Annotated in this window: 41 protein-coding genes and 1 riboswitch (1 of these 42 cut by a window edge); of the genes, 18 read left to right on the forward strand and 23 right to left on the reverse strand. The window is 71.9% G+C overall.

Annotated features, from left to right (window positions below):
- From BMY07_RS02825 to BMY07_RS02840, 4 genes are all read right to left on the reverse strand, one after another.
- Window positions 1-214 carry the beginning of a dienelactone hydrolase family protein gene (locus BMY07_RS02825; protein WP_092774786.1) on the reverse strand. It extends 512 nt beyond the left edge of the window, so 214 of the gene's 726 nt are visible here — the first part of the coding sequence; it begins with the start codon at window positions 212-214; the stop codon falls past the left edge of the window.
- Between the two features lie 166 nt (window positions 215-380).
- Window positions 381-743 carry an RNA-binding S4 domain-containing protein gene (locus BMY07_RS02830; RefSeq protein ID WP_218150568.1) on the reverse strand — a complete coding sequence of 121 codons (363 nt, stop codon included), beginning with the start codon at window positions 741-743 and terminating at the stop codon, window positions 381-383.
- Window positions 744-784: 41 nt separating this feature from the next.
- Entirely contained in the window at window positions 785-3,283 is a 2,499-nt protein-coding gene (locus BMY07_RS02835) for an FtsX-like permease family protein (protein WP_092774958.1), read from the reverse strand.
- Window positions 3,284-3,794: 511 nt separating this feature from the next.
- Window positions 3,795-4,769, reverse strand: coding sequence for an aldo/keto reductase (locus BMY07_RS02840; protein ID WP_245782176.1), 975 nt, complete (start codon window positions 4,767-4,769; stop codon window positions 3,795-3,797).
- Between the two features lie 464 nt (window positions 4,770-5,233).
- Between BMY07_RS02840 and BMY07_RS34075 the strand changes: the two genes are divergently transcribed.
- Complete coding sequence (locus BMY07_RS34075; RefSeq protein WP_177215400.1) at window positions 5,234-5,410, forward strand: hypothetical protein; 177 nt, start codon at window positions 5,234-5,236, stop codon at window positions 5,408-5,410.
- Between the two features lie 50 nt (window positions 5,411-5,460).
- Here BMY07_RS34075 and BMY07_RS02845 read toward each other — a convergent pair whose 3' ends face one another.
- On the reverse strand, window positions 5,461-6,096 hold the full coding sequence (locus BMY07_RS02845) for a TetR/AcrR family transcriptional regulator (protein WP_092774789.1): 636 nt from the start codon (window positions 6,094-6,096) through the stop codon (window positions 5,461-5,463).
- A gap of 236 nt (window positions 6,097-6,332) precedes the next feature.
- Between BMY07_RS02845 and BMY07_RS02850 the strand changes: the two genes are divergently transcribed.
- The 3 genes from BMY07_RS02850 (at window position 6,333) to BMY07_RS02860 (ending at window position 9,564) form a co-directional block, all read left to right on the forward strand.
- A complete protein-coding gene (locus BMY07_RS02850; protein ID WP_092774790.1) occupies window positions 6,333-7,559 on the forward strand; it encodes a styrene monooxygenase/indole monooxygenase family protein in 1,227 nt (408 codons plus the stop codon).
- A 9-nt stretch (window positions 7,560-7,568) separates the two neighbouring features.
- Entirely contained in the window at window positions 7,569-8,099 is a 531-nt protein-coding gene (locus BMY07_RS02855; RefSeq protein WP_092774791.1) for a flavin reductase family protein, read from the forward strand.
- Between the two features lie 61 nt (window positions 8,100-8,160).
- Window positions 8,161-9,564, forward strand: a complete 1,404-nt coding sequence (locus tag BMY07_RS02860; RefSeq protein WP_218150582.1) for an FAD-binding oxidoreductase — start codon at window positions 8,161-8,163, stop codon at window positions 9,562-9,564.
- A gap of 808 nt (window positions 9,565-10,372) precedes the next feature.
- On the opposite strand, the gene BMY07_RS02865 is transcribed toward BMY07_RS02860, so the two are convergent.
- The 8 genes from BMY07_RS02865 to BMY07_RS02900 form a co-directional block, all read right to left on the reverse strand.
- Window positions 10,373-11,257 carry a methylenetetrahydrofolate reductase gene (locus BMY07_RS02865; protein ID WP_092774792.1) on the reverse strand — a complete coding sequence of 295 codons (885 nt, stop codon included), beginning with the start codon at window positions 11,255-11,257 and terminating at the stop codon, window positions 10,373-10,375.
- A 4-nt stretch (window positions 11,258-11,261) separates the two neighbouring features.
- Window positions 11,262-12,455: a methionine adenosyltransferase gene (gene metK / locus BMY07_RS02870; protein ID WP_177215401.1), complete on the reverse strand. Its 1,194-nt coding sequence runs from the start codon at window positions 12,453-12,455 to the stop codon at window positions 11,262-11,264.
- Window positions 12,456-12,486: 31 nt separating this feature from the next.
- On the reverse strand, window positions 12,487-13,515 hold the full coding sequence (locus BMY07_RS02875; RefSeq protein WP_092774793.1) for a methyltransferase: 1,029 nt from the start codon (window positions 13,513-13,515) through the stop codon (window positions 12,487-12,489).
- Window positions 13,516-13,542: 27 nt separating this feature from the next.
- A complete protein-coding gene (locus BMY07_RS02880; RefSeq protein WP_092774794.1) occupies window positions 13,543-14,559 on the reverse strand; it encodes a methyltransferase in 1,017 nt (338 codons plus the stop codon).
- 898 nt (window positions 14,560-15,457) lie between these two features.
- A complete protein-coding gene (locus BMY07_RS02885; RefSeq protein ID WP_177215402.1) occupies window positions 15,458-18,238 on the reverse strand; it encodes a helix-turn-helix transcriptional regulator in 2,781 nt (926 codons plus the stop codon).
- A gap of 286 nt (window positions 18,239-18,524) precedes the next feature.
- Complete coding sequence (gene wrbA / locus BMY07_RS02890; RefSeq protein ID WP_092774796.1) at window positions 18,525-19,130, reverse strand: NAD(P)H:quinone oxidoreductase; 606 nt, start codon at window positions 19,128-19,130, stop codon at window positions 18,525-18,527.
- A gap of 153 nt (window positions 19,131-19,283) precedes the next feature.
- A complete protein-coding gene (locus BMY07_RS02895) occupies window positions 19,284-19,970 on the reverse strand; it encodes a DsbA family oxidoreductase (protein ID WP_218150569.1) in 687 nt (228 codons plus the stop codon).
- A 554-nt stretch (window positions 19,971-20,524) separates the two neighbouring features.
- Window positions 20,525-22,465 carry an FAD/NAD(P)-binding protein gene (locus BMY07_RS02900; RefSeq protein WP_092774797.1) on the reverse strand — a complete coding sequence of 647 codons (1,941 nt, stop codon included), beginning with the start codon at window positions 22,463-22,465 and terminating at the stop codon, window positions 20,525-20,527.
- A gap of 221 nt (window positions 22,466-22,686) precedes the next feature.
- Between BMY07_RS02900 and BMY07_RS02905 the strand changes: the two genes are divergently transcribed.
- From BMY07_RS02905 to BMY07_RS02915, 3 genes are all read left to right on the forward strand, one after another.
- The gene (locus tag BMY07_RS02905) at window positions 22,687-23,937 is read left to right on the forward strand and encodes an aspartate kinase (RefSeq protein ID WP_092774798.1); all 1,251 of its coding nucleotides are present in this window, start codon (window positions 22,687-22,689) and stop codon (window positions 23,935-23,937) included.
- A gap of 37 nt (window positions 23,938-23,974) precedes the next feature.
- Window positions 23,975-24,796, forward strand: a complete 822-nt coding sequence (locus BMY07_RS02910; RefSeq protein WP_092774799.1) for a 2-amino-3,7-dideoxy-D-threo-hept-6-ulosonate synthase — start codon at window positions 23,975-23,977, stop codon at window positions 24,794-24,796.
- 284 nt (window positions 24,797-25,080) lie between these two features.
- On the forward strand, window positions 25,081-26,184 hold the full coding sequence (locus BMY07_RS02915; RefSeq protein WP_092774800.1) for a 3-dehydroquinate synthase II: 1,104 nt from the start codon (window positions 25,081-25,083) through the stop codon (window positions 26,182-26,184).
- Between the two features lie 142 nt (window positions 26,185-26,326).
- On the opposite strand, the gene BMY07_RS02920 is transcribed toward BMY07_RS02915, so the two are convergent.
- From BMY07_RS02920 to BMY07_RS02945, 6 genes are all read right to left on the reverse strand, one after another.
- Window positions 26,327-27,361, reverse strand: coding sequence for a methyltransferase (locus BMY07_RS02920; RefSeq protein ID WP_092774962.1), 1,035 nt, complete (start codon window positions 27,359-27,361; stop codon window positions 26,327-26,329).
- Between the two features lie 10 nt (window positions 27,362-27,371).
- Complete coding sequence (locus BMY07_RS02925) at window positions 27,372-29,222, reverse strand: class I adenylate-forming enzyme family protein (RefSeq protein ID WP_092774801.1); 1,851 nt, start codon at window positions 29,220-29,222, stop codon at window positions 27,372-27,374.
- A gap of 107 nt (window positions 29,223-29,329) precedes the next feature.
- A complete protein-coding gene (locus BMY07_RS02930) occupies window positions 29,330-29,695 on the reverse strand; it encodes a VOC family protein (RefSeq protein WP_092774802.1) in 366 nt (121 codons plus the stop codon).
- An 89-nt stretch (window positions 29,696-29,784) separates the two neighbouring features.
- A complete protein-coding gene (locus tag BMY07_RS02935) occupies window positions 29,785-30,657 on the reverse strand; it encodes an NAD-dependent epimerase/dehydratase family protein (RefSeq protein ID WP_143073318.1) in 873 nt (290 codons plus the stop codon).
- A gap of 3 nt (window positions 30,658-30,660) precedes the next feature.
- Entirely contained in the window at window positions 30,661-31,518 is an 858-nt protein-coding gene (locus BMY07_RS02940; protein WP_092774804.1) for an SDR family oxidoreductase, read from the reverse strand.
- Window positions 31,519-32,625 carry an NAD(P)/FAD-dependent oxidoreductase gene (locus tag BMY07_RS02945; RefSeq protein WP_092774805.1) on the reverse strand — a complete coding sequence of 369 codons (1,107 nt, stop codon included), beginning with the start codon at window positions 32,623-32,625 and terminating at the stop codon, window positions 31,519-31,521. It lies immediately after the preceding gene.
- Between the two features lie 529 nt (window positions 32,626-33,154).
- Here BMY07_RS02945 and BMY07_RS02950 point away from each other — a divergent pair.
- The 4 genes from BMY07_RS02950 to BMY07_RS02965 all read left to right on the forward strand — a co-directional run bounded on the left by BMY07_RS02950 (window position 33,155) and on the right by BMY07_RS02965 (window position 45,034).
- A complete protein-coding gene (locus tag BMY07_RS02950; protein WP_092774806.1) occupies window positions 33,155-38,653 on the forward strand; it encodes an ATP-binding protein in 5,499 nt (1,832 codons plus the stop codon).
- 96 nt (window positions 38,654-38,749) lie between these two features.
- Entirely contained in the window at window positions 38,750-41,170 is a 2,421-nt protein-coding gene (locus BMY07_RS02955) for a hypothetical protein (RefSeq protein WP_143073319.1), read from the forward strand.
- 159 nt (window positions 41,171-41,329) lie between these two features.
- Window positions 41,330-41,540, forward strand: a riboswitch (cobalamin riboswitch).
- 108 nt (window positions 41,541-41,648) lie between these two features.
- Entirely contained in the window at window positions 41,649-43,994 is a 2,346-nt protein-coding gene (locus BMY07_RS02960) for a ribonucleoside-diphosphate reductase subunit alpha (protein ID WP_245782155.1), read from the forward strand.
- A complete protein-coding gene (locus BMY07_RS02965; protein ID WP_245782156.1) occupies window positions 43,991-45,034 on the forward strand; it encodes a ribonucleotide-diphosphate reductase subunit beta in 1,044 nt (347 codons plus the stop codon). Before BMY07_RS02960 ends, BMY07_RS02965 begins: the two co-directional genes overlap by 4 nt.
- 453 nt (window positions 45,035-45,487) lie before the next feature.
- On the opposite strand, the gene BMY07_RS02970 is transcribed toward BMY07_RS02965, so the two are convergent.
- The gene (locus BMY07_RS02970; RefSeq protein WP_092774809.1) at window positions 45,488-46,039 is read right to left on the reverse strand and encodes a sigma-70 family RNA polymerase sigma factor; all 552 of its coding nucleotides are present in this window, start codon (window positions 46,037-46,039) and stop codon (window positions 45,488-45,490) included.
- 64 nt (window positions 46,040-46,103) lie between these two features.
- On the opposite strand from BMY07_RS02970, the gene BMY07_RS02975 reads away from it, so the two are divergent.
- Together BMY07_RS02975 and BMY07_RS02980 are read left to right on the forward strand one after the other, a co-directional pair.
- Window positions 46,104-46,811: a zf-HC2 domain-containing protein gene (locus BMY07_RS02975; protein ID WP_092774810.1), complete on the forward strand. Its 708-nt coding sequence runs from the start codon at window positions 46,104-46,106 to the stop codon at window positions 46,809-46,811.
- A 148-nt stretch (window positions 46,812-46,959) separates the two neighbouring features.
- Complete coding sequence (locus tag BMY07_RS02980; protein ID WP_092774811.1) at window positions 46,960-48,009, forward strand: NAD-dependent epimerase/dehydratase family protein; 1,050 nt, start codon at window positions 46,960-46,962, stop codon at window positions 48,007-48,009.
- Here the strand turns inward: BMY07_RS02980 and BMY07_RS02985 are convergent, their stop codons facing one another.
- Window positions 48,010-49,362 carry a hypothetical protein gene (locus BMY07_RS02985; protein WP_092774812.1) on the reverse strand — a complete coding sequence of 451 codons (1,353 nt, stop codon included), beginning with the start codon at window positions 49,360-49,362 and terminating at the stop codon, window positions 48,010-48,012.
- Between the two features lie 95 nt (window positions 49,363-49,457).
- Here BMY07_RS02985 and BMY07_RS02990 point away from each other — a divergent pair, with 95 nt between their 5' ends.
- The 5 genes from BMY07_RS02990 to BMY07_RS03010 are packed head-to-tail and all read left to right on the forward strand — an operon-like array spanning window position 49,458 to window position 53,283.
- The gene (locus BMY07_RS02990; RefSeq protein WP_092774813.1) at window positions 49,458-50,114 is read left to right on the forward strand and encodes a glycosyltransferase family 2 protein; all 657 of its coding nucleotides are present in this window, start codon (window positions 49,458-49,460) and stop codon (window positions 50,112-50,114) included.
- A complete protein-coding gene (locus BMY07_RS02995) occupies window positions 50,111-50,779 on the forward strand; it encodes a TIGR04282 family arsenosugar biosynthesis glycosyltransferase (RefSeq protein ID WP_092774814.1) in 669 nt (222 codons plus the stop codon). The genes BMY07_RS02990 and BMY07_RS02995 overlap by 4 nt, the downstream gene beginning before the upstream one ends.
- Window positions 50,776-51,525, forward strand: a complete 750-nt coding sequence (locus BMY07_RS03000; RefSeq protein ID WP_245782157.1) for a class I SAM-dependent methyltransferase — start codon at window positions 50,776-50,778, stop codon at window positions 51,523-51,525. Before BMY07_RS02995 ends, BMY07_RS03000 begins: the two co-directional genes overlap by 4 nt.
- A gap of 22 nt (window positions 51,526-51,547) precedes the next feature.
- Window positions 51,548-52,822, forward strand: a complete 1,275-nt coding sequence (locus tag BMY07_RS03005) for a molybdopterin-dependent oxidoreductase (protein WP_245782158.1) — start codon at window positions 51,548-51,550, stop codon at window positions 52,820-52,822.
- Window positions 52,819-53,283, forward strand: coding sequence for a hypothetical protein (locus BMY07_RS03010; RefSeq protein WP_092774816.1), 465 nt, complete (start codon window positions 52,819-52,821; stop codon window positions 53,281-53,283). The genes BMY07_RS03005 and BMY07_RS03010 overlap by 4 nt, the downstream gene beginning before the upstream one ends.
- On the opposite strand, the gene BMY07_RS03015 is transcribed toward BMY07_RS03010, so the two are convergent.
- Together BMY07_RS03015 and BMY07_RS03020 are read right to left on the reverse strand one after the other, a co-directional pair.
- Window positions 53,284-55,866, reverse strand: coding sequence for an HAD family hydrolase (locus BMY07_RS03015; RefSeq protein WP_245782159.1), 2,583 nt, complete (start codon window positions 55,864-55,866; stop codon window positions 53,284-53,286).
- A 460-nt stretch (window positions 55,867-56,326) separates the two neighbouring features.
- On the reverse strand, window positions 56,327-57,541 hold the full coding sequence (locus BMY07_RS03020) for a PP2C family protein-serine/threonine phosphatase (RefSeq protein ID WP_245782160.1): 1,215 nt from the start codon (window positions 57,539-57,541) through the stop codon (window positions 56,327-56,329).
- Window positions 57,542-57,671 lie beyond the last annotated feature (130 nt).

The raw sequence follows: 57,671 nt of genomic DNA on the forward strand, positions 1-57,671 counted from the left end.
GTTCGATGGTGGCCGAGGCGTAGCCCGCCGCGGCGGCCTGGTGGGCCCTGCCGGAGAGCCGCGGGTGCATCGCGCGCAGTCCGCCGGGGTGGCCGAGCAGGATCAGCGGGGCCGGTGCGGCCGCGGGCGTCCACAGGATCCCGGGGATGTCGCCGAGGGTGAACGAGCGTTCGAGGACCCCGTCGTCGTGGCGCTGTTCGGAGGTGAAACGCATGGTCGTGCCTTTCGGGAGTGTCCACGGCGCTCCCGGACGACCTACCGCCCGACCGCGACCCCTGGGGGGAGCACCCATGTCGATACGTTCACAGGTACCACCTCCTCGGTCTGCAGCACGGTCGCGCGGAACGTACCAGCACTCGCCGCCCACCCACCACCGGGTTTCACGCCTGCTGCTGGAACCGGTCCAGCTCCCGCCGCTCCCGCTTCGTCGGCCGACCCGTGCCCCGGTCCCGGCGCGCGACCGGGATCAGCGCCTCGGGCGGTGGCTTGGGCGTGCGGTCGATCAGGCAGGTCGCCGCGACCGCCGCGCTCACCCGCTTGCGGATCGTCACGGTGACCTCGACGACCCGGGTGGTGGCGGCGATGCGGATCCGCACCTCGTCGCCGGGGACCACGATCGTCGAGGCCTTGGCGGGCCTGCCGTTGATCCGCACGTGTCCGCCCCGGCACGCGTCCGCGGCGTCCGGGCGGGTCTTCATCAACCGGACCGCCCACAACCAGCAGTCCACTCGGACCGACTCCACCCCGCCATCATGCCCGGCCACCCCGGCCCCGCGACAGCGGGTCAGTCCCGGAGGCTGATCGCGGTCATCGGGTTGGTCCGCAGCGCCACCCGGGTGGGGATGGCCGTGGTCACCAGCGCCAGGAGCACGGCGGCGCCGACGACGGCCAGGTAGACGCCCACCGGCCCCGCGGGGATCGGGTCGCCCGCCAGGCCGATCCCCAGCAGGACGAGGGGCACGGCCGGGATGAGCGTGCCGATGACCGCCGCGATGACGCCGGTCAGCCCCGCCTCCAGCCACATCATCTGCCGGACCTGGCGCCGGGTGGTGCCGACCATGCGCAGGACGGCGAACTCGCGGGCCCGCTGCGCCGTGGTCATGACCAGGGTGTTCCCGACCGCGATGACGATGTAGCCGAGGATGACCGCGAACGCGACGAGGTTGACCCAGAACGCCTGGGGCGGGTCGGCGGTGGGCACCGTCTCGCCCACGGTGATGGTGGGGCTGAGGGCGCGCAGGGCAGCGGAGACCGCCCCCGCGTCCGCCGATGGCGCCAGACGCACCAGCACCGAGCTGTCCACCGCGTCCGTCGTGTGGGCGCGGGCGAGGTCGGCGGGCAGGACGAAGTCGCCGAACGCCAGGTGGTGGGTGTAGGTCGCGACCAGGCGCGGCGTCGCGAACTGACCGTCGCCGAAGTAGAGCGGGACGGGGTCGCCGAGGCGCTTGTCCATCCAGTCGGCCTGGTTCTCGCTCAGGGCGACCGTGTCCCCGGTCAACGCCGCCAGATCACCGGTGACGGTCCCCAGGTCCACCGCGCCGCGCACCTGGTCGCCGTCGACACCGAGCGCCGCGCCCTGCTCCAAGTCCACGTTCTCGCCCATCGTGGTCGTGGTGAACACCTGCGTGCGCACCACCGACGTCGCCGCCGCCACACCGGGGACCCGCCTCGCCTCGGCCGCCACCCGCGGGGACAGGCCCGGACCCGCGATGGCGTAGTCGGCGAGCGTGGCGGCCTCGGTCTGCTGCCGCACCGCGTCGGTGTGGGTCGTCTGGCTGAAGAACTGCGCGACCGCGAAACCGACCGCCAGCATGATCGGGGTGATCGCCGCCGCGAGCCTGCGGGTGTTGGCCAGGCTGTTGGCCGCCGCCAGGTAGCCGCCGACCCGCGACAGCCTGCCCAGCGGCGCCGCGACCAGCCGGACCGCCGCGCCGACCACCACCGGGCCGAGCAGGCCGACCCCGATCACGATCACCAGCGCCGACAACGCGCTGATCCCGGCCACGACCGGGCTGTCCAGGAACAGCGGGACGGTCGCCGCCCCCACCCCCGCCGCGGTCACCAGCACGCCCGCCACCGTGCGTGCCCGGCCGAGGCCTCGTGGCTCGATCGCGGCCTCACCGAGCGCCTCGACAGGGGAGATCCGGGACGGCTTGCGCCCCGCCACGTACGCCGCGAGCCTGGCCGCACCGACCCCTAGCGCTACCGCCGCGACGACCGGTATCGGTCCTAGAGCCAGTTCGAAGTCCGCGGGCACGATCCCGATCACGGCGAACGCGTCCCGCAGCCACCCCGCGACCAGCAGACCGCCGATCCCACCCAGCACCGCCGCCACCCCGGCCACCAGCAGCGTCTCGCCGCCGATCAGCGCGCGGACCTGCCTCGGGGTCGCCGCGACGGCCCGCAGCAGCGCGAACTCCCGCCGCCGCTGCGCCACCGACAACGCCAGCGTGCTGCTCACCACGAACACCATGACCAGCAGCGCGACCCCGCCGAACGACCCCGCGATGGCGGTCAGCAGCGCCCGCGCCTGCCCGACGTCACTGAACTCCACGGCGCCGCGCTCGGCACCCGTCGTCACCTCGAAGCCCTCGCCCAGCGCCTGCTCGACCCGCCCAGCGACGCCATCGCCCAGCACGCCATCGCCCAGGACCCCGATGGCGTGGACCCGCCCCGGCCTGCCGAACAACGCGGTGGCCTGCCCCTCGCTGAAGTACACGGCCGCCTGCCTGGTCACCCCGGGCGCCGACGCCACCCCGACCACCCGGTACTCCCGACTACTCGCGGGCGTCTCGACCCGAACCCGCGCACCGACGGCCACACCCCGGGCCACCCCGGCATCCAGCACGACCTCGTCCGGCCCATCCGGCGCCTCGCCCTCGGTGAGGGTGAACGGCGCCAGCACCGCCGCCGCCCAGTTGTGCCCCCGCGACGGCACTGGACCACGATCCGTGATCACGGTCGCCGGAAAGTCCACCTCCCCAACCGCGGCGCGCACCCCCTCGATCGCGGCGATCCGCCCAACCACCCCCGCGTCAACGGTCGGCTGCTCCGCCACAGGCAGCCCCCCGAGCACATCAACCCCGTCTGGCCGCACGGTCTGCTCACCACCGACCACCACATCCGCACCCGCATACCGCTGCGGCCCCACCCCCGCGCGTAACCCGGACTCGATCAACACCCCACACGCGGCCACCACCGCCGTTCCACACAGGACGGCCAAGAACGCGCCGACGAACCCGCTCAACCGGGTCCGCATCGTCTGCCAGGCCAGTCCCACCATCGTCGCCACGCCCCTCACCCCAGATGTCCTGATCAGGGCAAAGTCTGGTCGGTGGGGGAGCGGCGCACGATCCCGTGCGCGGGTGTAGTGGTGGTAGTGCAGGCACTACCACCACTACTCCAGTCCGACTAGCTGCACGCGCTGGTCCTGAACATGCCCCTCAACAACGTCGGCCCCACGTGCCCCTCTACGACGTTGGCCAACCACCCGGCCCTCCCAGACGTTGGCCGACAAGCGCCCCTCTGCAACGTTGGCCAGCCACGCGCTCCTCGGAGTCGCTGGTGCCAGGCCGGCTCGATGGGGTGGACTTGTTTTGTGTGGGGGGACGGCACCCGTAGCGTCGTTCGCGGCAGGGCCTGCTTTTCGGCCCCTGCTTTGTGGTTCTGCCCGGGTGTCGTAGGGGCCCCGCGCAAAACGAGTTCGCCCCATCGAGCAAAGCTCGAAACTCGCGCCCCCACGCAATGCCGAAGGCGAGCCGTCCCCCACCCGCAATGCCGAAGGCGAGCCGTGGCTAGTCCCACCCAGTCCCATGGACGGCGTAGGGCTCGATGGCCGCCAGCTCAGCCTCGGTCAACGGCTCACCCTGGGCGGCCACGACGTTCTGCTCCAGTTGTGCCACCGAGCTTGCGCCGATGATCACGGAGGTGACGCGGGAATCACGGAGAACCCAGGACAGGGCCAGCTGTGCGAGAGTCTGGCCACGGTCGGAGGCGATGTCGCGGAGGGCGCGAGCTCGTTCCAAGTAGACCGGTGTGATGTTGTCGGCGCTGAGGAAGATGCTGTTGGCGGCGCGGGCGTCCGCGGGGACGGTGCCGTCGAGGTAGCGGTCGGTGAGGAGGCCTTGGGCCAAGGGGGAGAAGGCGACGCAGCCGGTGCCGGAGTTGGTGAGGGTGTCGAGGAGTCCGTCCTCGACGCCGCGCTCGAACATGGAGTACTCCTGTTGGTGCACCAAGAGCGGCACGCCGTGCTCGGCGAGGGCGGCCACGGCGGCGCGGGTCTGCTCCGGGTCGTAGTTCGAGATGCCCGCGTACAGCGCCTTGCCCTGCTTGACGGCGCTCGCCAGCGCTCCCATGGTCTCGCTGATCGGCGTGTCCGGGTCCGGGCGGTGGGAGTAGAAGACGTCGACGTAGTCGGTGTTCAGCCTGCGCAGGCTTCGGTCCAAAGAGGACAGCAGGTACTTGCGCGACCCGAGGTTCCCGTACGGTCCGGACCAGGCCTCGTAGCCCGCCTTCGTGGAGATGACCAGCTCGTCGCGGTACGGGCGCAGGCTGGTGTCCAGCACGCGCCCGAACGTGGTCTCCGCGGAGCCGAACTCGGGGCGGCCGTAGTTGTTGGCCAGGTCGAAGTGCGTGACGCCGAGGTCGAACGCGCGGTGCAGGATCGCGCGCTGGGTGTCGAAAGAACCGCCGACACCGAAGTTGTGCCACAGGCCGAGCGAGACGGCGGGCAGCAGCAGTCCACTGTGGCCGCACCGCCGGTATGCCATCGAGTCGTACCTGTCGTTCGCGGCACGGAACACCACGTGGATCTCCTCCCGCCCGCGCAGCGGCGACGCGGACACCCCCCGGCCCCACGCCGACCACCGGACGGCGGGGCCAGGACCAGGCGCGCGGAGCATAACGACGGCCCGCCCCGACCGCCCCCGATTTTCCCGACCACTGACGGTGACGACTCCGGCACCGGAGTCGATCAGGCACACATGCCCCGCGACTCGGCGCCCCCATCCTGGGATTCCTCGCAGGCGCCGCGCTCGTGCTGGCCCTTGTCCGCACGTCGGACAACGCGTGGCGGTGCCCCTGGGGCAGCCGGGCGTGGTCGTCCTCGACATGCCCCGCTAGGTGCCATGGCAGGCGCTTCCCTGGTCGAGTGCGCGCAGTTGGCGCTGATGTTCGCCGACCCGATGGCCCACGGTCGATGCCCGGATGACCCGTCCGTCCCTTCAGGACAAGAGTGGTTGCTTCGCCATCCTCGCCGCCGAACCTGAACTTTTCCGACCTCGACGAAGAGTCAGCGTCGATCGCGGTCGAGTGCGGCGAGGCAGTCGACACGGCGGTGAGCACGCAGGCGTACTTGGCGACCCTGGCCGTGGTGGAGGAGTTCAGGGTCTCGCTGGTGCAGGTCCGCTAACGGCGCCTGCGTAAGCGTTTGCGCACCAGCGGTTCGCGCAGGACGACTCTTCAAGTGCTGGTTCTGGTGAGGCCTTCCAGCAGTTCGTCCAAACCGGACTTGATGCGTTCCGCGCTCATGCCGCGCAGCCGCTGGTAGGTGATCGTGCTGGCCGCCAGCGGGGCCAGCAGGGCGTCGGCGAGGTAGTGCGCGTCGCAGCCCGGGCGGGCCTGGTTGAGCAGGGTGACCAGGTGCGTGTGGTGCACGGCGTAGGCGCCGCCGGTGAAGCGGGCGTGGGTGGAGTTCATCTCGGCCACCACCAGCAGGTCCGGCTGGGCCTCCACCCGGTCGTGCAGCGCGTGCAGGAACGCCTTGATCCGCTCGACCGGCTCGGCACCGGGGCCGAGCGGGGGCGGGCCGCTGAGGAACGCCGTCTGCAGCTCGCGCTCCCGCTCGTCGAGCAGCGCGTACGCCAGGCCCGCGCGGTCGCCGAAGCGGCGGTACACCGTGCCGATCCCGACACCGGCGCGCTGGGCGACCTCTTCCATCGACAGGCCGTCCACGCCCGCCGTGGCCACGATGTGCGCCGCGGCGTCCAGGATCTTCCTGCGGTTGCGCGCCGCGTCGGCCCGCTCGGTCGGGGGCAGGCCGACCACGGGCAGCCCGACCAGGCCGTTCACCGGCAGCTCAACAGGCTCGCTCGCCACCTCGGATCCCTCCTGCACTCGCCGACGACAGCGCTAGACACCGCAGGTTACGCGGCCGGGGCCGGGCCCGTGCACCGTCGGGTCGAGATTAACGGAACTTCCTCCACTTACTGTTGCGGATCGACCGCGCCGCGTATAGCCTCGGATTAAGAGGAGGCGGTTCCGCTTACCGGATCCCAGCCCAGTCCCGCGCCCGCAGCACCGGCGCGGCCCCCGATCGCCAAGGAGTCACCACCGTGCCCAACATCGGAATCGTCGGCAGTGGCATAGCAGGCCTGCACCTCGGTCTTTACCTGCGCAAGCACGACATCCCGGTCACCATCTACAGCGACAAGACCGCCGCGCAGCTCGCCGAGGGGCGGCTGCTCAACACCGTCGCCCACCACCGCACCACCCTCGACCGCGAGGCCGAGCTCGGCGTCGACCACTGGGACCTGCAGGAGTACGGCTACTTCTGCAACCACCACTACATCGGTGGCCCCGCCCCGATGTACTTCCGCGGCGACTTCCCGACCCCGTCGCGCGCCCTGGACTACCGCGTCTACCTGCCGCGCCTCGCCGAGGACTTCGAGGAGCGCGGCGGCACCCTCGCGGTGCGCCCGGTGACGCCGAACAACATCGTCGAGCTCTCCGAGCAGCACGACGTCATGGTGATCTCCACCGGCCGGGCCGGTCTCGGCGCGATGTTCGGCCGCCGCGCGGACAAGTCGCCCTACGACTCCCCGCAGCGCAACCTCGCAGTCGGGCTCTACCACGGGGTTACCTACAACGACCCCAAGGGCCTGTCGCTGAGCGTGTCCCCAGGGCACGGGGAGCTGCTGGAGATCCCGATGTACTCGCACGAGGGCCACGTCACCGGCCTGCTGTTCGAGGCCATCCCGGGCGCCAGCGACCTCAACGAGCTGCGCGACACCCGCTACGACGAGGACCCGTCGGCGTTCGAGAAGCTGGTGCTCGCCAAGCTGCAGCAGCACTTCCCGGGCGTGTTCGAGCGCGTCGACCCGACCCGGTTCAGCGTCACCCGGCCGCAGGACGTGCTGCAGGGCGGTGTCACGCCGGTCGTGCGCGAGGACTACACCCGGCTGCCCAACGGCAAGTACGCCATCGCCCTCGGCGACGCGCACATGACCGTCGACCCGATGATCGGCCAGGGCGCCAACACCGCCTCCTTCTCCGCCTTCACCGTCGGTGCCGCCATCGTCGAGGACCTGGGCTTCGACGAGCGGCTCTGCCGGCGCATCGCCAACCGCCGCGCGGGCCACCTGATGTCGGCCGCCGACTGGGCGAACTTCATGGTCCGCCGCGAGCCCGCGCCGCACCTGCTGGAGCTCTTCGCCCGGATGAACGAGGACGACCGCGTCTGCCGCGACGTCGTGGACAACTTCAACTTCCCCGAGCGGCAGTGGGACATCATGTCCACCCCCGAGCGCACCCGCGCCTACCTGGCCTCCTTCGCGGCCTAGGAGTCGGCGATGACAGCGCGAACGCCGCAGCGCGACCACGACCGGGTCGGCTTCGACCCGGCCACGTTCCGCCGGGCCATGGGTCGGTTCACCACCGGGATCACCGTGATCACCACCGAGTGGGACGGCGAGGTGCACGGCATGACCGCCAACGGGTTCCTGTCGGTCTCGCTCGACCCACCGCTCGTGCTGGTGTCGCTGGACCGCAAGACCAGGATGCAGTCCCTGCTTGCCCAGTCCGGCCGCTACGGCGTGAGCATCCTGGCCGACCACCAGGAAGTCCACTCCCGGCACTTCGCGGGCCGCCCCGTCGCCTCCCTGGAACCCGAGTTCGACACCGTCGCCGGGGTGCCGCTCCTGGTCGGCTCCCTGGCCCGCATCGCCTGCCGCGTGGTCGACGTCCACGAGGGGGGCGACCACATCCTGCACATCGGCCAGGTAGAACACCTCGACTACCAGGACGGCGACCCCCTGGTCTTCTACACCGGCGGCTACCGGGTCCTGCACACGACGATCACCGAGGACTTCTTCAGCTACTGAGCAGTCCCCGCGCTCCCACCGGTCCCCGCCGGAGACATTCCCGCCCGAGAAAGGACCATGAGTGAACACCTCGTCCGTGGCAGGTACGCAGGCGCTTCGGGAGGCCGCGTTCGACCTCGACACCCGGTTGCGTGGTGATGTGCTGTTGCCCGACACGCCGGGGTACGTCGAGGCGATCGCCGCGCACAACCAGACCGCGCCGCACCGGGTGGCGGTCGCCGTGGTGGCCGCTGACGCCGACGACGTGCGGGAGGCCGTGGCGTTCGCCGCGGCCCACGCGTTGCCGGTCGCCGTGCAGGCCACCGGGCACGGTCCGTCCACCACCGCGGACGACGGGCTGCTGATCGTCACCCGCGACCTCGACGGTGTCACCATCGACGCCGCCGCCCGGACCGCTCGGGTCGAGGCGGGGACGCGGTGGGGCAAGGTCGTCGCCGCGGCGGCCAAGGAGGGCCTGGCGCCGCCGAACGGGTCGTCCCCGCTCGTCGGCGCCATCGGCTACGCCATCGGCGGTGGCGTCGGCCCGTTGGGCAGGGCCAACGGGTACGCCGCGGACCACGTGCGCTCGTTCGACGTGGTCACCGCCGATGGCGTGGCGCTCACCGCCTCCGCGTCGTCCGAACCGGACCTGTTCTGGGCGCTGCGCGGCGGCAAGGGCAACTTCGGCGTCATCACCGCCATGGAGATCGGCCTGTTCCCGGTCACCCGCCTCTACGGCGGCGGCCTGTTCTTCGAGGGCGACAACGCCGCCGAGATCCTGCGGACCTACCGCGACTGGACCACGACCACCCCGGAGGAGCTGGCGTCGTCCATCGCCTTCATCCGCTTCCCGGACCTGGACGTGTTCCCGGAACCGTTGCGCGGCAAGTACATCGCGCACATCCGCGTGTTCTACTTCGGCTCGGCCGAGGACGGCGAGCGGCTGGTCACCCCGCTGCGCGCCATCGGCCCCCGCCTGATCGACACCCTGGCGGACCTGCCCTACACCGAGATCGGCACCATCAACAACGACCCCACCGAACCCGGCCCGTACTACGAGCGCTCGACCCTCCTGCGCTCCCTCGACGACGCCGCGCTCGACACCCTGATCGACCTGATCGGCCCCCAGGCCAACAGCCCCCTCCTGGCCGTCGAGGTCCGCCAACTCGGCGGCGCCTTCACCCGCGACCCGGCCGTCCCGAACGCCATCAGCTTCCGCGACGCCGCCTTCAGCCTCTTCCTCGCCAGCGTCCCCAGCCCGGACAAGGTGACCGAGGCAGTCGACTACCAAACGACCGTACTGTCCACAATGTCCCCCTGGACCACCGGCGGCCCGTACCTCTGCTTCATCGGCAGCCACGAAACCGATGAGGAAACGGTCCGCGCCGCCTACGAACCCGCGGTGTACCAACGCCTCCGCGAGGTCAAGCGCCAGTACGACCCCACAAACCTCTTCCGGGTCAACCACAACATCCCTCCCGCCTAGAGGGGATGTTCACATGAAGGCCCGTGGGCCCGGCGGGGAGCGACCCCCACCCGGCCCACGGGCCTTTCCACACCCACACCAGCAGCAGCCCGCCAACGTCCTACTGTCGGCAACCGCTCACCCCCACAGCTCTGACACCCCAACCGCCACCCTCGCCGTCTACCGCCCGCCCTTGCCTTCACCACACATCCGGCGCCCCCTACAGCCCACCCAGGCCTACCACGCCCTGTCGCCCTACCGCCCCCATCGCCTGCCGCTTGCCCCGCCGCCCCAGGAACCTCGACCGCCCGCTCTAGCCCCCACTGCCTGGCGCTACCCCCACCGCTCCCAGGCGCCCCTACCGCCCGCTCTAGCCCCCACTGCCCGCCACTACCCCCACCGTCCCCAGGCGCCTCCACCACCCGCTCTAGCCCCCACCCACAACCGCCTCGCGCGCGCACGCCAGTCCTGCCCCAGCCCCCACCCTCTCCGGGGGGCGTCCCAGGTCCCAGCCTACCGGCACCCCCCGACAGACGATCGTGAAACAGGGCGCCGAAGATCCACATGTGGATAACTTCTGTCCCTGAACCGGGTGAACACCCAGGCGGTTCGTGGTGGGAAACGCCAGGCCAGAGCAGTGGACCGGGTGACGACAGCAGTGCGGCGGGCGAGTCGTGTAGAAGTTGTCGGTTGGGAGAGTGGTGAGGGTTCCCGTGATCGACAGGAACGGCTCCCGCAGGGCGCCGGAGGAGCCTGAGGCTGTGGAGCGCCAAGGGGAGCGCAAAGGGAGCGTGAGGCCGTGAGCCCGGCAAGCGGGCCCACGGCCGTCTCACACCCTCGCGCGGACCAACCCCAGTCTGGAGACAACCTCGCGGGTCGCCTTCGAGCGGTTCAGGGTGTAGAAGTGCAGGCTGGGCACGGACTCGGCCAGCAGGTCCGCGCACAGTTCCGTCGCCAGGTCGATTCCCGCCTTGCGGAACGAGGGCGCGTCGTCCTCCCACCGCAGGAGCCGCGACACCACCCGGGCGGGGGCGGGTACCCCGGCCAGTTCCACCGCCTTGGTGAACGTCCGCACCGTCGTCAGCGGCATCACCCCCGGCACCAGCAGCGCGTCGCACCCCCGGGCCGCCACTCGATCCCGCAGCCGCAGGAAGTCCTCGGCGTCGAAGAAGAGTTGGGCGATGGCGAAGTCCGCTCCCGCGCGCAGCTTCCGCACCAGGTGGTCGGTGTCCGTTGCCAGGTCAACAGAGCGCGGGTGGCCGTACGGAGACGCGGCTACCCCGACGCAGAAGTCACCCAGCTCGCGAACCAGCCGAACCAGTTCCTCCGCATAGGACAGTCCTAGCGGGTGCGGAACCCACTCGCCGTTGACATCTCCGGGCGGATCTCCCCGGATGGCGAGGATGTTGCGTACCCCCACCGACGCGTACCACCCGATGACGTTGCGCAGCTCGGCGATCGAATGGTCGACCGCGGTCAGGTGCGCCACGGGGAGCAGGGTGGTCTCGGTGGCCACCCTGCCCGTGGTGCGGATCGTGCGGTCCCGCCGCGAGCCGCCCGCCCCGTACGTCACCGACACGTACGCCGGGTCGAGTGGCTCCAGTTCCCGGATCGTGCGCCACAGCAACCGTTCCTCGTCGTCGTTGCGGGGCGGGAAGAACTCCACCGAGAACACCGGGTCGGCGCCGCGCAACCGCTCCAGCACCGTGGTCACGGCCTCAGGCCCCGACGACCTGGCGCAGTGCCTCGACCCGGTCCGTGCGCTCCCAGGGCAGGTCGACGTCGGTGCGTCCGAAGTGGCCGTACGCGGCGGTCTGCGCGTAGATCGGCCGCAGCAGGTCCAGGTCGCGGATGATCGCCGCGGGCCGCAGGTCGAACACCTCGCGGATGGCCTGCTGGATCTTCAGCGGGTCCAGCGTCTCGGTGCCGAAGGTCTCCAGGAACAACCCGACCGGCGCCGCCTTGCCGATGGCGTAAGCAACCTGCACCTCGGCGCGCGAGGCCAACCCGGCCGCCACCACGTTCTTGGCCACCCAGCGCAACGCGTACGCGGCCGAGCGGTCCACTTTGGATGGGTCTTTGCCGGAGAACGCGCCGCCACCGTGCCGGGCCATGCCGCCGTAGGTGTCGACGATGATCTTGCGGCCGGTCAGGCCCGCGTCACCCATCGGGCCGCCGATGACGAACCGGCCGGTCGGGTTCACCAGCAGCCGGGTGTCCGAGGCGTCCAGTCCGAGCTCGGCCACCTCCGGTGCCACGACCTGCTCGCGGATGTCCTTGGCCAGCATGCGCTCCAGGTCCACCCCGTCGGCGTGCTGGCTGGAGACCACCACGGTGTCCAACCGCACCGGCTGGTCGCCCGCGTACTCCACCGTCACCTGGGTCTTGCCGTCCGGGCGCAGGTACGGCAGCGTGCCGTCCTTGCGCACCGCGGTCAGCCGCCGGGAGAGCCGGTGCGCCAAGGCGATCGGCAGCGGCATCAGCTCCGGGGTGTCGGTGCTGGCGTAGCCGAACATCAGGCCCTGGTCGCCCGCGCCCTGCCGGTCGATCTCGTCGTCCGCGGACTCCACTCTGGACTCGTACGCGGTGTCGACGCCCTGGGCGATGTCCGGCGACTGCGCGCCGATCGCCACGTTCACCCCGCACGAGTTCCCGTCGAACCCCTTGGCCGAGGAGTCGTAGCCGACGTCGAGCACCACCTTGCGCACGATGGCCGGGATGTCGGCGTAGGCCTGCGTCGTCACCTCCCCGACCACGTGCACCTGCCCGGTGGTCACCAGGGTCTCCACCGCCACCCGCGACCTCGGGTCCACGCGCAGCAGCGCGTCGAGCACCGAGTCGCTGATCGCGTCGCAGAGCTTGTCCGGGTGGCCCTCGGTCACCGACTCGCTGGAAAACAGCCTCGACGACATGTCACTCCCTTGGAAGTTCGTGTGCCCGCCCCTAGCGCTTGTGCGCGATGACGACCCCGTTGGCGCCCACCGCGTCGAAGGCGATGACCTCCGGGTCGACGAACCCGGCGTCGGTCAGCCAGGCCGCGTACTCGGCGACGGTGTAGTTGCGGCCCTCGGTCTCGATCAGCTTGTTGAGGCTCATCATCGCCGCGGGCAGTGGTCCGGTCTTCTCGTCGTTGACGAGCAGTTCGCACAGCACGACCGACCCGCCCGGCTCCAGCGCCTCGAACGACTTGCGCAGCAGCACCCGGTTGCGGGTCTCGTCCCAGTCGTGCATCACCATGGAGAACAGGTGCAGGTCGTGCCCGCCCGGGAAGGCCGGGTCGGTGAAGAAGTCCCCGTCGATCGTGCCCACGCGCTCGGATGCCCCAGCCGCCTTGATGTTGTGCGCGGCGATCTCGGCGACGAAGGCGAGCTCATAGACGTTCGCGCGCAGCTGCGGGTACACCCGGGTCAGCTCGATGTCGAACGCCGCCGAACCACCGCCCACGTCGAGCAACGCCTTGTAGCGGCTCAGGTCGACGTGCTCGCCGAGGGTCCGCGCGGTCTGGGTGGACATGGCGTGCATGGCCTCCCAGAACACCTCCAGCATGCGCGGGTCGGCGCTCTCGAACAGCGACCGCTCCTTGTCCGGGTCCCAAGTGGTCGGACGGTTGGTGCGCACCGCGGTGGTCAGCTTGTCCCAGCCCGCGTAGAGCCGCTGGTCGAACATGGTGATCAGGCCGCCGAGGTGCGATGCCTTGCCCGGCACCAGGAACTCCTCGCTCAGCGCGCTGTTGCGGTAGCGGCCGTCGCGCTTGTCGAGCAGGTCCAGCGCCGCGCAGCCGGTCAGCAGGATCTCCGCCGGGCGCTCCTGGATGCCGAGCTCCTCGGCCAGTTCCGCGGCGGTGACCCCCTCGGTGCCCGACAGCAGGGTGAACAGGCCGAGCTCGTAGGCCGAGGCGAGGGTCTTGAACTGCCAGAAGCTGGTGGCCAGCGCCATCAGCGGCAACGGCGAGGGGGAGTCGGTCGTGGCCATCGGTGGTCCTTTCCTTCGCGGGGTGGGTCAGGCGGGAACGGCCACGATCACGCTGGTCGGCGACGAGGTCGCCCTGATCTCGGTGATCCGCAGGTCCGCCGCCTCGAACAGCGGCACCAGCTCGGCCTCGGTGCGGATGTGCCCGGTCAGCAGCGCCAGCATCACGATGTCCTCGAACTTGCCGAAGTGCGGCGCGTCCCCCGGCGGCGGGACCTCGTCGATGACGATCAGCGTGCCGTCGGCGGGCAGCACCCGGCGGATGTTGCTCAGCAGCGCCACGGAGTCCTTGTCGTCCCAGTCGTGCAGCGTCCAGGACACGACGTAGAGGTCGCCGCCCTCGGGCACCCACTCCAGGAAGTCACCGCCGACGCACCGCGCCCGGTCGGCGACACCGGCCTCGCGCAGCACCTCCTCGGCGGCGGGGACGACGCGCGGCAGGTCGTAGAGGACCGCGGTCATCTCGGGGTAGCGCTTGAGGATCGAGGCGACCAGGTGCCCCTTGCCGCCGCCGACGTCGACCAGCCGCCGGACTCCGCTGAGGTCGTAGCTGTCGAGCGTGGCGCCGTTGACCAGCTGCGACATGGTGCCCATGGCGGCGTTGAACACCGACGCCAGCTCGCCGTGGGAGGTGAGGTACTCCCACCAGCTGGTCCCGTGCACGTGGTTGAACGCGGGCTGCCCGGTGCGGACGCTGTGCAGCAACGCCCCGAACGCCTGCTGCCGCGGCGCCAGGCCGACGTAGCGGGCCAGGTCGCGCATGGAGGCCTCGGTGTCGCTGCGCAGCGTGGCCGCGAGCGGGGTGAGGCCGAAGACGTGGTCCTCGACCTCGGTGAACACCTCGACGCTCGCCAACGCCCGCAACGCCCGGTAGAGGCTGCGCGGGTGGCTGTCGGTCAGCTTGGCCAACTCGTCGACGTGCTTGGGCTCACCCTCCCGCAAGTGGTCCGCCACCCCGAGCTCGGCGACGACGACCAACAGGTGGCTGGTCAACGAGCCGTAGAGCATCTCGTACATCCGCACGGCAGGCGGCACGTCCTGGGACATCACATCTCCATCAGGTCAGGGATCGCTACTGCCCAAGTCGACACGGCACACGGGCACGCACCCGCCCCACCGGTCCCACAGCCACCCGACACACGCCGCGCCCAGGCACCTGCCCACCCATCCTCCCGCCGCCGCACCACGGCACACATCACGCGATCACGCGACCCAGCTGCCGCCTCTGCACAACGATGGCGCCGGTACCCCTCACGGCCTCGAGTCAAGCTCCCGCCCCCAGGGAGCCCAAGGCGTGCTGGGCCAGGCACGCCAGGTCGCCTTCGGAATCAGAGGCGAACCGCCGCCCTACGCATCCGCAGGCGTACCCGCCGTCCAAGCATCCCCGCCGCAAGACAAGTGACCCGCTACTCAAGGCACCGATCGTCCAGGCACCTCACCACGCAAAGCCCCCGCTCTTAGGCGTCCCTGCGCGCTGCCAAGTACTGCCACAGCTCGTCGCCCACCCACCGAGCCGAGGCCCTTCTACCACCCGCCCACGCCCCGTCGTCAGCCTTCCTGCACCGCGCCCGCATGCCCCACCGCTCGCCGTTGCCCCCGCCGCTCACTCCGGCGTCGCCCGCTCTAGCCTCTACCGCTGGCTCTAGCCCCCACCGCAACGGCTTCGCGCGCGCCCGCCAGTCCGGCCCCAGCCCCCACCCTCTCCGGGGGGCGTCCCAGGTCCCAGCCTACCGGGAGCCGCCGACAGAGGATCTTGAAACAGCCAAGCGAAGATCCACATGTGGATAACTTCTGTCCCTGAACCGGGTGGATGTGGCCACCCGGTTGGGAGAGAAACGCCAGGTCACAGCCTCAACCATGCAGAACCAGCAGCGATCCGCCTGAAGTCATTCAGCGGAAGATCAACCACTCGCCGCCAGTCAACCAAAGCGTCCACAGTGGACAATCAGGTAGTGACCTCGTCCCGGTCACGAACCACCACCTTGCGCGTCAGTTCGACCCGGCTGTTCACGCCGAGTTTGCTGAAGCTGTGCCGGAGGTGGCTGTCCACTGTGTGCGGTGAGAGGAACAACCTGCTGGCCACCTCCCGGTTCGTCAAACCCTCCGCCACCAGCCGCACCACGCGCAGTTCTGACTGGGTCAGGCTCGCCCACCCGCCAGACCGCCCCGCAGGGGCCTCGCGGCGGAACTTGCGCTTGACGCCCATCCGCCGCAGGCACCTCTTCGCTCGGGCTGCCTCGCGCGTCGCACCGCAGTCGATCCACACGCCGAGTGCTTCCTCCATCAAGTCGACCGCGTCACCACCGCGGCCTGCCAAGTCTTCGGCAAGTGCCGTGTCCGCCATGGCCGCAGCCCGGGCCAGGGGGCGCGGGCTCGACCGGTACGTCCGCACGGCAGCGCGCAACAACCCGAGGTCATCCCGCAACAAGCCCTCCGCGTGCAAGGCGGCCGCAACGAGTGAGGGTACATCGCTGTTGTGCGAGGCCAGGAGTTGCGCTGCCGCGACCGCGACCGATGCCTGCTCCTCGAGCCCCGCGGCGACAGCGATGCGCACCACGTGGGCGGCCATGCCTGTGTCGTGCGTGAACAGGTGCAAGCGGTCCGGCACCGCGGCGAACACCCCGGCCAGACACCCGAGAGCCTCGGTCTGGCTACCCGCCGCGTCGTGGAGCAACGCTGCGGTCCAGACCACTTCCTCGGACACGACACCGGCCGCGATCAGCGACTCGGCGCGGTCGAGGTGGGTGCGGGCCAGGTCCATGTCGTCGCGCAGCAGGGCGATTCGGGCGAGCAGGGCCAGCAGCGGCACGGTCCTGGCGGGCGTGCCGACCGCGATCCCCGCCTCCGCCTGCGCCTGGGCCTCGCTGAGCCGACCCCAGGCGAGCATCAGTTCCGCGCGGTGGAAGTGCCACAGCGGCTGCGACCACGCCGTGCCCAGCTGGTCGGCCTCGCGCTGGCCCATGGTGAACGCCGCGTCCGCGTCGGCGAAGCGGTCGACCGCCGTCAGCGTGCGGCCCAGCCACAGCTGCGGGTGCTGGTGGCGCACGACCCCGCCGATGCTGTCGGCCAGCCCCACCGCGGTCTCCCCGTGGGTGACGGCCTCCGCGAGCCTGCCCTGGATCCGCGTCGCGACCCCGCGCGCCGCGTTCCCGCACACCCAGGCGGTGTTGACGCCGATCGTCTCCCCGAGCGCCGCCGCGTCCCGCCCGGTCCTGGCCGCCTCCTCGACGCTCGGCGCGTCCAGCAGCGCGTACGCCCGGATCGCCATCAGCTGAGCCCGCACCGGGCCGGCCAACCCGGTGCGCGCCAACGCCCGCGCGGTGTAGTCGACCACCGGCGCGGTGTGCCCGGCGACGTACATCGCCTCCGACAGGCCCAGCAGCAGCGTCGCCTCGTCGTCCACGCTCAGCCCGGCGTGCAACGACTTCTCGCCCAGCTCCCTGGCGTGCGCGAACCGACCGGCCGAGGCCAGCAGCCGCACCGCGTGCGCCACAAGCCGGGGTCGGGGCTCGTCGTGCTCGCCCATCAGGTCCAGCATCCGCAGGATCAGGTCGGCCGCGGTGTGCGGCGCGGTCGGGGCCAGTTGGCGGACCGCGTTGCCCAGCACGCCAAGCGCTTGCGCGTCACCGCACCGCCCGCTGCGGACCAGGTGCTCGGCGACCTCGACGCTGGAGCGGCCCTCGCCGTGCACGACCTTGGCCGCCTCGCGGTGCAGCGCCATCCGGACCGGGCCGGGCAGCGCGGCGTAGAGCGCCTCGCGCACCAGGTCCTGCCGCAGCGCCAGCTCGGTGCCGTCGGTGACCAGCACGTCGTCGTCGACCAGCTCGTTGATCAGCGGCATGATGTCCACCGCGGCCTGGCCGAGCAGCCCGGCGACCTCGTGCACGGTGAACGGCCTGCCGAACACCGACCCGGCGTCGAGCAGCCAGCGGGCCCGCTCCGAGAGCCCGCCGAGGCGGCGCTCGACGGCGTTGAGGAACCCGGCGGGCACCTCGTCGCTCTCGACGGTGGCCACCCCGTCGGCGACCCGCGCGGCACCGGTCTGGCGCAGCGCGGTGAGCAGTTCCCTGAGCAGGAACGGGTTTCCGCCGGTGCGCTCCACCATCGCCAGCACCCGCCGGTCGGGCGCGCCGCCGAGCACGTGCGCGCACAGCCCGGTGACGGCGTCGGCCTCGAGCGGGCCGAGGGTGAGCCGGGGGGCGCCCTCGCCGATCAGCCAGTCGATGGTGTCCTGGGTGAAGCCGCGGCTGGGGGAGGGGCGGCGGGCCAGGAGCCACAGCACCGGGGCGTCGGCGAGGGCGGGGATGAGGCCGCGCAGGATGTGCGCGGTCAGCTCGTCGGCCCAGTGGGCGTCGTCGAGCACCACCAGCAGCGGGCGGGCCGCGGCGCACCGGCTGATCCGCTCGCCGAGCTTGTCGGCCAGCCGCACCGGGTTGGCCGCGGGGTCGGCGGTGTCGGACTCGTCGAGCACGTGGATGCCGTTGGCGCGCAACAGGGTGCGCAGGGTGCGCAGCGGGGCGGCCCGGTCCAGGTGGGCGGCGCGGCCGAACGCCGTGCCCAGCCGCCCGGACACCGCGTCGGCCACGGCACCGACCAGGCGGCTCTTCCCGGTCCCGGCCTGGCCCTCGACCACGTAGCAGCCCCCGGTACCGCCAACGACCCCCAGCGCCGCCTCGGTCAGCTCGGCCAGCGCCGAGTCCCGGCCGACCAGCGGAATTTGGACCATCTCCAGCACACCCCTCCCCGTGACGGATTCCTCGGATGTCCACGCAGCATCTTTCTGGACTGCCGCCGGGACACCGACCACCATTAGGGTGAAAGGGCAACAAACTACCGGTCTGTCTAGTTGATCTTGTACGAGATGTACCCACCTTTCCCGCTCGACAACTACTCGACGGTGGGGTGGAAATGAAAGAGTGGGACCCGCTGGGCGCACCGGCCCCACTCTTTGTCATCTTGCCATGGATAGTGCTCGGGGGCCGTTCAGCGCAGCGGCCGACCCGGGTCGGCGCTCAGCCGCGGCCCGCGACGAACTGCGCCGCCTTCTCCGCGACCCGCCTGCCCTGGAAGTTCGCCGCCGCCAGCTCTTCCTTGGTGGGGTTCTTGTCCACGTGGATGCTGCTGGCGCCGTAGGGGTTGCCGCCCGCGGCCGAGACCACGTCGTCGGCGTAACCGGGGGTCACGATGATCGCGCCCCAGTGCATGAACACGTTGTAGAGGCTGATGATCGTCGACTCCTGGCCGCCGTGCACCTCGTCGGAGCTGGTGAACCCGCTGACCACCTTGTCGACCAGCTTGCGCTCGAACCACAGCCCGCCGGTGGTGTCGATGAACTGCTTGAGCTGCGCGGCAACGTTGCCGTAGCGGGTCGGCGAGCCGAACAGGTACGCGTCGGCCCACAGCAGGTCCTCCAGCGTCGCCTCCGGCACGTCCTCGGTCGCCTTGGCGTGCTCGGCCCAATCCGGGCTGCCCGCCACGACCGAGGCGGGGGCCAGTTCGGCGACCTTGCGCAGTCGGACCTCGGCGCCCGCGTCGATCGCGCCCTCCTCGATCGCCTTCGCCAACTGGTACACGTGCCCGGTCGAGCTGTAGTAGATGACCGCGACCTTGACGCCCATTGTTGCTTCCTTCGTCTGTTGTTGTTTACCGATGTGAGCGGCGCGCCATTGCACCGCGCGTCGTCGCGTCCGTTATCCGCGAATGTCGTCCGCGGCCGTTGCATTCACCGGCCATTGAGGACTGGAAACGCGCTATAGAACTCTGCTACCCGGTCAGCCGAGTGCCCGGCGGAGCAGGTCCTCGTACACTGCTGGTTCATCCTGGTCGATCACCGGGAATCCGATTCCCCACTCGCCCTCCCAGTGCAGGCGCACCCCGGGGTTGTGGTGGGCGGACCCGTCGGGCAGGAACAGCGTCGGGCTGCCCTGCACGGTGTCCCCGGCGCACAGCGGCACCTGGCGCTCGATCTCCGCCCGCGCCCACCCCTCGACCAGCCCGGCCTTGACCGCCTCGACGTCCACCCCGGCCTCGCCCGCGATCTGCAGCACCACGTGCCGCATGGAGATGTTGCGGCTCTGCCCGAACAGCGCCAGCCGCAGCGCCCGGTCCAGCCGCTCGCTGGCCTCGAGGCCCTGCTTCTTGGCGACCTCGACGGCCTCCATCGCCAGCACGGTGGTCACCGGGTACTCGTGCGTCGGCCCCTGCCACACCTGCCATCCGGCCTCCGGCGCCAGCCCGCCCGCGACCGGGATCTCCGCGTCCAGGATCAACTTCGGCGTCGCCATGTCGTTGATCAGTTCCAGCGGGAACGCCCGGACGTCGAACCGCACCCGCTCGGTGAGCCCGAGCCGCTCGCGGGTGGTGTGCAGCCGGTACGCCGCGATGTGCGCCCACGGGCACCCGATGTCGGCGTAGAAGACGATCGTCCCTGGTGCGACGTCGATGACCTGGGTGTCCACGCTGGTGCTCCTCGCTGAGTTCCCCTGGAGCCCGGGATTCGCCTAAGCGGAACTGGCTCCACATGCTGTGGCCAGGTTAACCGGAACTGGCTCCGGTGCGCAACAACCGGAGCCGATTCCGATTCTGCCTTTGTCTGGAGTGGTGGCGAAACGGGGAAGACCTCCGGCCCGGGGTGGGCTGGAGGTCTTCCGTGCTCGCTGCGTACTTCTACTGGGTGAACTCCTCCGCTCGAGTCGCGCCTTGGGCTGTGAACGCCCAGGTCGCGCTATCCACAACGCCGCGGTTGTCCACAACTTCGGCCGACCCTCTGGTCCCGCAACGGTGGTCAGTTAGACTGGCTTCGGGGACGCCCCCCGGAGAGGGTGGGGGCTGGGGTTGGCGGGGAGGGCCTCCGGAAGCGCGGGTGTCGATCTTGGGGCGAGTCGCGCCTGCCGTTGGCCAGCCCAGGCCAGGGACGGGCAGGGCTTGCGCTGCTCCTGGCGGGCAAGGTCGTCGTGGATCGCGGGTGGAGGGTGGCGGTGCAAGTTGTCGGGGTGGGGCGACTCAGTGGGGGTCAGGAGCCTGCCGGGGCGTAGATGGGGGTGGGGGCGCTGGTGGGGAGCCAGGCCAGGGGGATGTGGGAGGTGGTGTAGAGGCGGGGGGTGAGGCAGGCGCGGGCTATGGCGTCGGCGTCGCCGAGGATTACGGAGTCGACGCCGGGGCGGATGCCCGCGGCGGTCACCCAGTGGACGGCCTCGGTGGGGATGCCGAAGGCGTAGCGGTGGGGGTGGGCGGTGCCGGTGGCGTCGAGGACGCGGTAGGGGCGGCGGGTGACGGCCAGGCCGCCGGTCTCGTAGGTGTCGATGCGGTACGGCGCGCAGCCGCCGGTGGTGCGCAGGTGGGTGATGAGGGTGTCGTCGGTGTGCCGGATGTCCACCTCCGGCAGCCGCGCCTCGATGAGCGTGTCGACGACCTCCGCCGACCCGGGCACCCCGTCCGCCCGCAGCAGGAACCCGTCCGGCCGCGGCTCGACCGCCATGCCGGGGCCGAGCACGCGCAGCACCCCGGCCTCCACCAGCGCGATCATCTCCTCGATCCGGCTGGTCGGCGGCCCGATCGACAGGTACGCGTTGAGCGGGGTGTACCAGCGCTGCAGCTCCGTCCGGTACGACTCGCCGGGGATGCCGCTGTGGTCGACCACCAGCCGGATCTCGTTGCGCAGGTCCCGCAGCACGTCCAGCGCCGCCTTGAGCGGGTCGGTGACGTTGCCGCGCCTGGCCGCGACGACGTCGGCGCGCAGGTGCTCGAGCAGCCACTCCCGGAACCGCGCCGGGTCCGCGAACTCCAGGCCCGCGTAGGGCTTGGCGACCAGGTCCCAGTCCCACCGGGCCGCGGGCTCGATCCCGTACTCGTCCAGCAGCGACGACTCGTCCGCTCCGGCGACGAACGCCCGCTGGAACGCGGAGAAGTCCTGGCCGCGCAACGCCAGCAGCGCCCGGTAGTACGACACGGTGACCTCTTTGGACACCAGGGGCCACACCTCGGCGGTGAACCCCGCTCGCCGCGCCCGCAGGTCCGCGATCACCTCGGGCGTCACGAACAGCGGCTCGTGCCGACCGGAGACGCCCTTCTCGTTCTCGCCCCGCGCGTGGTACGGCACGCCCCGCCGCGATCCCGCGATCAGCACCGGCTCCGCACCGGACGGCGTGTAGACCAGCCCGCGCGGGCCTCGGCTGAACGTGCCCCCGCGCCCGGAGGTCAGCAACGCCATGTAGTCGAAGAAGTTCAGCCCCATCCCGCGCAGACCAACGCGTTCACCCGGCGCGATCCGACTCAGGTCCGCGTCCGCCGGATTCGACGGCGGCAGGTAGCGCAACCCGTGTTCAGCCGCCAAATCGGCGAATCGCCGCTCCTGCTCACCGATCGGCATGTCCACGTGCCCCTGCGCCAGCACCACCGACGTCAGCCCCGCCAACACCTGCCCATCGGCCAGGGTGACGACCTGCGTGCCGTCAGCGGCGTCCGCCACCGACACCGCCACCGCGTCGTGCAGCCGAACCGTGACCCCCGGCGGCGCCGTGACCACGAGCCGCCGCAGCACCCAGACCAGGTAGTGCCCGTAGAACGCCCGCGACGGGTAGGAATCCGGCCCGAGCGCGGCAGCCTCCCGCCGGACGCTTGCCGGGTAGTCGTCGAAATCGGCCATCGAGAGCAGGAACCGCGCCCACTCGTGCAGGCTCGGACCGGGCACCACCGGCCCGGCGCAGCCCACGCTGTCGTCGGTGAACAGGGTGACCTGCGAGGCGATCGTGTTCATCAGCAGCAGGTCCGGCTGCCCGACCCGCCACACCCGGCCGCCCTCGTGCACGTGCGGGTCCACCACCTCGACCACCACCCGGCGCCCCGGACCCGCCGCGGCGGCGTTGGCGCACAGCCTCTCCACCACCGAGATCCCGCGCGGTCCCGCGCCGACCACGCAGATCCGTGCCGTCGCACCGTCATCGCCAGCGGTCATGATGGTCTCCCCGGTCCGGGCCCGACGTGCTCCACACAGGACAGTGGCCGTCGTGGCATCGCCTGCCCCACACTGTAGTCCGCGCACCCGCGGCCGCATCCCGTCTTGACGTGATGTTCGCGCGCCGCCACCGCCAACATCACGCGTTCCCGGGATTACCCGCCGCGGTGGCGTCGGTAGAAAGGGAGGGGTCCGCTGAGGGATAACCCGGTGAGGGTGCGATGACCACGACCGTGCTGAAGTTCGGTGGCACCTCATTGGCGACCACCGAGAAGATCCGCCGGGTGGCGGCGATCGCGCACGGCACGCACACCGGGGGCGCCGCCACCGTGGTCGTCGTCTCCGCGCGCGGCAAGACCACCGACGACCTGATCGCCGCCGCGACCGCGCTGACCGACGCGCCGTCGGCCCGCGAGACCGACCAGTTGTTGGCCACCGGCGAGAACGCCTCGGCGGCCCTGGTCGCGCTGGCGCTGCTCGACCGGGGCGTGCCCGCGGTGTCGCTGACCGGGCCGCAGGCGGGCATCCTCGCCGCGGGCCCGCACGGCGCCGGGATGATCGCCGCGGTCGACCCGCAGCGGATCACCGCGCACCTGGCCCGCGGCCGGGTGGTGGTGGTCGCCGGGTTCCAGGGCGAGGGCGACGACGGCGACATCGTCACCCTGGGCCGGGGCGGGTCGGACACCACCGCGGTCGCGCTCGCGGTGGAGCTGGGCGCGCGGGCCTGCGAGATCTACACCGACGTCGACGGTGTGTTCACCGCCGACCCCCGGCTGGTGCCCACCGCCCGCGTGTTGCCGACCGTCGACCCGCTGGTGATGGCCGAGATGGCCTTCTCCGGCGCGCAGGTCATGCACTCGCGCGCGGTGGAGCTGGCCTCGGTGCACGGGCTGGATGTGCTGGTGCGCAACACCATGACCGGTGCGGGTGGCACGACGATCCTGGGACGGAGCAGCGACATGATCGAGACGAGGGGCTTCATAGCCGCGGTCACCCACGACCGGGCGGTGGCGCGGGTGGTGCTGCGCCGCGGACGGCGGGAGGTGGACCTGGTCACCGCCGTGCTCGGCGCCTTCGCCCGCGCCGCGGTGCCGGTCGACATGCTCGCCTGGCACACCGACCGCGGCGCGGTCGACCAGGTCGGCTTCGCCGTGCACCGCGGCCAACTGGTGGCCGCCCGCGCCCTGCTGCGGCAGCTGGCCACCACGCACGGGCTGGGCACCGAGCTCGACGAGGGCGTCGGCAAGCTGTCGGTGGTGGGCACCGGGCTGCTCAACCGGCCGGAGTTCCTGGCCAGGATGCTGGCCGCGCTGGCCACCATCGACGTGGCGCCGGACTGGTTCGCCACCGCGCAGTCGCGGATCTCGGTGCTGGTGCCCGCGTCCCGGCTCACCGAGGCGGTCATCGCGGTGCACCGCGAGTTCGAGCTGGACGCCGACGACCTGCCCGTCGAGTCCATGACCCTGGCCTGATCCCCGGCCCGGTCCGCGAAGAGAAAGGGGACACCAGGTGTCCGCCAACAGGTCTTTCGGCTCCCAGGTGCGGTTGCAGCGGCTGTTCCGGCACGCCGCCAACCGGCTGCTCGTCGTCCCGCTCGACCACTCGGTCTCCGACGGCCCGATCCTGGCCAACGGCGACCTGCCCGGCCTGGTCGGCTCGCTGGCCGCCAACGGGGTGGACGCCGTGGTGCTGCACAAGGGCAGCCTGCGCGGCCTCGACGCCAGGGCGTTCACCGGCACCTCGCTCATCGTGCACCTGAGCGCCAGCACCGCGCACGCCCCCGACCCGGACGCCAAGTACCTGGTGTCCACTGTGGAGCAGGCGCTGCGGCTGGGCGCGGACGCGGTCAGCGTGCACGTCAACGTCGGTTCCAACGACGAGCGCAGGCAGATCGCCGACCTCGGCGCGGTGGCGGACGCCTGCGACAGGTGGAACATCCCGCTGCTGGCCATGATGTACCCGAGGGGTCCCAGGGTGGGCACGCCGACCCCGGAACTGGTGGCGCACGTGGCCACCCTGGCCGCCGACCTCGGGGCCGACGTGGTGAAGTCGGTCTACGCGGGCTCGGTGGCCGCGATGGCCGACGTGGTGCGCGCCTGCCCGGTCCCGGTGATCGTCGCCGGTGGACCGCGCAAGTCCGGCCTGGACGCGGTGAAGTCCTATGTGGACGAGATTCTGCGGGCGGGGGCCGCGGGCGTCGCCATGGGCCGCAACGTCTTCCAGGCCCCCGACCCGGGTGCCCGCGCGGGCGAGATCGCCGCCCTCATCCACTCCGGCGGTACGGGCCCGTCGCTGGAACTCGAACTCGCCGCCAGCCTGCCCCGCCGATGACCACCCCGACCCCGGCCGCGCCGACACCCGCCGCCGCACCGACCGAGCCGACCGCGGCCACACCGGAGACACCGACCGCGCCGACACCTGCCGAGACCACCGCGCCGGCAACTGCTGCCGCACCAACGCCACCCCCGCCGATCGCGCCCGCGCCGGAAGTGCCGATCGAGTCGACACCCGCCGCGCCGGGTGCGTTGTCGGCGGATGTGCCGATCACGCCGACTGCGCCGATACCGACTGCCGCGATGCAGACCACGCCGAATGTGACGAGGAGCGAGACCGCCATGAAGCTCTGCTGGCTTGATGTCCGCGACACCGGGTCGTCCCGGGCCGCGATCCTGGAGGAGGCGCTGCACCAGCGGGTGGACGGCGTCGTGGCCGATGACGTGGCGGTGCTGGGGGAGTTGCCGCCGACGGTGACCAAGGTGCTGCTGCCCAGGGGCAAGGCGCTGCCCGAGAGCCTCGACGGGGTCGACGTGCTGGTCGTCGACCCGGAGCGGGACGCCGACGCCGGGGAGCTGGCGGCCAGGTACCCGGCGGTCGAGATCGGGCGGTTCGTCGAGATCGTCGACGCCGACACCCTGGAGCTGGCCTGCCAGGCCGCGCGCACCGAGCGCTGGGCGGTGCTGCTGTTCCGCGACCCCACCAAGATCCCGCTGGAGATCGTCATCGCCGCCGCGGCCAGGGCCACCGGCAGCATCGTCACCATCGCCGCCGACGTCGAGGAGGCCGAGATCATCTACGGCGTCCTGGAGCTGGGCTCCGACGGGGTGCTGATGGCCCCGGCGAAGGTCGGCGACGCGACCAAGCTCAAGGCCGCCGCCATCGCCACCACCCCCGAGCTGGACCTCGTCGAGCTCCAGGTCACCAGGACCACGCACATCGGCATGGGCGAGCGGGCCTGCGTGGACACCTGCACGTACTTCCGCGAGGACGAGGGCATCCTGGTCGGGTCGCACTCCAAGGGCATGATCCTCTGCGTCAGCGAGACCCACCCGCTGCCCTACATGCCCACCCGCCCGTTCCGGGTCAACGCGGGCGCCATCCACTCCTACACGCTCTCGCAGGACGAGCGCACCAACTACCTCAGCGAGCTCAAGTCCGGCAGCAAGGTCCTCGCCGTCGACGTCAAGGGCCAGACCCGGCTGGTCACCGTGGGCCGGGTCAAGATCGAGACCCGGCCGCTGATCTCCATCGACGCGGTCGCCCCCAACGGCACCGAGGTCAACCTGATCCTGCAGGACGACTGGCACGTCCGGGTCCTCGGCCCGGGCGGCAGCGTCCTCAACAGCACCGAGCTGCGCCCCGGCGACGTCGTCCTGGGCTACCTGCCCTCCGCCGACCGCCACGTCGGGTACCCGATCGACGAGTTCTGCCTGGAGAAGTAGCCCGCGACCAGCAGAGCCCGGCCACCGCGGTGGCCGGGCTCTCTCGCGCGTGGAAAGCCCCTGTGGTGACGGGATTCCAGTCACCACAGGGGCTTCGGCGGACCTGCCTGCTCGGCGACGATGCCGGGTGGGCGGCGGGGCGTTACACAGGATGCGCGATCAGCAGGCTGGTCGGCGCTGAGGTGGGACGGGTCTCCACGTGCCGGAAACCCGCGGCGGACAACAGCTTGGCGAACTCGGCCTCGGTGCGGGAGCGGCCGGTCAGCAGGGTCAGGATGACGATGTCCTCGAACTTGCCGAAGTGCGGGGCATCGCCCTCCGGCAGCACGTCGTCGATGAGGATCAGCTCCCGGCCGGTGTCGCCCATGGCGGCGCGCACGTTGCGCAGGATGCGGACGGAGTCCTCGTCGTCCCAGTCGTGGATGGTCCAGGACAGCAGGTAGGTGTCGCCGCCCTCGGGCACGGACGTGAAGAAGTCACCGGCGACGCATTCGACCCGGTCCAGCACTCCAGCCGCGCCGAGCACCGCCACAGCCTCGGGGATGACCCGCGGCAGGTCGAACACCACCGCGGTCAGCTCCGGGTACCGGGTGAGCAGCGTGGCGACCAGGTGCCCGTGCCCGCCGCCGACGTCGACCAGCCTGCGGGCGCCGGACAGGTCGTGCGCGGCCAGCGTGGAGGAGTTGACCATCCGCGCCATGTTGCCCATCGCCCGGTCGAACAGCGTGCCGAGATCGCTGCGCGCCCCCAGCAGCGACCACAGGTCGGTGCCGTTGACGTGGTCGAACGCGGGCCGACCGGTGCGCAACGTGTGCGCCATCGCCCCGAACGACAGCTGGCGCTCGGGCCTGCCCAGGTAGCGCGCGAGGTCGCGCATCGAGTCCGGCCCGTCGCCGCGCAGCGTCCTGGCCAGCGGGGTCAGGGTGAACGTGCGCGGCGCGACCTCGCTGAACACGCCGACGCTGGCCAGCGCCCGCAGCGCCCGGTATAGCGACTCAGTGTGGCAGCCCAGGCGCTCGGCGAGGTCGTCGACGTGGCTGGGGCCGTCGTCGAAGGCGTCGGCGACCCCGATGTCGGCGACCGCGATGAGCACCTGGCTGACCAGCGAGCTGTAGAGCATCTCGTACATCCGCACCGAGGGCGGGACGTCGGCGGGGCCGGGGTGGGTGTTGGTCATGGCGCTCCCCTCACGGCCGCTCGGGCACGCCGACGCGGCCCGCTGTTCCCGGTGCACCAGCGCCGGTCGGCGCACTCCCGGTCGGCACCGGGCCGGTCGGTGCTGTCTCGGTCGGTACAGCGCCGGTCGACGCTGCGCCGGTCGACACAGTCCTGGTCGGTACAGCGTCGGTCGACCCTGTCCCGGTGGTCGCGGGCCCGGTCAGCACCGAGGCGAAGCGCTCCCGGAGCCTGCGCTTGAGGACCTTGCCGGTCGCGCCGGTCGGGAAGTCCGCGTCGTCGGTGGCCACCACCGCGCCGCGCAGCCGGGTCAGCCCCCGGCGCACCAGCGCGTCGTTGAGCGTGGCCAGGATGTCGTCGGACGGGTCGTGGCCGGGGCCGAGCTTGACGGTCGCGAACGGCGCCGAGCCGCCCTCGGGGGCGTCGACGGCGACCACCGCGCAGTCGGCCACCCGCGGGCAGCCGACCAGGATGGCCTCCTCCAGCGGCAGGCTGTAGACCGGGCCCGCCTGGGTGTGGATCACGTCCGGCACCCGGTCGACGTGGAAGAACCGGCCCTGCTCGTCGCGGTACACCACGTCGCCGGTGAGCCAGAAGCCCGACAGCGACGACTGCGCGGTCAGCTCCGAGGCGTTCCAGTACCCGGGGGTGCGGGTCGGGGTGCGCACGCCGAGCCTGCCCACCTTGCCCGGTCCCAGCTTGCGGCCGTTGTCGTCGAGCACGGTGGCCTCGGTGACGACCTTGACCGGCACCCCGACGCAGCGGCCGTAGTCGGTGCTGGTCGGGTCGCTCACCTTGCGGAACAGCGCCATGCCCATCTCCGACGAGCCGAGCCCGTCGACGAACTCCGAGCCCGCCCGGCCGCGGCGGCCGCGCTTGCCCGGCCGGAAACCGTGGCGCACCAACGCCTTGATGTGCGCCTCGTGCGCGGAGTCGCCGGTGTTGATCCAGGTGTGCACCCGGTCCGCGGCGCCCGTCAGGTCCAACTGGGCCAGTTCGGCCCAGGTCTGCGGGAAGGCGATCACCAGCGTCGGCTCGACCCGCAGCATCATCTCGCGCACGGCCGCACCGGAGGTGTCGGCCATGACCACGATCGGCAGGCCGAGCAGCGTCGCGGTCATCAGGTAGCTGATCCCCGCCGAGTGCGACTGCGGCAGCGCCGAGAGCGCCCGGTTGCGGCGCGCGGCCGGGAAGCTCCAGAGCCGGTGGCGCTTGCCGAGGAAGAACTGCCGGTGCGCGAACACGGCGGACTTCGGCGGTCCGGTGGTGCCCGAGGTGTGGCAGAGCATCACCGGGTCGTCATCGCCTGGTGGGTAAGGGAAGAGGGACGGCAGCGCGCCGCGGTCCGGCGCTTCCGTGGGCAGGTCTTCCGCCGCCACAAGGAACTTCGTGGTGTCCGGCAGCTCGCCGGAGGCCACCAGCGCGTCCAGCCTGGCGCGGTCGGCGACGACGCCCACCGCGCCGATCCGCCCGGTGTAGGCGGCCGCGATCGCGGGGTCCATCCGCCCATTGACCAGGGCGGCGATGGCGCCGAGCGAGCTCAGCGCCAGGAAGTGCAGGAACGGGTCGACGCCCTCGCCGAGGTACACCGCGACCGGGTTGCCCTTGCGCACCCCGTTCGCGTGGTACCAGGCGGCGTAGGCGTCGCGGATCTCGGTGATCCGGTCGAGGCTCAGCGGTTCCACCGCGCTGCCGCGGTCGGTGACCCGCTGGGCGAACAGGAACGGCGCCGCCGGGTCCGGGCTCAGCGCCCTGGCCTTGTCGAGGAAGTTGCCGACCCCCAGCTCGCCGTCGGCGAGCAGCCGCAGTCGGGCGGGCAGCGGCATCGCCGCCGCCGTGGTGATGCCGAGTGTGTCAGTCATCGTGGGGTTCCCGTCAGGGTGCGCGTGGTACGCGGGGTGCGGGTTCGCCTGGGTTGTGGGCAACGGGGTCGGGACCGGGCGCCGTGCGGCACCCGGTCCCGTCCCGCTCAGCCCTCGTAGACGGTCAGCTCGTAGCCGTCGGGGTCCTTGAACTGGAACTCGCGGCCGCAGAAGCCGTCGCACGGCGGCTTGGTGATGGTGACCCCGGCCGCCGAGACGACCTCGGCCAGCTTGTCCGGGTCCTCCGCCTTCACCCAGAGCACCACGCCCCAGCCCAGCTCGGGCACCGAGTCCAGGTCGATGACCGCCTTGCGCAGCGCCAGCTTGATCGGCTGGGTGTCGAGCACGACGGCGTTGGGCGCGGCGGTCTCGGTGGTGGTGAACCCCACGACGTTGGTGTAGAAGTCGCGGGCGCGGTCCAGGTCGCGGACCTGCAGGGTGAGGAAGTTCGGTCCGATCGCGTTGTTGGGCATGGGTTCTCCCTGTCGACATCGGCACTGGCCGTCCCAGCATCACCCGGGCGCCGCCGGGCGATCATCACGCGTTCGCGTGATCTCACTGTCTAAAGAGGATCGTTCCCGCCCGGCCATATCCCGGCTTTCGGCTGCCAGTCCAGCAACTGCCGCGCGGCGTCGCTGCAAACCCGGTGCGAGACCTCGCGCACCGCCTCGGTGGAGGTGTCCGGTTTCGGGGCGCCGTCGAGTTCGGCCAGGCGGCTCAGGTAGTCGCTCACCAGGAGCGGGTCGTCGGCGATGTTGAGGACCACGCCGCTGATGCGCCGCTCGACGGCAGCGGTGACAGCGGCCGCGAAGTCCGCGACGTGCACGAGCGAGACGTAGCGGTCGTCCGGGTGTGCGTGCAGCGTGCCTTCCCGCAGCCGCGCCCGGACCGCGTCCTGGGCCGTACCCGCGCCGACGAACCGCGCCCCACGCAGTATCGACCACGCGACCCTGTCCCCGCCGAGCTCCGTCACCGCGCGTTCCATCGCCACCACGGGGTCCACAATGGACCCACGCGCCGGATCGGGGTCGAACGGGGCCTGCTCGGTCAACCAGCGATCACCCCCGTCGGCGTAGGCCATGGTGACGCTCATCTGCACCACAGCGGGGACCCCGGCCGCCACCACAGCCTCAAGCACCCGCACAGTCCCGTCACGGCGCACCCCGGTGTTGCGCTCCCACGCCCCCGGCGCGCTGAAGTCCCGAGGAATGGCCGTCGCCACATTGACGACCACGTCCACCCCGGCCAACTCCCCGACCAACACCTCGGTGACCCCAGGGTCCAGCAGATCCCCACTGACCCCCCGCACCCCACCCGGCACCCGCCCCAACCGATCCTCCGGCGCCATCACAGCCACGTCGTGACCCCGCCCGAGCAGCAGCGGCACCAACCGCTCACCCAGCACCCCAGTCCCACCAATCGCGAGAACCCGCATCACTCACCCGTCCCGTAGTACCGCGGCAAGGTCCGGTGCCACCTCAGCGAAGTCCCGCGGCTGCCGACCCGTCCAGTCGGCAACCGTCGTCGTGACGTGTTCCGCCTCGCCCGCGCGCAAAGTCGCGTACAGGCCCAGCCGGGCCGCGATGGCCCAGTCCGGTACACCGTTGGACGCCATCACACGGGCCGCCTCGTCCGGGGCGATGTCCACGTGGGTGATGGTTCGGCCGACCACTGTGGACACTATGGTGGCGGCGGTGGCGTAGGTGATCGCGCGGGGGCCGGTCAGGTCGAGGGCCTGGCCGTCGGTGCCGCCCTCGGTCAGGGCCACCGCGGCCACTTCGGCGATGTCGCCCGCGTCGATCATGCTGACTTTGGCGTCGCCGACCGGGAGGACGATGGTGTCGCGGGCCTTGATCGTGTGCGCCCACTGCGCCGCGTTCTGCATGAAGGAGTTGGGGCGCAGCAGCGTGTACCGCAGGCCGGACTCGATGACCGCCTGGTCGCCCTCGCCGTGCTGGCGGTGGATCGGTACCGGTGAGCGCGGGTCGGCGCCGAACGCCGAGAGGCGGACGACGTGCTGTACCCCGGCCCGCTTCGCCGCGTCCACCAGGCCCCGGTGCAGGGACGCCTGGTCGGGGTGCAGCGGGGTCAGCAGGAACAGGTCGGTGATGCCCGAGAGCGCGTCGAGCACCGTCTCCGGCCGTTCCAGGTCGGCCTCGACGGCGTCGACCAGGGTCCCGGCCGGGCGCCTGCCACCCGGTCGGACCAGGGCGCGCACCCGCTGCCCGCGTCCGGTCAGCCGCGACACCAGCCGCGACCCGACCGTGCCGGTGCCCCCGGTGACCGCGATGGCCATCTACGCCGCCTCGAGTGCGTCGGCGCCCGCCCGCTCCAGGGTCTCCGGCAGTTGGTCCTTCAGCGCGGTCTCCGCCAGCAGGTCCCCGAGCGCGGGCGCCATCTTGAACAGGTTGTGGCCCGCGATCGCGGTGACCCCCGGCCGGTGCCACGCCCGCAGCGCGTCGCTTCCCTTGGGCAGCTTGGTCATCACGCACACCCGCGCGCCGACCGGTTCCGGGTCCAGGCCCGGCATCGCCTTGGCCACGTAGGCGCTGACCCGCCGCACGTGGTCCTCCATGCCGGTCCCGGCGGGCAGCGCGCCGCCCGGTCCGAAGGGGACGTCCACGTCGGCGCCGATCAAGCCGACCACGTACGTCCCGGTCTCGCCGATGGGGGAGCCGTAGACCTTGGCGCCGAACTCCTCGGAGACGTCCACCCAGCACGGCAGCGGCGTGCCCAGCAGGTGCGGCCGGACCCGGAAGTGCGGCCGGGCGTGCAGCGCGCTCACCAGCGGGATGTCCAGCCCCGCGCTGGAGGCCAGCCACGGCACCGCCGTGCCCGCGCAGATCACCACGTGCCTGGCCCGGTAGATCGCCTCGGTGGTCTGCACCTCCACGCCCGCGCCGTCCGAGGGCACCGTCACGCTGTGCACGTCGAACGGGATGATCCGGTCGCCGACCCAGCCGACCAGCGCGTCGATGGTCCGCTTCGCCCTGATCGCGCCCGCGCCCGGGTCGACCAGCAGCGGCCGGTCGACCGGCGACAGCGCGGGGAACAGCCCGGCGTCGGAGACGAACGAGTGCTCGACCCCCTGGGCCACCATGCCGGTGACCCACGAGTCGTCCATCCCGTGGTACAGCGCGCCTTCCGGGCCGATCAGCGCACGCCCGAGCCGCTCCTCCCACCGGGCGAACCCGCGCCGACCCTCCACCGCCATCGCCACCAGCAGCTCGCTGTCGTGCCGGTGCCGGAAGGTCCTGGTCAGGCCGCCGGACAGGCCCGCGCCCGGCGGTCGGCCGTCGAACACGGCCACCTCGGCACCCCGGCGGAGCAGGGCCTCCGCGGTGGCCAAGCCCAGGATCCCCGCCCCGATCACAGCGATGTCGAGTTCCCGCCGGTGAGTCATTGCCGTCTCCCGCGCCGAAGTTCCCTCCTAGGACACCTCCGAGCGTCGCCGCACCGGGTGCCCGGGATCATCCCGTGTTCGCGTGATCTCCCCGCGTCCGCCCGCGCGACGCTCCACTGTGGAGTCCCGGCTGCCGGGTGGCCACAAACGACCCCGACCGGCGCGGCGGGCGACCCCGGGTCCCGGGGCGCGACCCCCGAGGCGGGCTGTTGGCGGCCGCCGTGGATGTCACCGGGCCGATCCCTGTCGTCAACCGGGTGGTCACCGGCCGGTCGGCGCCGCGGCGGGGGCCGTGGTCACGCTGGTCGTGGCGGTGGTCGCGCTTTGTAGCAGACGCGGCGCGCGCGAGCGGGCGGTTGGGCCAGTCCCGCTCGCGTTTTGTGGGAACCCTACAAAATGGCGGGGCCGGCACGCGTGGTTCGGGCAGTGGTGGACCCGCCGGTAACCCAGCAGGGTAGTGCCGAGTGCAGGCGACGCTCCGGGACCCGGACGTCGCCTTCTTCGCGCGGGAACTGGGGAGGCTCAGCCGGTGTTCAGTCGTGTCGCCATCGTCAACCGTGGAGAGGCCGCGATGCGGCTCATCCACGCCGTCCGGGACCTCTCGGCGGAGACCGGGGCGCGGATCGAGACGGTCGCGCTCTACACCGACGCCGACCGCGACGCGACCTTCGTCCGCGCGGCCGACATCACCTACTCCCTCGGCCCGGCCTCGGCCCGCCCGTACCTCGACCACGCCGTGCTCGAGCGCGCGCTGGTGGAGACCGGCGCCGACGCCGCCTGGGTCGGTTGGGGCTTCGTCGCCGAGGACCCGGCGTTCGCGCAGCTGTGCGAGAAGGTCGGCGTGACCTTCGTCGGCCCCAGCGCCGAGGCGATGCGCAAGCTCGGCGACAAGATCGGCGCGAAGCTGATCGCCGAGGAGGTCGGCGTCCCGGTCGCGCCGTGGAGCCGCGGCGAGGTCGCGACCCTGCAGGACGCGCTGGCCGCGGGCGAGCGCATCGGCTACCCGCTCATGCTCAAGGCGACCGCGGGCGGCGGTGGGCGCGGCATCCGCATGGTCGCCTCCGGCGCCGACCTCACCGAGGCCTACGAGCGCACCAGCCAGGAGGCGCTGCGCGCGTTCGGCTCCGGCGTCGTGTTCCTCGAGCGCCTGGTCACCGGCGCCCGGCACGTCGAGGTGCAGGTCATCGCCGACGGCCAGGGCACCGCGTGGGCGCTGGGCGTGCGCGACTGCTCGGTGCAGCGGCGCAACCAGAAGATCATCGAGGAGTCCGCGTCGCCGGTGCTCGCCCCCGAGCAGACCGCCGAGCTCAAGGCCTCCGCCGAGCGGCTCGCCGTCGCCGTCGGCTACCGCGGCGCCTGCACCGTCGAGTTCCTCTACCACCCCGGCGACAAGCTGTTCGCCTTCCTGGAGGTCAACACCCGGCTCCAGGTCGAGCACCCGATCACCGAGATCACCACCGGCACCGACCTGGTCAAGCTGCAGCTGCACGTGGCGGGCGGCGGCACCCTCGACGGCCCGCAGCCGGTCGAGAGCGGCCACGCCGTGGAGGCCAGGCTCAACGCCGAGGACCCCGACCGCGACTTCGCCCCCTCACCCGGCCGCATCGCCCGGCTGGTGCTGCCCGCGGGCCCCGGCATCCGGGTCGACACCGGCGTCAGCGAGGGCGACACCATCCCGGCCGACTTCGACTCGATGATCGCCAAGGTCATCGCGCACGGCCGCGACCGGGCCGAGGCGCTGGCCAGGCTGCGCCGCGCGATGGCCGAGACCACCGTCATCATCGAGGGCGGCGCCACCAACAAGAGTTTCGTGCTCGACCTGCTCGACCAGCCCGAGGTCATCGACGCCAGCTGCGACACCGGCTGGATCGACCGGGTGCGCGCCGAGGGCCGCCTGGTCACCCACCGGCACTCCGCCATCGCCCTGGCCGCGGCCGCCATCGAGGCCTACCAGGACGAGGAGGAGGTCAGCCGCCAGCAGCTGCTGTCGACCGCGCACGGCGGCCGCCCGCAGGTCCGGCACGAGAGCGGTCGCCCACTGGGGCTGAAGCTGCGCGGCGTCGGCTACCAGGTCGGCGTCACCCGGGTCGGGCCGCGGCGCTTCCAGGTCGTCATCGGCCAGGGCACCCAGTCGCACCGCGCCGAGGTCGAGGTCGACCGGTTCGACGCCCACACTGGCCAGGTCGTGGTCAACGGGCAGCGGTTCCGGCTCGTCTCCGCCACCCACGGCCCGACCCACCTGGTCGAGGTCGACGGAGTCACGCACCGCATCAGCCGCGACGAGGGCGGCGTCGTGCGCTCCCCGGCGCCCGCGCTGGTGGTGGCCACCCCGCTCTCGGTCGGCGACGAGGTCGAGGCGGGCGCGCCGATCGTGGTGCTGGAGAGCATGAAGATGGAGACGGTGCTGCGCGCGCCGTTCCGCGCCCGGGTCCGCGAGTACCCGGTGTCGGTCGGCAGCCAGGTCGAGACCGGCGCCCCGCTGATGCGCCTGGAACCGCTGGTCGACGCCGAGGACACCGCGGCGGCCGACGACTCGGCCGCCGCGACCGTCGAGATCGACCTGCCCACCGGCCCGGCCGACCTGACCGCCGACGAGCGGGTGGCGCGCGGCCTGCGGGACCTGCGTGCCCTGCTGCTCGGCTACGACGTCGACCCCGACGAGCGCGGCCCGGTGCTGGCCGACTACCTCGCCGCCAGGGCCGAGCTGGGCAACCGGCCCTCCGCCGGTGAGCTGGACTTGCTGACCGTGTTCGCCGACCTCTCCGAGCTCAGCCGCAACCGGCCGGGCAACGAGCTGGAGGTCGAGCCGGGCAGCCCGGTGCACAGCCCCCGCGAGTACTTCCACAGCTACCTGCAGAGCCTCGACGTCGAGCGCGCGGGCCTGACCGAGGGGTTCCAGGCCAAGCTCAAGCGGGTACTGGCCCACCACGGCGTCACCGACCTCGACCGCACCCCCGCGCTGGAGGCGGCGGTCTTCCGGATCTTTCTGTCCCAGCAGCGGATGGCCACCGATGTCGCCGTGGTCTCCGAGCTGCTGCGCCGCTGGCTGGCGGGTTCCGCTCCGGCCGAGGCGCTGCGCGAGCCGCTCGGCCTCACCCTGGAGCGCCTGGTCGAGGCGACCCAGGTCCGGTTCCCCGCGGTGTCCGACCTGGCCCGCGGTGTGGTGTTCCGCTGGTTCGCCCAGCCGCTGCTGCGCCGCAACCGGGCCAGGGTGTACGCCGCCGTGCGCGCCCAGCTGCGCCACCTCGACGAGGTCCCCGACGCACCGGACCGCGCCGACCGGATCCAGGCCATGGTGGCCAGCGCCGAACCGCTGGTCCGCCTGATCGGCCAGCGCCTCGGTCACGCGGGCAACGACCACGCGCCGCTGCTGGAGGTCCTGACCCGCCGCTACTACGGCAACGGCGGGCTGTCCGAGGTCACCACGCGGGAGTGTTCCGGCTGCCGGTTCGTCACCGCCGACCACGCCGAACCCCTCGGCGTCACCAGGGTGGTCACCACGGCCGTCGACATCGACGCGCTGCCCGCCGCGATCGGCGCGGTCGGGGTGCTCGCCGCCGACGTCGCCGAGCGCGGCCTGGTCGCCGACCTGTACCTGATCTGGGAGGACCAGCCGGACGCCGACGCGATGGCGGTGCGGCTCGGGGAACTGCTCGCCGAGCAGCCGCTGCCCGCCGGGGTCCGCCGGATCACCACGACCGTCGCGGGCACCAGCGGCGCGGTCATGCACCACCACTTCACCTTCCGCCCCGACGGCCCGGACGCGACGGTGCTGACCGAGGACCGGCTCATCCGCGGCCTGCACCCGCAGATCGCGCAGCGGTTGCAGCTGCGGCGCTTCAGCGAGTTCGACCTCACCCGGCTGCCCTCGGTCGACGAGGAGATCTACCTGTTCAACGCCGTCGCGCACGGCAACCCGGCCGACGAGCGGCTGGTCGCGATGGCCCAGGTCCGCGACCTGACCGCGCTGCGCGAGACCGATGGCAGGCTGGTGTCGCTGCCCGCGGTGGAGGACACCTTCATCGCCTGCCTCGACGCCATCCGCGGCATCCAGGCGCGTCGCCCGCAGAACAAGCGGTTCGACACCAACCGGATCGTCATGTACGTCTGGCCGCCGACCGACCTGGTCGCCGAGGAGGTCAACACCCTCGTCCAGCGGATCCTGCCGACCACGGTGGGCGCCGGGCTCGAAGAGGTGCTGTTCCTGGCCCGCAGGCGCAACTCCGCGGGCGAGCTGCACGAGGTCGCGGTCCGGATCACCCTGTCGCCGGGGCAGGAGGCGCGGTTCGAGGTCGGGGAGCCGACCACCGAGCCCGTGCGGCCGCTGGACGACTACGACCAGAAGGTCCTGCGCGCGGCCCGCCGCGGCAACGTCTACCCGTACGAGCTGACCGGGCTGCTGGCCGGTGCCAACGGCGAGTTCGTCGAGCACGACCTCGACGCCGCCGGTGAGCTCGTGCCGGTCGACCGGCCCCGCGGCCGCAACACCGCCGCGATCGTCGCCGGTGTCGTCACGACCCCCACCGAGCGCCACCCCGAGGGCGTCACCCGCGTCGTGCTGCTCGGCGACCCGACCAAGGCCCTCGGCGCGCTCTCCGAACCCGAGTGCGCCAGGGTGATCGCCGCGCTCGACCTCGCCGAGCGGATGCGCGTGCCGCTGGAGTGGTTCGCGCTCTCGGCCGGTGCCCGGATCTCGATGGCCTCGGGCACCGAGAACATGGACTGGGTGGCCGCCGCGCTCAAGCGGATCGTCACCTTCACCCAGGACGGCGGCGAGATCAACATCGTGGTCGCCGGGATCACCGTGGGCGCCCAGCCGTACTGGAACGCCGAGGCCACGATGCTCATGCACACCAAGGGCGTCCTGGTGATGACCCCGGACTCGGCCATGGTGCTCACCGGCAAGCAGTCGCTGGACTTCTCCGGCGGCGTGTCCGCCGAGGACAACTTCGGCATCGGCGGCTACGACCGGGTGATGGGCCCCAACGGCCAGGCCCAGTACTGGGCGCCGAACCTGTCCGGCGCGCGTGATGTGCTGATGGCGCACTACGACCACACCTACGTCGTGCCGGGCGAGATCGCGCCGCGCCGCGCGGAGACCACCGACCCGGTGACCCGCGACGTGTCCAGCTTCCCGCACGCGGTGGTGGGCAGCGACTTCACCACGGTCGGCGAGGTCTTCTCCGTCGAGCACAACCCGGACCGCAAGAAGCCCTTCGACATCCGCACCGTGATGCGCGCGCTGTCCGATCAGGACCACCGGGTGCTGGAGCGCTGGGCGGGCATGGCGGACGCGGACACGTCGGTGGTGCAGGACGTCCACATCGGCGGCTGGCCGGTCTGCCTGGTCGGCATCGAGTCGCGTTCGGTGCCCAGGCGCGGTTTCCCGCCCACCGATGGCCCCGACACCTACACCGCGGGCACGCTGTTCCCCCGGTCGTCGAAGAAGACCGCGCGCGCCATCAACTCGGCCTCGGGCAACCGGCCGCTGGTCGTGCTGGCGAACCTGTCCGGTTTCGACGGTTCGCCGGAGTCGATGCGCAAGCTGCAACTGGAGTACGGGGCGGAGATCGGCCGGGCGATCGTCAACTTCCGCGGCCCGATCGTGTTCTGCGTGATCTCCCGCTACCACGGCGGCGCGTTCGTCGTGTTCTCCAAGGCGCTCAACCCGAACATGACGGTGCTTGCCCTGGAGGGCTCGTTCGCGTCCGTCCTCGGTGGTGCCCCGGCGGCGGCGGTGGTGTTCTCCGGCGACGTGAACAACCGCACCGCGACCGACCCCAGGGTGACCGAGCTCCAGGCGCGGGTGGCCGCGGCCGAGGGCGCCGAGCGGGCCGCGCTCAACACCAGCCTCGCCGAGGTGCGCGCGTCCGTGCGCGCGGAGAAGCTCAGCGAGGTCGCCGCCGAGTTCGACCGGGTGCACAGCATCCAGCGCGCGGTCGAGGTCGGCTCGGTGGACGCGATCGTCAGCGTCGCGCAGCTGCGGCCGCGGATCATCGAGGCGATCGAGCACGGGATGAAGGTGTGACCGGTCGCTAAGTGTCCCTTGTGGCCGGTCGGTGTTGCCCGAAGGGGCGGACCGGTGGTCATGGCTGGACGGGCCGTGCCGTGGTGTTGTTGAGCGGTGCGGCGGCGACGCGAGGTGTCTCCTGCTGGTCTGCCCCCTTCCCCGGGGGCGGACCAGCGGGCGCCTGGCCTGCTCGCGTTGCAGCGGGCGGCGGGGAACACGGCGGTGGCGTCGCTGCTCGGCGTTCCCACGCGGACCGAGGTCGAGCCGCCGGTGGACGTTCCGGTGCGGGTGCCCGACTCGGGTGTGCCGGGCGAGGTCGTGCGGGTGGCCGAGGAGCAGCGGCTGGCTGTCGGGGAGTCGGCTGAGCGGGCTGGGGAGCGGGTGGATCAGGCGGTCCGGGCTCATCAGGACCGGTTGTCCGCGACCGTCAGCACGCAGGAGGCCACGGCTGCCGCGGCGCTGGGTTCGTTGCGTGCCAACGTAAGCGCGCAGTCTTCTGCTCAGGCCGCCGCTGCCCAGGCCGCGTCCGCAGGTACGCGTGCGACGGTCCGGGCTCGGGCGGGCACTGGGGTGACGTCCGCGCACGCCCGGATCGATGCGATGGGGGAGGAGTCCCGCGCGGCCGGGCAGCGGGAGGCTGAGCGCGCGGTTCGGGAGACGCCTGCTGCTTCGGCCGTGCGTCCGCCTGCCGCTGCTGGGGATCCGGACATCGCCGCTGGGCAGGATCGCATCGGGCAGGCCGTGGCGGACAAGGCCGGTGGCGAGTTGGCGCGGTCGGGTGGTGAGGCGGCGGGGCAGGTCCGGGCTGGGGTCGCCGCGGCACAGTCGAGTTTGTACGGACCGGCGAAGGAGAGTGCGGCTTCGCAGGTTCGGGACGCGGCGGACCAGACTGACCGGGCGTTGGTCGAGGGTACGGCCACGGCGGTTTCCGCTTTGCGGGCAACAGGTTCGCGGACGGTCGAGTCGGCTGTGCGGGGGCATCAGCGGTTCATGGTGGCCTTGCGTGCGGGGCGGCAGACGGCTGTGGGGGATCTGGCCGCGTGGGGTGCGGAGAGTCGTGGTCGGCTGCGGGACACGGCGGCTCGGCTTGGGGCTGGGTTGGTCGAGCACGCGCGATCGTTGGCGGGGTTGGTCGCGGGGCGGGTGCGGCCGGTGGAGGACCCGGTTGGTGTGGTTCGGGCCGCTGGGGACCAGGTGTCGCAAGGGATTGATGACGCGGCGGGTGGGCTTGTGGAGGGGGCGGGGCAGCTCGCTACCGGGCATCAGGCGGCCGTTGGGGGAGTGGGGGAGCAGGCGGCTGGGGCGTTCGGTCGGGTGGGGGAGGCGGCGGGGGCGGCGCTTCGGCAGGGTACGGCGGCGTTCGTCGGTCATGCCGGCCAGACTCGGGACGCGGTGACGGCTGAGCTGGATCGGGTGCCTGCGGTGGCGGGTGACGCGTTGGACGCTCGGCATCGGTCTACTGTGGATGGTCACGCCGGGGCGGTAGACCGGTCTGTGGAGGCGCAGCGGGGGTGGGTGGCCGACGCGCGTTCCCGTGGGGCGCAGGGGGCGGTCAGCTTCGCGGGTGAGGCTGAGCGGTTGACCGGGCAGGCCCGTTCACAGCCGGTGCAGCGGTGGCTGGCGGAGATCGTCGGCCGGATGCGCAACTGGCTGCGCGAGAAGTGCGGCGATGTGCTGGGCGGCATCCTGTCCGGGCTGATCCTGTCGATCCCGACGATCATCATCGGGGTCGGGTTGCTGCTGGCCGGGCCGGTCGGGTGGACGGTGCTCGCGGGTCTGCTGGTCGTCGGTGTCGGTCTGGGGATCTACGGGCGTTGGCAGGAGTACAAGGCCGACCACGGCGGTAATGGGCCGGGTTTCCTTGCCGGGCTTGGCCTGGTGGGTCTCGGGATCGCCGACCTGACCGGCATTCCGTACATTGTGGAGGCCGCGGTCGGCAGGCGCGCCTTCGCCCCGACCGGGATGAGCGACTTCGAACGCTGGGAACGCGGCACCCAGGGCGTGGTCAACCTGGCCCTGCTCGTCGCGGGCGGCGCCAAGAAGCTGTTCGCCGAACGACCTCCCGTCGAACCCGTCCGCGCCCCCGTCGACCCGCACACCATCCCGATCCCCGGCGAGAGCAACAACGCCCGCTTCGAGGCCGCCCGCCAGATCATCCTCGACACACCCCCCGCCGACCGCGCCGCCGCCACCCGGGTCCTGTTCCCCCGCCTCACCGAACTCAGCGGCAACACCTGGAACTTCCGCGCCAACCCCTCCGCAGACGGCGGAATCCACTTCACCGGCGAGGGCGCGCCCTTCATCTTCGCCATCGACAACGCGGGCAACGCCTTCCAAGGCAAAATCGGTCCCGGCACCCTCACCATCCACCCGGGCGCCCCCACCACGGTCAACTACACCACCCTCCGCCCCCTCACCCCCGCCCCGCCACCACCCCCGATACCCGCCTCCACCCCCGCCACCGCCCCCATCCCCCCGGTCGCCCCCCGACTACCCGCCCCACCCTCCGAGCGCGAGCCCGAACCCAGCCATTAGCCGGACGAGCCCCCCGCTTGATCTCCGACCCGGGCAGGCTAGTGCTGGTTCTCGATCACCGAGCAGGCCACCGGCCCGGGTGGGCCATGCCTGTGGGCACTGCTCCAACCGAGCGACACGCCCACTAGATGTGGGGTGCGATCGCGGCGCGCGCACCCATGTATTGTGCCTCTAGCTGGTTCGGCCGATCACCCAGATCGGTCGTCGCAAGAGGGAACCCGGTGTGAGTCCGGGGCTGCCCCGCAGCGGTGAGTGGGAACGAGAGCCGTCACGAAGCACTGGGCCACGACGGGCCTGGGAAGCGGCGGCCGGTAGGTGCCGATGAGGCGTGCCCGCGAGTCCGAAGACCTGCCAGCGCTCCCGCACGCGTCCGCGTGCGGGTGTCCGCGGCCCCGAGGGAGGGCGGGAGGACGTGGCGGTCGCGCGCGCCCGCCCGGTCTCCGCTGCCCGGGGTCGCTCGGTGAGCGAGGAGAGACCTGTGACGGCCACGACCACCATGCGCGTGCGCAAGCGCGATGGGACGTTGGAACCGGTCGACGTCAACAAGATCGTCGGGGCGGTGCGCGCCCAGGCCACCGGACTGTCCGATGTGGACCCGTTGCGGGTGGCGACCAGGACGATCAGCGGTCTCTACGACGGAGCCACCACCGAGGAGCTCGACCAGCTCTCCATCCAGACCGCCGCCGCGCTGGTGGCCGAGGAGCCGGAGTACTCCAAGCTCGCGGCCGGGCTGCTCGCCGCGTTCATCGGCAAGGAGGTGCGCAGGCAGGGCGTCGGCTCGTTCAGCGAGAGCATCGCGCTGGGCCACGACCAGGGCCTGATCGGCGACACCACCGCCGCGTTCGTCGCCGCCAACGCCACCGAGCTCGACGGCGCGGTCGACCCCGCCGCCGACCGGCGGTTCGAGTACTTCGGCCTGCGCACCGTCTACGACCGCTACCTGCTGCGCCACCCCGCGCAGCGCACCGTGATCGAGATGCCGCAGTACTGGCTGCTGCGGGTCGCCTGCGGCCTGTCCACCACCGCCGCCGAGGCCATCGGGTTCTACCGGCTGATGTCGTCGCTGGCGTACCTGCCCAGCTCGCCGACCCTGTTCAACTCCGGCACCCAGCACACCCAGATGTCCTCGTGCTACCTGCTCGACTCCCCGCGCGACGAGCTGGAGTCGATCTACGAGCGCTACGCCCAGATCGCCAGGCTCTCGAAGTTCGCGGGCGGCATCGGCGTGCAGTGGTCCCGGGTCCGCTCCCGCGGCGCCCTGATCCGCGGCACCAACGGCCACTCCAACGGCATCGTGCCGTGGCTGCGCACCCTGGACGCGTCGGTGTCGGCGGTCAACCAGGGCGGCAGGCGCAAGGGCGCGGCCTGCGTGTACCTGGAGACCTGGCACCCGGACATCGAGGAGTTCCTGGAGCTGCGCGACAACACCGGCGAGGACGCCAGGCGCACGCACAACCTCAACCTGGCCAACTGGATCCCCGACGAGTTCATGCGCCGGGTCGAGGCCGACGCCGACTGGTCGCTGTTCGACCCGGACGAGCTGCCCGAGCTGGTCGACCTGTGGGGCGAGGACTTCGACCGCGCCTACCGCGGCGCCGAGGAGGCGGGCCGGGCCGTGCGCACGGTCAAGGCCCGCGACCTCTACGGCAAGATGATCCGCACGCTGGCGCAGACCGGCAACGGCTGGATGACCTTCAAGGACACCTCCAACCGGACCTGCAACCAGACCGCCGAGCCGGGCAACGTGGTGCACCTGTCGAACCTGTGCACCGAGATCCTCGAGATCACCAGCGACGAGGAGACCGCGGTCTGCAACCTCGGCTCGGTCAACCTCGGCGCGCACGTGCTCGCCGACTCCCCCGAGGGCATGGACTGGGAGCGGCTGCGCGCGACCGTGCGCACCGCCGTGGTGTTCCTCGACCGCGTGATCGACATCAACTACTACCCGACCGAGCAGGCGGCCCGCAGCAACCCGCGCTGGCGGCCGGTCGGCCTCGGCGTCATGGGCCTGCAGGACGTCTTCTTCAAGCTCGGCCTGCCGTTCGACTCCCCGAGGGCGCGCGAGCTCTCGACCCGGATCGCCGAGGAGATCTACCTGACGGCGCTGGAGTCCTCGGCCACCCTGGCCGAGGAGTCGGGCGCGCACCCGGCCTTCGCGCAGACCCGCGCCGCCCGCGGTGACCTGCAGCCCGACCTGTGGGGCGTCACGCCGACGCAGACCGACCGGTGGACCGCCGTGCGGGCCCGCGTCGCCGAGCACGGCCTGCGCAACTCGCTGCTGATCGCCGTCGCGCCGACCGCCACCATCGCCTCCATCGCGGGCTGCTTCGAGTGCATCGAGCCGCAGGTGTCGAACACGTTCAAGCGCGAGACCCTCTCCGGGGAGTTCCTGCAGATCAACTCCTACCTCGTGCGCGAGCTCAAGGCGCGCGGGCTGTGGACCGACGACGTCCGGTCGCGGCTCAAGCGCGACGAGGGGTCCGTGCAGGGGCTCACCGAGCTGCCCGCCGACGTGCGCGAGCTGTTCCGCACCGCCTGGGAGCTGCCGCAGAAGGCACTGGTCGACCTGGCCGCCGCGCGCGGCCCGTACATCGACCAGAGCCAGTCGCTGAACCTGTTCGTGGCGTCGCCGACCATCGGCAAGCTGTCCTCGATGTACCTCTACGCCTGGAAGTCCGGGCTGAAGACCACGTACTACCTGCGCTCCCGCCCGGCGACGCGCATCCAGCAGGCGACCGTGCCGACCGCGGCAGCCGCCCCGGTCGACGCCGAGGCCATCGCCTGCTCCCTGGAGAACCCCGAGTCCTGCGAGGCATGCCAGTGACGGCTCTTGAGACCACCGGCCTGGCGGGCACCGCCCGCGGCCACGCGCTGCTCGACCCCGGCATGGACCTGACCCTGCGGCCCATGCGCTACCCGCTGTTCTACGACCGCTTCCGCGACGCCATCAAGAACACCTGGACCGTCGAGGAGGTCGACCTGCACTCCGACCTCGCCGACCTGGCCAAGCTCTCGCCAGCCGAGCGGCACCTGGTCAACCGGCTGGTGGCGTTCTTCGCGACCGGCGACACCATCGTCGCCAACAACCTGGTGCTCAACCTCTACGAGCACGTCAACGCGCCGGAGGCCCGCCTCTACCTGTCGCGGCAGCTGTTCGAGGAGGCCGTGCACGTCCAGTTCTACCTGACGCTGCTCGACACCTACCTGCCCGACGAGGACGAGCGGATCGCGGCCTTCGCGGCAGTGGACAACATCCCGTCGATCCGCGCCAAGGCCGAGTTCTGCTACAAGTGGATCGACTCCATCTCCGGCCTCACCCGCCTGGAGTCCAAGGCCGACCGCCGCGGCTTCCTGCTCAACCTCATCTGCTTCGCCGCGTGCATCGAGGGCCTGTTCTTCTACGGCGCCTTCGCCTACGTGTACTTCCTGCGCTCCCGCGGCCTGCTCAACGGCCTCGCGTCCGGCACGAACTGGGTCTTCCGCGACGAGTCCATGCACATGGCCTTCGCCTTCGACGTGGTGGACACCGTGCGCCGCGAGGAACCCGACCTGTTCGACGACGAGCTCATCGACCAGGTCAAGCAGATGATCCGCGAAGCCGTCGACGCCGAGACCGCGTTCGCCGAAGACCTCCTGGTACGCGGCGTGGCAGGCATGTCCGTCACCGACATGCGCACCTACCTCGAACACGTCGCCGACCGCCGCCTCCAGGTCCTGGGCATCCCCCCCATCTACGGCTCCCCCAACCCCTTCGCCTTCATGGAACTCCAAGACGTCCAAGAACTCTCCAACTTCTTCGAACGCCGAGTCTCCGCCTACCAAGTAGCAGTAACCGGCTCCGTCTCCTTCGACGAGGACTTCTAGCCCCTGGCCCGCCGGGCTGGTGCCTCTCCGGTCCCAGCCCGGCCTGTGGCACTTTCGTGTGAACACCGCTCGCCTGCGTCCCCTCCACCCAGGTCACGGTCATCCACAACCCCGCACCTATCCACAGATCCCCCCATTCACCCCTTTTCCCCGCCGCCACCCGATAGACTGGCCAAGGGGACGCCCCCCGGAGAGGGTGGGGGGCGGGGAGGTTTCGGGGACGGCCTCCGGAAAGCGCGGGGAAGCGCTCCGGGGCGAGTGCGAGCGGGGCTGCCACGTGCTTGGCCTCGGTGGAATCCGGCGTGCTTGATCGTGCAGCGATGCGGTGGACCGGGGTGCGCTGTGGGGCTGGGCACTTCGGTGCCCCGGGCCCGTTTCGGTGTGATGACCGGGACGCAACAGATCGCGGGCATGCACGATCGTGGCGTGGCGTGGCGTGGGACGGGTGGGGGGTCAGCCGGTTTCGGTGGCGGTGGTGTTGTCCATGGCGCGGATGAGGTCGTCGCGGGCTCGGGCCACTCGGGAGCGGATGGTGCCGACCGGGCAGCCCGCGATCTCGGCGGACTCGGCGTAGCTCAGGCCGAGGACCTGGGTCAGCACCAGGGCTTCCCTGCGGTCCGGGTCGAGCGCGTCGAGCAGGACGTTCAACTCGACCACGCCCTCGAACCCGGTCGTCGCGCCCAGGCGGTCGGCCTCGTGCTCCCACACCACCCCGGCCGCCAGGCGGGGGCGGGCCTTGGCCATCCGGATCTGGTCGACCACGACGCGGCGGGCGATGACCAGGAGCCAGGTCTTGGCCGAGGAGCGACCGGCGAAGCCACGCAGGCTGGTCAGCGCTCTGGCGAAGGTCTCCTGAGCCAGGTCGTCGGCCAGCGAGACGTCGGCGAGGTGGGCGACGAAGCGCCACACGTCGCGCTGGGTGGCCCGCACGAACCGCTCCAGTGCGTCCCGGTCGCCCGTGCGCGCGCGCAGCGCCCAGCGGGTCACCTCGTCATCGGGGGTCATGATCCCGGATCGTAACCACACCCCGCCGGGAACTCGTGCGCCATATGGAGCGACTATTCACCACGTGGACTGCGATACCTGCCGTGCCGCGCTCTCGGCCCGCCTCGACGGTGAGGCCGAGCCCGCGCCCGCCGCCGAGACCGACGACCACCTCGCGCACTGCCAGGACTGCGCCGGGTGGCTGGCCAGGGCCGAGGTCCTGACCAGGTCGATCCGGGTCCGGCCCGCCGAGGACGTCCCCGACCTGGTGGACGCCGTGCTGGCCATCCCGTCGCCGCGCGGGCGAGTGGTCGGGCCGCGGATCGCGCTGGCCGTGGTCGCCCTCGTGCAGCTCGGCCTCGCCCTCTCGCAGCTGCTCACCGGCGCCACCGGCGGCCACACCGAGCACGGCATGACCGGCCACCTGTTCAACGAGGGCGCCGCCTGGAACCTCGCCCTCGGCGTCGGCCTGCTCGTCGCCGCATGGCAGTCCCACCGCGCCGCGGGCCTGCTGCCCACCCTCGCCGGTTTCGTCGCCGTCCTGGTCGCCTTCTCCGTGCACGACCTCGTCACCGGCAGCGCCAGCGCCGAACGGGTCCTGTCCCACCTCCCGGTCGTCGTCGGCCTGGCCCTGCTGCTGGTCGTCTCCCGCGCCTTCCGGAAACAGCCGACCCCCGGCACCCCCGTCCTCTATGGACACAAAGACACCGGCACCGACATCGCCGACCCGCCGCAACCCGCCCCCGGTACCAAACCCCGCCACCTCCGCCCCACCGCCAAGCACGCCGCCTGACCTGGTTCCCACCAGACAGACCCACGCCAGGGCGGTCCGATTCCCACCGCCCAGCGCGTCCACCCGGGCGGGCTCCACCTCCGTGAGCCCGCCCGGGTCCCTGGCCGCCGGTCCGGCGGGGACGGGGTGAGCGGCCTAGGGTTGTGGGATGCGGATTCTCCTCACCGGCGGCGCCGGGTTCATCGGGTCGCACGTCGCGGACGCCGTTCGGCAGGGTGGGGATTCGGTGGTGCTGTTGGATTCCCTCTTGCCGCAGGCGCACGGCGGTGGCGGGTTCCCGGCCTGGCTGGACGGGTTCGAGGTCGTTCGGGGGGATGTCCGGGACCGCGAGGTGCTCGACCGGGTGCTCGACGGGGTCGATGTGGTGTGCCACCAGGCGGCGATGGTGGGGCACGGGGTGGACCCGTCCGACGCGCCGGAGTACGCCAGTATCAACGACTTCGGGACGGCCGTCCTGCTCGCGGCCATGTACGAGCGCGGGATCAAGCGGCTGGTGCTGGCCAGTTCGATGGTCGTCTACGGCGAGGGCCGCTACCACTGCGCGAGCCACGGTGTCGTCACTCCCGGGCAGCGCCGCGAGGAAGACATCGAGGCGGGCAGGTTCGAGCCCGGATGCCCGAACTGCGGCGAACCCCTCGAATCCGGCCTGGTCCCCGAAGACGCGCCGCTCGACCCCCGCAGCACGTACGCCGCGACGAAACTCGCCCAGGAACACCTCTGCGCCGCGTGGGCGCGCCAGACCGGGGGAGACGTCTGGGCTTTGCGGTACCACAACGTCTACGGTCCGCGGATGCCGAAGGACACGCCGTACGCGGGGGTGGCGTCGATCTTCCGGTCGTCGCTGGAACGCGGGGAGGCGCCGAAGGTGATGGAGGACGGCCACCAGCGGCGCGACTTCGTGCACGTGTCCGATGTGGCGCGCGCGAACCTGGCCGCGATCGCCCGACCCGCCCCCGCAGGCACGTGCCGACCGGTCAACGTCTGTTCCGGAACCCCGCACACGGTAGGCGAGATGGCGGCGGCGCTAGCGGCAGCAATGGACGGTCCAGCGCCACAAACAGTAGGCGGCGCAAGGGCAGGCGACGTGCGGCACGTGGTCGCCGACCCGGCCAGGGCGCGCGCGGAACTCGGGTTCGCCGCCGATATGTCCTTTGAGGACGGTATGGTCGAGTTCGCGAAGGCCCCGCTGCGGGGGTGATCACCACACGGTGAGCAGGAGGTGGTTGACCGCCAGGGCCAAGACGGCCTGCGCGGCCAGCCACCACCGGACCCCGGCTCGCGGCAGCCACGCGCACGCCACCACCAGCCACACGCCGAACGGCAGCCAGATCCGCTCCACCTCGGCCTTGCTCAGCCCCGACGCATCCGCGCCCAGCACCGCCACCAGACCGGCCGCGACCAACGCCACCGCGCCCCAGCCGAACAACCGGGGAGCGACGACGACCCGCCGCACACCCGCGATCACCGCCGGTCCCACCGCGAAGGCCAGTGCGGCGAGGTTCGCCCACACGAAGTACCAGTACGGCCGGGACGCCGCGATGCTGCCCGCGTACAGGACCTTGGTCAGCTCGTACCCGCGCAACCACCAGAAACCCGCCGCTGTGAACGCCGCGACCACCAGGGCCGCCCCGAACACGCCGAATGCCACCGCGCGCCACTTCCGGGTCACAGCGATCACGGCCAGTGCCACCGCGCCGCCCAACGCCAGGCCGTACGACAGGTACAGGCAGTAGCCCAGCAACATCCCCGCACCCACGGCGACCACGGCTCGCCCTCGCCCGGTCGACGCCCACGCGAGCCCGGCGACGCCCCACGCCAGCACCGCCGCGAACAGCCCATCGGCGGACACACCCACCCATACCGCGCCTGGGAACAGCACCGAGAACGGCGCCACCGCGCGCGCCACCGCCTCGCAGGCCACTGCCTTGACCGCGACCGCCACCGCCGCGCACGCCGACGAGCCGACCAGCACGCACAGCGCGGACGCCGCCGCCCCGCCGCCGAGGCCGATCCGGTCGAGCCAGACGAACAGGAGGAACGCCCCGGGCGGGTGGGCGCCGACGTGCGTGGTCCACGCGCCGGGGTGGTCGGTGAGGATGTGCGAGGTGAAGTCGCGCAGCACGGCCGGGATGTCGGTCACCCGCGGCACGTCGGTCAGGTACTCGTCGCGGCTGGTCAGCCTGCCCGCGAAGCCCTTGCCGTAGCCGTCCGACAGCGCCAGGGCGAGCGTCCAGCCGAGCGCGGTGAGCCAGGCCAGTCCGAGCAAGGGTTTCCAGGTCAGCCGCTCCGCCAAACCCGGCCCCCAGGCGGCGACCGCCACGGCGATCAGGACGGCGAACGCGCTGCCCGGGCCGACGTGCGGGAGCCACTGCGCGAGCAGCGGCGGAAAGGGCAGGAAAATGTCGACGCCCGCACGTTTGAGTTCCCAACCCACGAATGCGGCCACCACGACGACACCCACCGTGACCGCGACGACCAGCAGGTCGTGCCGGGTCGAGCGGCGGTCGGAAGCCGTTGGGGGAGAAGAAGATGGCGAGTTGGGGGACCGCACCGGCGTCAGTGTAGGGCCGGTCGGGGAATCCCGCAGAACGCGAGATCCGCTGATCGACAAGCAATCCTGGCCGCCGTCCAGTACGAATCCCCCTTGTGACCGAAACAGTCGAGGTCGTTCTCCCGTGCCTCAACGAGGCAGAGGCGCTGCCGGGTGTCCTGCGGGCCATGCCCGATGGCTATACCGCGTTGGTGGTCGACAACGGCTCGACGGACGGGACCGCCGACGTGGCCCGGCAGTGCGGCGCCCGGGTCGTGGTCGAACGCAGGCGCGGGTACGGCGCGGCAGTCCACACCGGTCTGGAGCAGGCGCGCGGTGATCTCGTCGCCGTGCTCGACGCCGATGGTTCGATCCACCCGTCCGAACTGCTCGCCCTGGTCCGGTTGGTGGCCGGGGGCGCCGACCTGGCGGTGGGTCGCCGGGTGGCGGCGGACAAGTCCGTGCAGCCCTGGCACGCCCGCGCGGGCAACGCGGTCCTGTCGGCGATGTTGCGCCGCCGCGGTGTTCCCGTGCACGACATCGCCTCGGTGCGGGTCGGGCGTCGGGAGCGGCTGCTCGCCCTCGGGGTTGCCGACCGCGCTTTCGGGTACCCGGTCGAACTCCTGCGCCGCGCCGCCGACTCGGGGTGGCGGATCGAGGAGGTCGACGTGGCCTACCTCCCGCGCGCGGGCGGGAAGTCCAAAGTGTCCGGATCGGTGCTCGGCACCGTCCGGGCCGTCCGCGACCTCGGAACGGCGGTACTGCGCTCATGACCCCCAGGACGGCGCTGCTGGTGCTGGCCAAGTCCCCCCGGCCGGGGTTCGTCAAGACCCGGCTCTGCCCACCCGCGACACCCGAGCAGGCGGCCAGGGTGGCCGCGGCCGCGCTGCTGGACACCATCCGCGCCCTGTGCGCGGTCCCGGGCGCCCAGCCCGTGATCGTCCTGTCCGGCGACCTCGACGACGCCGTCGACCACCGCGAACTCCGCCGCGCCGTGCGGGACCTGCCCGTGATCCCCCAGCGCGGCGACACCCTCGGCGCCCGGATCACCGCCGCCCACGACGACGTCGCCGACCTGCTCCCCGGCACCGACACCCTCCAGCTCGGCATGGACACCCCGCAGATCAGCCCCACCCTGCTCCGCGACTGCTCCCACGCCCTGCACGCCCCCGACGCGGACGCCCTCCTCGGCCCAGCCGCAGACGGCGGCTGGTGGATCCTCGGCTTACGCGATCCCCGCCAGGCCCGGGTGATCGCCAACATCCCAACCTCACGCGACGACACCGGAAAACGCACCGCCGCCGCCCTACGCGATTCCGGACTACGTCTGGTCGGCGCCCCAGAACTAACCGACGTGGACACCGTCGCCGACGCCCGCTTGGTCGCCGCGTCGCTCCCGGGCAGCCGATTCGCTGCTGCGGTGCGGGAGTTGTCGTGACCTCGGACGTGGAACTGGCTGATGTGGACGATGCCGAGCGGCTCGCCGCGTCGGTCCCAGGTAGCCGGGTCGGCTGTCGTGGTGCAGAAGTTGCCGCGACTCCAGAACTGGCCGATGTGGACTGCCAGCAGGCCGATGAGTTCGCCGCGGCGTTGGCGGGGGCGGTTACCACGCTGGAGTTGTCCGATGGTCGCACGTCCCCGCTGTACCCCGATCGCTGGCGTGAGCGGGCTTCGGGTGCGGACCGCTGGCTACTCGACCGGTGTCACGGTCCGACCGTCGACCTCGGGTGCGGTCCGGGGCGCTTGGTGGAGGCGCTCCTCGCGCGCGGGCTGTCCGCCCTGGGCGTGGACAAGTCCGACCAGGCGATCGCCCAGTGCGGCGACCGCGGCGTCCCGGTGCGCCGGGCGGACATCTTCACCGCCCTGCCCGCCGAGGGTCGCTGGGACCACGCGCTCCTCGCGGACGGCAACATCGGCATCGGCGGCGACCCGGTGGCACTGCTGCGCCGCGCGGGGACCCTGATCCGCACCAGCGGCACCATCCTGGTCGAGACCACCGCCACCCCCACCGGCCTCTGGCGCGGCGCCGCCCGGGCCGTGCCCCGCGGCCCCTGGTTCCCCTGGGCCGAGGTCGGCACCGACGCCATCGCCACCGTCGCCCATCACGCGGGCCTGCGGGTGACCGAGCGCGGCACCACCCCGGACCGCTGCTTCGCCCGACTGGGGCGAGCCCATGCGCACTGATCGGTCGCGTCCCGAGGGAGGCGTGACTCTCCGGGAGCGGGCCACGGGGTGGCTGCGGGATCGGTGGCCGTTGCGACCCGAGCGGTGGCGGAGTCCGTTGCGCGGCCCGTGGTTGACGGCCGTGTTCGGGCTCGTGCTCCTCGTGACGCTCCCGATCGTCGTCGCCACGGGGTTGTTGTCCTACATGGCTTACGGGCCCCAGTTCGGCCAAGCGATCCCGGGTGACGTCGGCTGGTTGCGGCTGCCGGTGTTCGACTGGCCCACCCACCCCGCGTGGCTCTACCAACTCACCCAGGGACTGCACGTCGGCCTCGGTCTGGTCCTGGTCCCGGTGGTGCTGGCCAAGCTGTGGTCTGTCCTACCGCGACTGTTCGCCTGGCCGCCGGTCCGCTCCGTGAAGCACCTGCTGGAGCGCCTGTCCGTCCTGCTGCTGGTCGGCTCGATCCTGTTCGAGATCGGCACCGGCCTGCTGAACATCCAGTACGACTACGTCTTCGGCTTCAGCTTCTACACCGCCCACTACTACGGCGCCTGGGTCTTCATCGCCGCGCTCGCCGCCCACCTCGTGATCAAGTTCCCGGCACTGGTCGCCGCGCTCAAGTCCCGGTCGCTCCGCACGGAGTTGCGCACCTCCAGAGCCGACACCCAACAGGAACCGCAAGACGGCGGTCTGGTCGCCACCACCCCCACCAAGCCGACGATCAGCAGGCGCGGCGCGCTCGGCATGGTCGCCGGTGGGTCGGCGCTCGTCGGGGTGCTCACAGTCGGGCAGACCGTCGGTTGGCTGAGGCCGCTCGCCCTGCTGGTGCCCCGCGGCCTGGACCCCGGCGACGGCCCCAACGGCTTCCCGGTCAACCGAACCGCGGCCGCGGCGGGCATCACCGCGAGCGACATAGGTCCTATGTGGACTCTCCAGCTGGCTGGCGCGACCCGCGTCGCCCTGGACCGCGCGCGCCTGGCCGCTCTGCCCCAACACACCGCCACGCTGCCGGTCGCCTGCGTCGAAGGGTGGTCCACAACCCAGGAGTGGACCGGCGTCCGACTCCGCGACCTGGCGCGCCTGGCCGGAGTGGACGAACCCACTGCGGCCCGCGTCCGGTCATGCGAACGCGACGGCGGCTTCAACTCCGCGATGCTGCAGGGAAACCAGGTCCTCGACCCCGACGCGCTGCTCGCCCTGCGGGTCAACGGCGCCGACCTGTCCCCGGACCACGGCTACCCCGCGCGGGTCATCGTCCCCGCCCTGCCCGGTGTGCACAACACCAAGTGGGTCCGCTCGATCGAGTTCCTGGCATGACGCGCCCCCACGCCCACGGCCCCTGGCACGCCGCGACACTCCTGGCGAGCTTCGCGGTGACCGTCTACGCCATCACCCGCATCGCCGACGACCCCAGCCTCCCCCGAATGGCCACCTGGTTCCTCACCGCCGCGATCGCCCACGACCTGGTCCTCTTCCCCGCCTACACCGCGGCAGACCGCGCGATCACCAGCCTCGACACCCGCGTCCCACTGGTCAACCACATCCGCGCGCCCCTGCTGGCCTCGGCGCTGCTCCTGCTCATGTTCCTCCCCGGCATCACCCGCCAAGGCGCCGAGACCTTCCACACCGCCACCGGCCTCACCCAAACCCCCTTCCTGACCCGCTGGCTCCTGCTCACCGCCACCTTCCTCACGACAAGCGCCGCCATCTACGCGGTCCGGGTCCTCAGGAACAGACCCCCCACCGCGGGCGTGGATGGGACCGACAGGTCCCGGTGATCACCGCTCGCCGGTCAGCTTCCTGGCCGCGACCCTGGCCGCGCCGGTGATGACCCCGACCGGTCCGCGGGTGCGGTACTGCGCGACGAGCCGGTCCGCCACCCGCGGCCGGGGGGCGGCCGCGGCCAGACGGGGACCGATCGTCGGTTCCGGCTGCGGCAGCATGGCGAACCCGATCGTCACCTGCCCCGAGGACACCGTGCCCCCGGCGCGCTCCGCGAGCGGTAACCACACCGCGGAGTACGGGAAGTCGAACTCCACGAGGTTGCCGCCGAGCCAGGTGCACTCGGCGAAGGTCAGGTCGGCGAAGTCCGCCGGGTCGTCCCACCGCAGCACCTTCGGCACCCGGTCGCGACCCGCGATGACCCGCGCCTCGATCCAGTCCACCCGCACCAGGGCGGGGCGGCCGGGGATCGCCAGGGACACGTGCGTGATGCCCTCGTCCGCGAACCCCATCCGCGCGAACGACAGCCCGTTGTGGTTGATCCGCACCCGGCGACGGGGGCCGTCGTGCCAGACCTCGTCGCGTGCCCGGTACCGCAGGTGCGTCTCGAAGGGCTTGCCGGACGGCTCGAACACCGCCGGGTCCAACGACCCCGAGGCAACCGCCCGCGCCGCGGCTGCGAGCTTGCGGTCCGACGCGGCCAGCAGCGACGGCCAGAACGAGTCCCGCATGTGCAGGTCGTCGAGGTCGTTGGGGGACAGGTACGGGATGGCCTGCACCAGGTCCCGCGGGATCAGCCTGGTGACGACGGCGGAACCGAAGTTGTCGTCGTGCTGCCAGTTGCCCAGCACCGCCGCCTCCCGCGCGGTCGGCGTCCGCAGCACGGCGGTCAGGATGGCGGCGAGCCGCGGCGCCGCGGTGGTCAGCAGCGGCCAGTTCTTGTCGGTGGCGACGTAGCGGTACCAGTTTTCCTGGAACGCGCGGATGCCGTCCTGCACGGCCCGGCGCTCGGTGAGCTGCGTGGCGTTGCCCGCGACGGGGCCGAGCACCGGCTCGCCGCCCTCGGTGAAGTCGATCAGCGAGCCGCACAGCGCGTTGATCGACTGCTCGAGCACCTCGGGGCTGCGGCTGGCCGCGGCGATCACCTCCCGCGGGTGCCCGGCCTGCCCGAGGTAGCCCTCGACCCGCAGACCGGCCAGCAGCACCGGGGTGCACCGCTCGTTGGTGGCCAGGTAGAGCCCCGCGGGCTCGATGTCGATGCCCACCCGGTGCAGCAGCCTGGAGAGCTGGAGCTGGATCGTGCCGCCCCAGCCGATGTCGACCAGGGTCAGCTCGTCGCCGTCGAGCGCCCCCGCCTCGCGCAGCGACCGCACCAACCGCTCGCGGGCCCCGGTGACCACGACCGCCAGCCGGTTGCGCAGGTGCGCGGTCCCGGTGAGCGCGGCGCACACCGTGCTGATGGTGTGCTCGTTGTCGAACATCTCGTCCAGCGACCCGACGAGCTCGGGCACGTCGCCGGGCAGCAGGTGCAACGTCTCCAGCAGTTGACGCACGGTGAGCTCGTGGCGCGGCCGCAGGAACTCGCGCACCGCCTCGGGTTCCTCGGCATCGAGCGTGGCGACCGAGACCACGTGCCGCGAGAGCCACACCGGCTTGGCCCGCACGGCCCATCCCCTGGCCCGCGCGGCGTTGTCGATCATCACCGAGAGCAGCTCGCCCTCGCGCATCGGGCACCACACCACCGGCGTGCCCGCCTCGTGCGCCTTGGCCGCGACCCACTCGGCGAACCCGGTCAGCACCGGCCCGAGCACCGCCGCGCCGTAGCGCCACGACGTCTCCACCGCCGTCGGCTCCGACGCCGCGCGCGCCCCCAGGGTCCGCGCGCGCAGCGTGGTCAGGCCGAAGTCGCCGTGCGCGGGGTCGACCAGCTCGCCGAAGGGGCCGAACGAGTCCAGCGTCTCGGCCTCGCGCTCGATGACCTGCTGGAACTCGGGGTCCACCCGCTCGTAGTGGACGGTGCGCAGACCGAGCCTGCCCGCGGCCTCGATGTCCGCGATCGGGTTGTCGCCGATGTGCAGCACCTGACCCGCGGTGCGGCCGAGGTCGCTGAGCACGACCTCCCACAGGCCGTGCGCCTTGTCCACCCCGTGCTGGTGGGACCGGAAGACCCGCGCGTCGGCGAGCGACCCGATCTCGGGCCGGTCCAGCAGGTGCTCGAGGTGCTCCTCGGTGAAGTAGGTGTCGGAGACCAGCACCAGGGGGATGCCGTTGTCGCGCGCCGCGCCGATGAGCGCGGCGATGTCGAGGTCGACGACGGTGAACGCGCGCTCCACCCGCACCTCGGCCGCCACCAGCTCGGCCAGGCCGACCGGCTCGACCACCGTGGCGGGCATCGCCGCCCAGATGTCGAACAGCGACACCTCCCGGCCGAGCGACTCCCGCCGCGCCCGCGCGGTCTGCTCGGCGGCGATGCGCATCCTGCGGAAGGCGGCGTCACCGATCCACGCGGGCAGTTGCCCGGTCGAGCGCAGGTGCGCGGCCAGCACGGCGAACAGGTCGGTGGGTCTGGGCACGCGCCGCCACAGGACCGTGTCGAACACGTCGAGCGAGAGCACCGAGCACGACCCGTCCGCGATCATCCGCGCGACGGTGCCGAGTTGGCCGTGGCTCGCGATTCGCGAATCCGGAGAACTGTTCGCCATTCTTTCCCCCTGGAGGGTTGTCCGTCGGGGACGACGGGCGAGCATAGACCATCTTCGCGACGCCTCTCCCGGTCGGGACTGGGGATTCGCGAACCGCTGCGGATTCGGGTCGTCACGGGTGGCGAACGCGGCCGTTTGGCTACTAAGTGTTATCACTCGGACGGGTTGTGCTACGGATCGTCACGGCGCTGGTGCTGGGCGCGTGGTGTGCCGCAAGGCGGGTGTGGAACCCTGCGTAACCTCCAGTGACCGGTATGAAAATGCCGAGGATTGCCGTCTTAGGGCGCCTGCGCAAGTCCCTGAAATGGCATTTCGACTGGATTGGCCCTGATTGTTTCCGCCGATTGGCCTATTCTTCAGACCGCGCTCATGCGGGCCCGCATTCGGCGAATGGTCCTCAGACCGGGCACGCCCGCATGACCAGCAGCGCGATGTCGTCCTGGGTCGGGTCGGTGCCGACGAGCGCCTCCATCACCTGGGCGCAGACGGTGTCCGGGTCCTGCGGGGTGACGGCCTCGGTCAGGCGGTCCAGGTACGGGTCGATCGGCTCGCGGCGGCGCTCGACCAGGCCGTCGGTGTAGAAGGCGAGCACCGCGCGGTCGGGCAGGTCGATCACCGTGGTGCGCCGCGCCCGCCCGGCACCGAGCCCCAGGCCGACCGGGGTGTCCGGCGGCACGTCGACCAACGCCGACGCGGCGCCGGGCACCGCGATGACCGGCGGCGGGTGGCCCGCCGACGACAGCGCCACCCGGCGCGTGCGGCGGTCGACCACCGCGTAGGCGACGGTCGCCATGCTGCGCTTCTCGAAGTGCGACACCTTGCGGTGCAGCTTGGTCAGCACCTCGGCCGGGTCGTCGTTCTCCAGCGCGTACGCCCGCAGCGCGCTGCGCAACCTGCCCATCACGACCGCGGCGGCCAGGCCGTGCCCGGAGACGTCCCCGATGGCCACGCCGATCCGGCCCGAGGGCAGTTCGAACACGTCGTACCAGTCCCCGCCGACGCCGGTCGTGGCGCCGGGCACGTAGCGGGCGGCGAAGCGCAGGTCGTCGACCACCGGGAACCGGGTGGGCAGCAGGCTGCGCTGCAGCGCGGTGGTCGCGGCCCGCTCCGCGCTGGTCAGCTCCGCCTGGATGGCCAGCGCCACCCGGTCGGCCACCAGCCGCAGCAGGTGGGTGTCGGCCTCGGTGAACGCCCTGGTGCCGGTCGACCCGACGTGCAGCACCCCGACCAGGTCCTCGCGGGCCAGGATCGGCACGCCCAGCAGCGCCCGCAGCCCCCGCCGCCACAGCAGCGGGTTGGCCACCGTCGTGGCGTCCACCCGGTCGATGACCAGCGGCGCCCTGGTCGCGGCGACCCGGCCCGCGAACCCGGCGCCGAGCTCGACGGTCACCCCGTGCAGGACCTCTTCCTCCAGGCCCGCCGTGGCGTGCACCCGCAGCCGCTCGGCCGCGCTGTCGTAGAGCAGGATCGTGGCGGTGTCCACGCCGAACGCGTCGCGGACCCTGGCCAGCAGCACCCGCAGCGACTCCTCCAGCTCCATCTGCCGCAACCCGACGTCGGTGATCGCTTCCAGCACGCTCACGCGATCGGTGGAGCCGGGGGTCTCGGGCACGCCGGGCAGCCTAGCCAGCCGGTGCCGCGCGCACCCGCTCCCGCGCCGCTCGGGTTGATCAAGGATCCCCCCCCGGTCGGGTGGCGCATCGGTACTGGTCGGGGTGTGCGCCCCCGTACAGTGGGTTCGG

The organism is Actinokineospora terrae, assembly GCF_900111175.1.
Lineage (GTDB): Bacteria > Actinomycetota > Actinomycetes > Mycobacteriales > Pseudonocardiaceae > Actinokineospora > Actinokineospora terrae.

What these genes read in the sequence shown, in the direction of transcription:
- BMY07_RS02835 (WP_092774958.1), bottom strand. Translation starts at nt 3,283, where the DNA reads ATGGTGGGACTGGCCTGGCAGACGATGCGGACCCGGTTGAGCGGGTTC.
- BMY07_RS02840 (WP_245782176.1), bottom strand. Translation starts at nt 4,769, where the DNA reads ATGGCATACCGGCGGTGCGGCCACAGTGGACTGCTGCTGCCCGCCGTC.
- BMY07_RS02855 (WP_092774791.1), top strand. Translation starts at nt 7,569, where the DNA reads ATGACAGCGCGAACGCCGCAGCGCGACCACGACCGGGTCGGCTTCGAC.
- metK (WP_177215401.1), bottom strand. Translation starts at nt 12,455, where the DNA reads ATGTCGTCGAGGCTGTTTTCCAGCGAGTCGGTGACCGAGGGCCACCCG.
- BMY07_RS02875 (WP_092774793.1), bottom strand. Translation starts at nt 13,515, where the DNA reads ATGGCCACGACCGACTCCCCCTCGCCGTTGCCGCTGATGGCGCTGGCC.
- BMY07_RS02880 (WP_092774794.1), bottom strand. Translation starts at nt 14,559, where the DNA reads ATGTCCCAGGACGTGCCGCCTGCCGTGCGGATGTACGAGATGCTCTAC.
- BMY07_RS02885 (WP_177215402.1), bottom strand. Translation starts at nt 18,238, where the DNA reads ATGGTCCAAATTCCGCTGGTCGGCCGGGACTCGGCGCTGGCCGAGCTG.
- wrbA (WP_092774796.1), bottom strand. Translation starts at nt 19,130, where the DNA reads ATGGGCGTCAAGGTCGCGGTCATCTACTACAGCTCGACCGGGCACGTG.
- BMY07_RS02900 (WP_092774797.1), bottom strand. Translation starts at nt 22,465, where the DNA reads ATGACCGCTGGCGATGACGGTGCGACGGCACGGATCTGCGTGGTCGGC.
- BMY07_RS02905 (WP_092774798.1), top strand. Translation starts at nt 22,687, where the DNA reads ATGACCACGACCGTGCTGAAGTTCGGTGGCACCTCATTGGCGACCACC.
- BMY07_RS02915 (WP_092774800.1), top strand. Translation starts at nt 25,081, where the DNA reads ATGAAGCTCTGCTGGCTTGATGTCCGCGACACCGGGTCGTCCCGGGCC.
- BMY07_RS02920 (WP_092774962.1), bottom strand. Translation starts at nt 27,361, where the DNA reads ATGACCAACACCCACCCCGGCCCCGCCGACGTCCCGCCCTCGGTGCGG.
- BMY07_RS02925 (WP_092774801.1), bottom strand. Translation starts at nt 29,222, where the DNA reads ATGACTGACACACTCGGCATCACCACGGCGGCGGCGATGCCGCTGCCC.
- BMY07_RS02930 (WP_092774802.1), bottom strand. Translation starts at nt 29,695, where the DNA reads ATGCCCAACAACGCGATCGGACCGAACTTCCTCACCCTGCAGGTCCGC.
- BMY07_RS02935 (WP_143073318.1), bottom strand. Translation starts at nt 30,657, where the DNA reads ATGCGGGTTCTCGCGATTGGTGGGACTGGGGTGCTGGGTGAGCGGTTG.
- BMY07_RS02940 (WP_092774804.1), bottom strand. Translation starts at nt 31,518, where the DNA reads ATGGCCATCGCGGTCACCGGGGGCACCGGCACGGTCGGGTCGCGGCTG.
- BMY07_RS02945 (WP_092774805.1), bottom strand. Translation starts at nt 32,625, where the DNA reads ATGACTCACCGGCGGGAACTCGACATCGCTGTGATCGGGGCGGGGATC.
- BMY07_RS02970 (WP_092774809.1), bottom strand. Translation starts at nt 46,039, where the DNA reads ATGACCCCCGATGACGAGGTGACCCGCTGGGCGCTGCGCGCGCGCACG.
- BMY07_RS02980 (WP_092774811.1), top strand. Translation starts at nt 46,960, where the DNA reads ATGCGGATTCTCCTCACCGGCGGCGCCGGGTTCATCGGGTCGCACGTC.
- BMY07_RS02995 (WP_092774814.1), top strand. Translation starts at nt 50,111, where the DNA reads ATGACCCCCAGGACGGCGCTGCTGGTGCTGGCCAAGTCCCCCCGGCCG.
- BMY07_RS03010 (WP_092774816.1), top strand. Translation starts at nt 52,819, where the DNA reads ATGACGCGCCCCCACGCCCACGGCCCCTGGCACGCCGCGACACTCCTG.
- BMY07_RS03015 (WP_245782159.1), bottom strand. Translation starts at nt 55,866, where the DNA reads ATGATCGCGGACGGGTCGTGCTCGGTGCTCTCGCTCGACGTGTTCGAC.